The 57,671-nt window shown below is 61.3% G+C and carries 50 protein-coding genes (1 of these 50 only partly in view); 21 read left to right on the top strand and 29 right to left on the bottom strand.

Annotation, left to right across the window (positions count from 1 at the left end; genetic code table 11):
* Nucleotides 1-96 precede the first annotated feature (96 nt).
* The 3 genes from QFZ57_RS09500 to QFZ57_RS09510 form a co-directional block, all read right to left on the bottom strand.
* Nucleotides 97-1,071 carry a hypothetical protein gene (locus QFZ57_RS09500; RefSeq protein WP_306630188.1) on the bottom strand — a complete coding sequence of 325 codons (975 nt, stop codon included), beginning with the start codon at nt 1,069-1,071 and terminating at the stop codon, nt 97-99.
* 201 nt (nt 1,072-1,272) lie between these two features.
* Nucleotides 1,273-1,653 (bottom strand): DUF7793 family protein, encoded by a 381-nt coding sequence (locus QFZ57_RS09505; RefSeq protein ID WP_306630189.1) that lies wholly within the window; start codon nt 1,651-1,653, stop codon nt 1,273-1,275.
* Between the two features lie 434 nt (nt 1,654-2,087).
* Nucleotides 2,088-2,480, bottom strand: a complete 393-nt coding sequence (locus tag QFZ57_RS09510) for a hypothetical protein (RefSeq protein WP_306630190.1) — start codon at nt 2,478-2,480, stop codon at nt 2,088-2,090.
* 118 nt (nt 2,481-2,598) lie between these two features.
* Between QFZ57_RS09510 and QFZ57_RS09515 the strand changes: the two genes are divergently transcribed.
* Complete coding sequence (locus QFZ57_RS09515) at nt 2,599-3,576, top strand: MIP/aquaporin family protein (protein WP_306899781.1); 978 nt, start codon at nt 2,599-2,601, stop codon at nt 3,574-3,576.
* A gap of 246 nt (nt 3,577-3,822) precedes the next feature.
* On the opposite strand, the gene QFZ57_RS09520 is transcribed toward QFZ57_RS09515, so the two are convergent.
* Nucleotides 3,823-4,791, bottom strand: coding sequence for a hypothetical protein (locus QFZ57_RS09520; RefSeq protein WP_306899783.1), 969 nt, complete (start codon nt 4,789-4,791; stop codon nt 3,823-3,825).
* Nucleotides 4,792-5,250: 459 nt separating this feature from the next.
* Between QFZ57_RS09520 and QFZ57_RS09525 the strand changes: the two genes are divergently transcribed.
* The gene (locus QFZ57_RS09525; RefSeq protein WP_306899785.1) at nt 5,251-6,168 is read left to right on the top strand and encodes an alpha/beta fold hydrolase; all 918 of its coding nucleotides are present in this window, start codon (nt 5,251-5,253) and stop codon (nt 6,166-6,168) included.
* 58 nt (nt 6,169-6,226) lie between these two features.
* On the opposite strand, the gene QFZ57_RS09530 is transcribed toward QFZ57_RS09525, so the two are convergent.
* From QFZ57_RS09530 to QFZ57_RS09545, 4 genes are read right to left on the bottom strand one after another with little or no spacing between them, the layout of a single operon-like run.
* Nucleotides 6,227-7,933 (bottom strand): choice-of-anchor G family protein, encoded by a 1,707-nt coding sequence (locus tag QFZ57_RS09530; RefSeq protein WP_306899787.1) that lies wholly within the window; start codon nt 7,931-7,933, stop codon nt 6,227-6,229.
* Nucleotides 7,930-8,628, bottom strand: a complete 699-nt coding sequence (locus QFZ57_RS09535) for a hypothetical protein (RefSeq protein ID WP_306899789.1) — start codon at nt 8,626-8,628, stop codon at nt 7,930-7,932. The genes QFZ57_RS09530 and QFZ57_RS09535 overlap by 4 nt, the downstream gene beginning before the upstream one ends.
* The gene (locus tag QFZ57_RS09540; protein ID WP_306899791.1) at nt 8,628-9,185 is read right to left on the bottom strand and encodes a signal peptidase I; all 558 of its coding nucleotides are present in this window, start codon (nt 9,183-9,185) and stop codon (nt 8,628-8,630) included. The genes QFZ57_RS09535 and QFZ57_RS09540 overlap by 1 nt, the downstream gene beginning before the upstream one ends.
* On the bottom strand, nt 9,172-9,861 hold the full coding sequence (locus QFZ57_RS09545) for a SipW-dependent-type signal peptide-containing protein (protein ID WP_306899793.1): 690 nt from the start codon (nt 9,859-9,861) through the stop codon (nt 9,172-9,174). The genes QFZ57_RS09540 and QFZ57_RS09545 overlap by 14 nt, the downstream gene beginning before the upstream one ends.
* A gap of 455 nt (nt 9,862-10,316) precedes the next feature.
* On the opposite strand from QFZ57_RS09545, the gene paaA reads away from it, so the two are divergent.
* Genes paaA through galU form a run of 7 tightly spaced genes read left to right on the top strand, consistent with a single transcriptional unit; the run spans nt 10,317 to nt 16,070 of the window.
* A complete protein-coding gene (gene paaA, locus QFZ57_RS09550; RefSeq protein ID WP_306630198.1) occupies nt 10,317-11,321 on the top strand; it encodes a 1,2-phenylacetyl-CoA epoxidase subunit PaaA in 1,005 nt (334 codons plus the stop codon).
* Complete coding sequence (gene paaB / locus QFZ57_RS09555; protein WP_306630199.1) at nt 11,318-11,731, top strand: 1,2-phenylacetyl-CoA epoxidase subunit PaaB; 414 nt, start codon at nt 11,318-11,320, stop codon at nt 11,729-11,731. The genes paaA and paaB overlap by 4 nt, the downstream gene beginning before the upstream one ends.
* Nucleotides 11,728-12,570: a 1,2-phenylacetyl-CoA epoxidase subunit PaaC gene (gene paaC, locus QFZ57_RS09560; protein ID WP_306899795.1), complete on the top strand. Its 843-nt coding sequence runs from the start codon at nt 11,728-11,730 to the stop codon at nt 12,568-12,570. The genes paaB and paaC overlap by 4 nt, the downstream gene beginning before the upstream one ends.
* Before the next feature lie 5 nt (nt 12,571-12,575).
* Nucleotides 12,576-13,100 carry a 1,2-phenylacetyl-CoA epoxidase subunit PaaD gene (gene paaD, locus QFZ57_RS09565; RefSeq protein WP_306899797.1) on the top strand — a complete coding sequence of 175 codons (525 nt, stop codon included), beginning with the start codon at nt 12,576-12,578 and terminating at the stop codon, nt 13,098-13,100.
* A 9-nt stretch (nt 13,101-13,109) separates the two neighbouring features.
* Complete coding sequence (paaE, locus tag QFZ57_RS09570; protein ID WP_306899800.1) at nt 13,110-14,336, top strand: 1,2-phenylacetyl-CoA epoxidase subunit PaaE; 1,227 nt, start codon at nt 13,110-13,112, stop codon at nt 14,334-14,336.
* Between the two features lie 24 nt (nt 14,337-14,360).
* Entirely contained in the window at nt 14,361-15,170 is an 810-nt protein-coding gene (locus QFZ57_RS09575) for an enoyl-CoA hydratase/isomerase family protein (RefSeq protein ID WP_306899801.1), read from the top strand.
* 9 nt (nt 15,171-15,179) lie between these two features.
* Nucleotides 15,180-16,070, top strand: a complete 891-nt coding sequence (galU, locus tag QFZ57_RS09580; RefSeq protein ID WP_306899803.1) for a UTP--glucose-1-phosphate uridylyltransferase GalU — start codon at nt 15,180-15,182, stop codon at nt 16,068-16,070.
* Between the two features lie 10 nt (nt 16,071-16,080).
* On the opposite strand, the gene QFZ57_RS09585 is transcribed toward galU, so the two are convergent.
* The 8 genes from QFZ57_RS09585 to QFZ57_RS09620 all read right to left on the bottom strand — a co-directional run bounded on the left by QFZ57_RS09585 (nt 16,081) and on the right by QFZ57_RS09620 (nt 26,465).
* Nucleotides 16,081-16,491, bottom strand: coding sequence for a VanZ family protein (locus QFZ57_RS09585; RefSeq protein WP_306899804.1), 411 nt, complete (start codon nt 16,489-16,491; stop codon nt 16,081-16,083).
* Nucleotides 16,492-16,784: 293 nt separating this feature from the next.
* Nucleotides 16,785-17,399, bottom strand: coding sequence for an LPXTG cell wall anchor domain-containing protein (locus QFZ57_RS09590; RefSeq protein WP_306899805.1), 615 nt, complete (start codon nt 17,397-17,399; stop codon nt 16,785-16,787).
* Between the two features lie 168 nt (nt 17,400-17,567).
* The gene (locus tag QFZ57_RS09595) at nt 17,568-19,445 is read right to left on the bottom strand and encodes a DUF4012 domain-containing protein (RefSeq protein WP_306899806.1); all 1,878 of its coding nucleotides are present in this window, start codon (nt 19,443-19,445) and stop codon (nt 17,568-17,570) included.
* A gap of 2 nt (nt 19,446-19,447) precedes the next feature.
* Nucleotides 19,448-20,761, bottom strand: coding sequence for a UDP-glucose dehydrogenase family protein (locus tag QFZ57_RS09600; protein ID WP_306899807.1), 1,314 nt, complete (start codon nt 20,759-20,761; stop codon nt 19,448-19,450).
* A 61-nt stretch (nt 20,762-20,822) separates the two neighbouring features.
* Entirely contained in the window at nt 20,823-22,211 is a 1,389-nt protein-coding gene (locus QFZ57_RS09605) for a sugar transferase (RefSeq protein WP_306899809.1), read from the bottom strand.
* 209 nt (nt 22,212-22,420) lie between these two features.
* Nucleotides 22,421-23,539, bottom strand: coding sequence for a glycosyltransferase family 4 protein (locus QFZ57_RS09610; RefSeq protein ID WP_306899811.1), 1,119 nt, complete (start codon nt 23,537-23,539; stop codon nt 22,421-22,423).
* 501 nt (nt 23,540-24,040) lie between these two features.
* A complete protein-coding gene (locus tag QFZ57_RS09615; protein ID WP_306899813.1) occupies nt 24,041-24,862 on the bottom strand; it encodes an MBL fold metallo-hydrolase in 822 nt (273 codons plus the stop codon).
* Nucleotides 24,863-25,841: 979 nt separating this feature from the next.
* On the bottom strand, nt 25,842-26,465 hold the full coding sequence (locus QFZ57_RS09620) for a hypothetical protein (protein ID WP_306899815.1): 624 nt from the start codon (nt 26,463-26,465) through the stop codon (nt 25,842-25,844).
* Nucleotides 26,466-27,456: 991 nt separating this feature from the next.
* Between QFZ57_RS09620 and QFZ57_RS09625 the strand changes: the two genes are divergently transcribed.
* Nucleotides 27,457-28,338 (top strand): glycosyltransferase family 2 protein, encoded by an 882-nt coding sequence (locus QFZ57_RS09625; protein WP_306899818.1) that lies wholly within the window; start codon nt 27,457-27,459, stop codon nt 28,336-28,338.
* Nucleotides 28,339-29,469 (top strand): glycosyltransferase, encoded by a 1,131-nt coding sequence (locus QFZ57_RS21610; RefSeq protein ID WP_373461228.1) that lies wholly within the window; start codon nt 28,339-28,341, stop codon nt 29,467-29,469.
* 1,438 nt (nt 29,470-30,907) lie between these two features.
* Here the strand turns inward: QFZ57_RS21610 and QFZ57_RS09630 are convergent.
* Both QFZ57_RS09630 and QFZ57_RS09635 read right to left on the bottom strand, forming a co-directional pair.
* Nucleotides 30,908-31,933, bottom strand: coding sequence for a glycosyltransferase family 2 protein (locus tag QFZ57_RS09630; RefSeq protein ID WP_306899821.1), 1,026 nt, complete (start codon nt 31,931-31,933; stop codon nt 30,908-30,910).
* On the bottom strand, nt 31,926-33,029 hold the full coding sequence (locus QFZ57_RS09635; protein WP_306899823.1) for a glycosyltransferase: 1,104 nt from the start codon (nt 33,027-33,029) through the stop codon (nt 31,926-31,928). Before QFZ57_RS09635 ends, QFZ57_RS09630 begins: the two co-directional genes overlap by 8 nt.
* Before the next feature lie 1,188 nt (nt 33,030-34,217).
* Between QFZ57_RS09635 and QFZ57_RS09640 the strand changes: the two genes are divergently transcribed.
* The 3 genes from QFZ57_RS09640 (at nt 34,218) to QFZ57_RS09650 (ending at nt 40,765) form a co-directional block, all read left to right on the top strand.
* Nucleotides 34,218-35,723, top strand: coding sequence for a polysaccharide biosynthesis tyrosine autokinase (locus QFZ57_RS09640; protein ID WP_306899824.1), 1,506 nt, complete (start codon nt 34,218-34,220; stop codon nt 35,721-35,723).
* 1,359 nt (nt 35,724-37,082) lie between these two features.
* Nucleotides 37,083-38,366, top strand: a complete 1,284-nt coding sequence (locus QFZ57_RS09645; protein WP_306899826.1) for a MinD/ParA family ATP-binding protein — start codon at nt 37,083-37,085, stop codon at nt 38,364-38,366.
* 206 nt (nt 38,367-38,572) lie between these two features.
* Nucleotides 38,573-40,765, top strand: coding sequence for an acyltransferase family protein (locus tag QFZ57_RS09650; protein ID WP_306899829.1), 2,193 nt, complete (start codon nt 38,573-38,575; stop codon nt 40,763-40,765).
* A gap of 321 nt (nt 40,766-41,086) precedes the next feature.
* Here QFZ57_RS09650 and QFZ57_RS09655 read toward each other — a convergent pair whose 3' ends face one another.
* Nucleotides 41,087-42,556 (bottom strand): O-antigen ligase family protein, encoded by a 1,470-nt coding sequence (locus QFZ57_RS09655; RefSeq protein WP_306899831.1) that lies wholly within the window; start codon nt 42,554-42,556, stop codon nt 41,087-41,089.
* A 90-nt stretch (nt 42,557-42,646) separates the two neighbouring features.
* Between QFZ57_RS09655 and QFZ57_RS09660 the strand changes: the two genes are divergently transcribed.
* Entirely contained in the window at nt 42,647-43,024 is a 378-nt protein-coding gene (locus tag QFZ57_RS09660) for a DUF732 domain-containing protein (RefSeq protein WP_306899833.1), read from the top strand.
* 303 nt (nt 43,025-43,327) lie between these two features.
* Here the strand turns inward: QFZ57_RS09660 and QFZ57_RS09665 are convergent, their stop codons facing one another.
* A complete protein-coding gene (locus QFZ57_RS09665; protein WP_306899835.1) occupies nt 43,328-44,173 on the bottom strand; it encodes an SGNH/GDSL hydrolase family protein in 846 nt (281 codons plus the stop codon).
* 195 nt (nt 44,174-44,368) lie between these two features.
* Nucleotides 44,369-44,818 carry a hypothetical protein gene (locus QFZ57_RS09670; RefSeq protein WP_306899836.1) on the bottom strand — a complete coding sequence of 150 codons (450 nt, stop codon included), beginning with the start codon at nt 44,816-44,818 and terminating at the stop codon, nt 44,369-44,371.
* Between the two features lie 22 nt (nt 44,819-44,840).
* On the opposite strand from QFZ57_RS09670, the gene QFZ57_RS09675 reads away from it, so the two are divergent.
* The gene (locus QFZ57_RS09675) at nt 44,841-45,044 is read left to right on the top strand and encodes a hypothetical protein (protein WP_306899839.1); all 204 of its coding nucleotides are present in this window, start codon (nt 44,841-44,843) and stop codon (nt 45,042-45,044) included.
* 62 nt (nt 45,045-45,106) lie between these two features.
* Here the strand turns inward: QFZ57_RS09675 and QFZ57_RS09680 are convergent, their stop codons facing one another.
* From QFZ57_RS09680 to QFZ57_RS09695, 4 genes are read right to left on the bottom strand one after another with little or no spacing between them, the layout of a single operon-like run.
* Entirely contained in the window at nt 45,107-46,282 is a 1,176-nt protein-coding gene (locus QFZ57_RS09680; RefSeq protein WP_306899840.1) for an alpha-hydroxy acid oxidase, read from the bottom strand.
* A 23-nt stretch (nt 46,283-46,305) separates the two neighbouring features.
* A complete protein-coding gene (locus QFZ57_RS09685) occupies nt 46,306-47,070 on the bottom strand; it encodes an amino acid ABC transporter ATP-binding protein (RefSeq protein ID WP_306630220.1) in 765 nt (254 codons plus the stop codon).
* A complete protein-coding gene (locus QFZ57_RS09690; RefSeq protein ID WP_306630221.1) occupies nt 47,067-48,029 on the bottom strand; it encodes an amino acid ABC transporter permease in 963 nt (320 codons plus the stop codon). Before QFZ57_RS09690 ends, QFZ57_RS09685 begins: the two co-directional genes overlap by 4 nt.
* Nucleotides 48,030-48,033: 4 nt before the next feature.
* Nucleotides 48,034-48,948 (bottom strand): ABC transporter substrate-binding protein, encoded by a 915-nt coding sequence (locus QFZ57_RS09695; protein ID WP_306630222.1) that lies wholly within the window; start codon nt 48,946-48,948, stop codon nt 48,034-48,036.
* Between the two features lie 228 nt (nt 48,949-49,176).
* Here QFZ57_RS09695 and QFZ57_RS09700 point away from each other — a divergent pair, with 228 nt between their 5' ends.
* On the top strand, nt 49,177-49,878 hold the full coding sequence (locus tag QFZ57_RS09700) for a GntR family transcriptional regulator (protein ID WP_306630223.1): 702 nt from the start codon (nt 49,177-49,179) through the stop codon (nt 49,876-49,878).
* Nucleotides 49,879-49,884: 6 nt separating this feature from the next.
* Here the strand turns inward: QFZ57_RS09700 and QFZ57_RS09705 are convergent, their stop codons facing one another.
* A complete protein-coding gene (locus QFZ57_RS09705) occupies nt 49,885-50,790 on the bottom strand; it encodes a multidrug DMT transporter permease (RefSeq protein ID WP_306899845.1) in 906 nt (301 codons plus the stop codon).
* A 103-nt stretch (nt 50,791-50,893) separates the two neighbouring features.
* Nucleotides 50,894-51,172: a hypothetical protein gene (locus QFZ57_RS09710; RefSeq protein ID WP_306899847.1), complete on the bottom strand. Its 279-nt coding sequence runs from the start codon at nt 51,170-51,172 to the stop codon at nt 50,894-50,896.
* A gap of 216 nt (nt 51,173-51,388) precedes the next feature.
* Between QFZ57_RS09710 and QFZ57_RS09715 the strand changes: the two genes are divergently transcribed.
* From QFZ57_RS09715 to QFZ57_RS09725, 3 genes are all read left to right on the top strand, one after another.
* Nucleotides 51,389-52,057, top strand: coding sequence for a peptidoglycan-binding protein (locus QFZ57_RS09715; RefSeq protein WP_306899848.1), 669 nt, complete (start codon nt 51,389-51,391; stop codon nt 52,055-52,057).
* Nucleotides 52,058-52,063: 6 nt separating this feature from the next.
* A complete protein-coding gene (locus QFZ57_RS09720) occupies nt 52,064-54,517 on the top strand; it encodes a hypothetical protein (RefSeq protein ID WP_306899850.1) in 2,454 nt (817 codons plus the stop codon).
* 343 nt (nt 54,518-54,860) lie between these two features.
* The gene (locus QFZ57_RS09725; RefSeq protein WP_306899851.1) at nt 54,861-55,826 is read left to right on the top strand and encodes a plastocyanin/azurin family copper-binding protein; all 966 of its coding nucleotides are present in this window, start codon (nt 54,861-54,863) and stop codon (nt 55,824-55,826) included.
* A gap of 83 nt (nt 55,827-55,909) precedes the next feature.
* Here the strand turns inward: QFZ57_RS09725 and QFZ57_RS09730 are convergent, their stop codons facing one another.
* Complete coding sequence (locus QFZ57_RS09730) at nt 55,910-56,479, bottom strand: SRPBCC family protein (RefSeq protein ID WP_306901564.1); 570 nt, start codon at nt 56,477-56,479, stop codon at nt 55,910-55,912.
* A 355-nt stretch (nt 56,480-56,834) separates the two neighbouring features.
* On the opposite strand from QFZ57_RS09730, the gene QFZ57_RS09735 reads away from it, so the two are divergent.
* Nucleotides 56,835-57,047 carry a hypothetical protein gene (locus QFZ57_RS09735; RefSeq protein ID WP_306899854.1) on the top strand — a complete coding sequence of 71 codons (213 nt, stop codon included), beginning with the start codon at nt 56,835-56,837 and terminating at the stop codon, nt 57,045-57,047.
* Between the two features lie 302 nt (nt 57,048-57,349).
* On the opposite strand, the gene QFZ57_RS09740 is transcribed toward QFZ57_RS09735, so the two are convergent.
* Nucleotides 57,350-57,671: the 3' end of an Ig-like domain-containing protein gene (locus QFZ57_RS09740; RefSeq protein ID WP_306899856.1), read on the bottom strand. 1,781 nt of this gene lie beyond the right edge of the window; 322 of the gene's 2,103 nt are visible here — the last part of the coding sequence; its start codon lies off the right edge, out of view; its stop codon occupies nt 57,350-57,352.

Raw genomic sequence — 57,671 nt, forward strand, 5'->3', positions numbered from 1 at the left:
TTGGTCCGTGTCCGGCGCCGCGCTACGCAGGTTCCCGTCCGACGCGCAGATTCCTGAGCGCCACGCAGATATCCGCCGCGCCGGGGAGCACGCGCGTCACAGGTGGTTTTGCGCGTCGAGAACGGCAGAACGGGTACGACGGCGGGCCACACCTGCCGCTGCCAGCTTCCGTTCCAGCGTCCCGGCGGCCGCAAGCTCCACCCAGTCCCAACGCACCACGTGGTTACCCAAAGCGCGGATCCGGTTTTCGCGGTTCTTTTCCTCCACAACGGTTTGGGATGCGGTGCGGCCCTTGAGGAGCTCGGCCTTAACGTATTTCTCCTCGCCGTCGAATTCGCCAACAACCCTTGACCCCTTCCAATAGAAGTCCGTGTAACCCACCAACCCCGCGGTATCGGAAAAGCGGTGCTGGAGGATCGGGGGCTCGAAGCCGGCCGCATGGATCCGTGCCCGGCTCCAGGACTCCCCGGCCGAACCGGAAGCGGGATCAGCAAACGCAAGCGCCGCCCGGATTCTCTGCGCCGCAGCAGCCGAGTAGATGGAACCGATCCCCGCCTCAAGCTCGGCCTTGGTCAGGGCAGGCAGCCCCCGGTCAAGGTCCGGCCTAAGCACATGGTCCAGCGGCACGACGGCCTCGGTAAAGGGACTGAATGCCGCCAAGTCCAGGACGGTTCGGATGCGGTCGGTGACCAGGAGGCCCTCCAGCCGGACCACCTTCAAATCCGCCCGTGCAGCGAAGTGGCGCCTGACTCCGGCACGCGACCGGCCGCCGTCGTTCTTCAATGTGAGCGCCTGGACCGGGTGATAAAGGCCGATGAAGGGGATTCCCCACACACTGGCCGATGACTGGCGGGCGAAAATCGTGGGTTTTTCGAACGTTTCCGCGGCTGCCTGGACGCGGAGGCGGTACTGCTCCCAGGGTTTGAGGGCCCTCCACGTCGGTCCGTCGGTGTAGACGCCGTGCCGGACGCGGACCAAGGCGCCGGACCGAATGCGCTTGGTGAGGTCGTTGGGGTTGAGGCCGTGCAGGTGACGGTCGCGGGACAACAGCAGCGGCGGAAATTCGGTCATGAAACCCACGTTGCCTGGTGCGGGCCCGTGTCCAAAGGGGCGTGGGCCGCTATGTGGAGAACCCTTGGCGACGCGACAAGTCTTTCTCGACCCGCAAAATCCCCTGCGCGCCCGAATATGGCCTGCGCAAAGGAACTTCCATATCGAAACCCAACATGCGCGTCGCGGCGCGGGATACGGGCGCGGGGGCGTGCCGGGCGGCTACGGCAGCGGCGGCTCTTCCATCAGCCAGCTCATGGCCTCGTCCACCGAGGTGAAGAAACGTGTGGGGTGCACCGGGGTATGCCTCCCTGTGTAGAAGGCGGCCAGGGTCTGGTCAACGGGGGAGGTGCCCACCACTGCTGCGCGTGTTAGAGGCCAGGGGCCGGCCAGAGCTTTCAGGGCCCTTTGATCGATCCACGCCAGGCCCGTCATTTCCACCAGCAGCGGGAGGGTACGGCCGGCGCTGAGGACCTTGGCACGGCTCATGAGCGCCTTGGCGTCCCTTTCCGTGACCACATCACCGTGCGACCACTTCAGGTGCAGCACTGCCCCCGAGAGCTCGAGAGTCCCGGTGACGTCTTCATTCCCCTGGTCTTTCATGCCTTCTACTGTGCTGCAATTCCAGGGGACACATCAAGAAAGGCAGCTGGAACGCCCGACGGCGGCCCGCACCAAAAGGGGTGGGCCGCCGGTCATTCACGCGGGGGTTAGGCGGTGGTCAGGACCGTCTTCAGCCAGCCTTCCTCGCGCCGGTCGAAGTTCAGGTAGGCGTCCACCACGTCGCTGATCGGCTCGCACGCGACGACCCTCCAGCTGCTCGAAGGGTGCCGGCGACGCGCAGATTCCTTTCCGCGGCGCAGGCTCCCTTGCGCGTGCCAGACGTGGGCCGCGCAGGGGAGCTTCCGTGTCGAGAATGCATGTGCGCGTCGAAAGTGCCGGGGCCGGTGCGCAGGGAAGAACGTACGACGGCGGCGCCTCACCTTGGTAGGCGCCGCCGCCGGTGGTGCCGCTGTGGCAGGGGTTCGCGCGCTGAGTCAATGCTCTGTATGGGTGTCGGGTTCGCTGCGTGGTTTCCGTGTGGGATCCACAGTGCCACTCTTCCCGTAGTCACCCGCCGGGTACCGGCCGGTCTCCGATGCGGCCGTCCTGCCTTTGGTGGCTCCGGCCTCGCCGTAGTCCGCCTTGATGTAGCGCCCGGATCCCAGTGTCTTGTCGCCCAGGGGTTCGGGCAGGCCGCCTTCACTGCCTGCCACGCCATAGTCCCCTCCGATGTACTGGCCCTCCTCGTCTTCGGTGTGTCGGCCGCGCTGCGAACCGGCCCTGCCAAAGTTGCCTTCGACGTAGCGCCCGCGCAGGTCGGGCTCCTCGGGGGTTTCTTCGGGCCCGCTGGCATTCGGTGTTTTTTCGATACTGCCGTTGTCATTCATGATCTTGCCTTCAACTGTTGCCTAGGGACACTTTCGGCGTAGCATAAAAGTATCCGGGTTGTCAATCCATCCGGATGAACCCATGCAACAAGCAAAAATCGCAAAGAAGGTACGTGCGATGAGCGATGTAACTCCACTGAGGAATGCCGTCCGCAATGGCAGCGGACTCAAGCGGCTGGGTGGGACCTGGGGTGAGCTTCTTGCGGAATTTCTCGGCACGTTTGTGCTGATCTCTTTCGGCGACGGGGTTGTGGCCATGGCCGTCGCCGCCTTGCCGGGTTCCGGCCGGGCCGCCACATCAACCACGATCTTCATGGCCGCGGGTGACTGGCTGCTCATCGCCTGGGGGTGGGCCCTGGCGGTGACGCTGGCGGTCTACGTTGCCGGTGGTGTCAGCGGCGCCCACATCAACCCGGCCGTGACCGTGGCCTTCGCCGTCCGGCGGAAATTCCCCTGGCGGAAAGTGGGCCCCTATATCGCAGCCCAGGTGGTGGGGGCATTCGCCGGGGCCGCGATGGTGTACCTGCTGTACCACGACGCCATCGACGCCTACAACAAAGCCGTCGGCACCGGCCGCGCGGACCCGAATGGACTGGCCAGCTACTCCATTTTCGCCACCTTCCCGGCGCCCTACTTCAACGGAAACCCGACGGGTCCGTTGGTTGACCAGATTGTGGGCACGGCCTTCTTGGTCATGTTCGTGGTGGCCATCATTGACATGCGCAACACGGCCGTGCAGGCGAATCTGGGCCCGTTCATGATCGGGCTTGCCGTCGCCGCCATCGGCATGTCCGTTGGCGCGAATGCCGGCTACGCCATCAACCCCGCCCGCGACTTCGGGCCGCGGCTCTTCGCATGGCTCGCCGGATGGGGTGAGACGGCGCTGCCGGGCACTGTGGACGGGGCCTTCAGTTGGTACTTCTGGATTCCCATCGTCGGCCCGGTGGTTGGCGGCGTGATCGGTGTGCTGGTTTACGACTGGTTTATCGGCGATGTCCTGGACGCCAAAGCACGGATGCTGGAATCCACACCTCCGGGCCGTGCCGGTGGAGAAACACCTCCTGCGACTGCCCCAGAGAAGACGGCCCAAGCATAGGCGGCAACCGCGGCTGTAGCGGCGGAAAGCACGACGGCGGCAGGCTGGCCCCCGTAGGCGGCATAAGTCCCAGCGCTGGCCGGCGGAGCCTCCTGGCGGGAGGTGCCGGCGACGCGCAAATACCTTTCCGCGGCGCAGGCTCCTTTGCGCGCGCCAGATTCGGGCCGCGCAGGGGAGCGTCGGCGTCGAAAATGCATTTGCGCGTCAGAGGTCGGCAAGAGCGTCGAAGGGCGGCGCGCCCGGTGCTCAGTTGGCCACGGTAAAGGGAATCACGGTGACCCCGGAGTTGGTCGAGCCCAGCTTGTCGTCACGGCATGACGTTCGGAGGTGCAGCTTGTGGACGCCGTTGGCCAGGGTGCTGGTGTCGATCGCGACGGGGGCGGACCCAAAGGGCTCGGGACCGAACGGGCCTGCGGCGTCCCAAAGCACCCTTCCGGGGTTGGCCGGAACGGCGTGGAAGTCCGGGTCGATCGAGATAAATGAGTGGGTCGCCGGGCGCGATCCGCCGGAGTGGGTGGTCAGGCCCACGGCGGGAGTCCAGATCCCTGATACCGGACCGTCTGGAAGGGGAAGGCTCCGGAGCGAGGCCTCGCAGTACAGGGCGTGGGTGTACCAACCCTTGCCCCGCAGGAACGCATTCCTTGAGATGTCGGACGCGGACTTGCCGTTTTGGATGTTGACCTGCCAGTTGAAGCTGGGCTGCATTTCGTTGCCGTGCGGCTCCAGGACGAACCCGCGAAAACGGACATCCTGCAGGCCTGAATGGTTGAATGCAGAAATCGGATGCGAGAACGTCAGCCAGCGCTCGCAGGTTCCAATGCACGTAAAGTCGCCCGTGCCTGCGCCGGAGGGGCCGGGGCAGCCGAAGTTTGGTGCCGTGGCCCGCAGGTAACACTTCTGGACCGTGGTTTCCGTGTCGGAGGTTTTGAATACCATCGCCACGTAGTTGGCCGTGCCCGGGTTGTCGTGGAGGATCACCCGCACATTAACAGTGAGGTTGCCCGAACTGATCGTTTCGTGTTCGGGAATGCATGCCCCCAAGTGAGCATGACCGGTATTGGTGATGGAGTTGTTGGCCTGATCAGTGTCCGGCATCCACCAGGCCTGGGTATCCACGAACTGCCGGGTCTCCCCGTATATGGTGCTGTCGGCGGCAGGAGCACCCATGCAGGGTCCGGCCGCGGCCCGGGCGGCACTGGAATTCAGTGCGGGCATCACAGCGCAGGTTAGTACAACAGCAATTACCAGTGCCAGGAACCGTCTCATGACCATCCATCTTCCAAGTCGCCATCAGCATGCCCGGCATGGTGGCGGCCGGGTTCATGGAGGCCACGGCAGCTTCCGGATTCCGCCGGAGGGGCCGGTGTCTCGATTCGGGAAAAGTGCGCGCCTGCGTTGCGCCTGTCGCCGGCGTCGAAACGCCGAACCGTGGGATGTTTCGCTGTATTTGGGCCAAGTGGAGCGTGGTCAGTATAGGCCGGGGAGAAGCGGCAAAACCAGAGTCGCCGGGGGTCTTACGACGGCGCCACGCACCTTTCGCAGGAAGTGATGGCGCGTTGTCGGAAAAGGGCGGGAGGTGGGGCTATTCCCCGCGCGGTTTCGCGCCGTTCCCCGCGCGGTTTCGCGCCGTTCCCCGCGCGGTTTCGCGCCGTCGGCAGGGATTAGGGTGTCGGTATGGAGTGCCGGATCAACGAAGTCCTGGTCCATTACGTCGAGCATGGCGCCGGCGTGCCGCTCGTTGCGTTACACGGCGCCGGCGTTGATCACCGCGAGATCGAGGCGGCGATTGAGGCCATCCTTCCGGACACGCGATACCGGCGGATCTATCCGGATCTGCCGGGAATGGGCCGGTCGACAGCCGACGGCCTTACCTGCAACAACGATGTGGTGACGCTGCTCGGCGAATTCATCGATCACCTGGACGCAGGACCGGTGATGCTGGCAGGGCACTCTTACGGCGCCTACCTGGCTCGTGGAGTGGCCGCACGGCGGCCGGACACCGTGCTCGGTCTGGCGTTGGTGTGCCCCGTCGCGGAGCGGTCCGGAAGCGTGCCTGCCCACGGCATGGTTCACGAGGACGCCGACGCGTTCGACGAACTCGAACCTGCACAGCGGGCGGGGTTCGAGGACTACTTTGTCGTGCGCACACGGGCGACGGCCCGCCGGTACCGCGACCGCGTTGTGCCGGGTGCGGCGCTTTTCGACGAGGCTGCGCTGGGGCGCATCTTCGCGGGGTGGACGGTCGACGTCGGGCCCACCGTGTTCCCTGCGCCCACCTTGATCGTGGCGGGACGGAGCGATTCGGTAGCCGGGTACGCCGACGCGGCCGGATTGCTCGAGCGCTACCCGCACGCCACCCTGGCTGTGATCGACGACGCCGGCCATGCGCTTATGCACGAGCGGCCCGAACTGCTCGCCGCGCTGTTGGCCGACTGGCTCGATCGCGCGCGACCAGAAGGAAGACGAGTGACCGATCCTGCTGCAAGTCATCAGGGCGTGACTGACGAGGGGAAAACTTCGCAGGCCTTTCCTGACGAGGTCCAGGACGTGGGCATAGTTTTGTTCGACGACGGCCCTGATCATGTGGCTTAGCGATTTGGACGCCTCAGCGAAACGTTTACGGCACACTCGAGGGAGCGTTTTGCAGGTATCAGGGTTGTTTTGGATCGGTGTAGGCGATCGAGGAGGTGGCGAGCGAGAGGTCTAGGGTGTTCAGTGGATCGATTGATATTCGTATTGCCGTCACACTGAGCGGGGTGGACTTTGCTGTGCCGTGGTAGCCGGGCTGGTCAGGTTGGACGTTGACCGTGATCGAAATCAGGGCGTTGACCTGTCCGAGGGCTTTGGCTAGGGCCGGTCCTACCGGGCTGGTCTGTTCTTGGACAGCGGTGTTGAGGGTTCCCACGACTCCCAGGATGAGTCCATTGTGCAGTGCCTTGCCGGTGATGGCGGGCAGGGCGGCGGCCAGCCCCGAGGCCAGTGTGTTTAGGGCAGTCGTTGGTGGGTTTAGGCCGAGCAGTTTCAGTGATGTGGTCACCCGGGCAGCGGGTGTCCCGGATATCCCGTAGTGCAGGTCCAGCAGTTGACCGATGGTTACTGGTTCAAGGCCAAGGCTTATCTCGCCAACGGGAATGCCTAGTGTTCGGACGGTCACGGTTGCTGTGACACTGGCCGGGGTAGCGCGGATAGCCTGCTGCACTGCTGCGGTGACCTTGGCCCGCCAGGTATCCAGGACTTGGGTCAGCGCGCCGGACAGTTGGTTGGTGATGTCCTGAGTCAGGGCAATTTCGGTGTTCGGGGCCCTGCCGTTGAGGCTGTTGATCCCGCCCTCGGCCTTAGCGAGGTTGATGTGGGCAACGCCGGAGCCGAAGTTGATCTTGATGAGACCTTTAGCGTCGGTCATGGTGCTGGTGAGCAGGGCCCTCGCGGCTGTCAGATCGAGTTTTGACAGGTCAAGTTTCACTTCGGCTTTGACGTCGGCTGGGGTTACGGAGTTGAGGTCGCCAAGGAGCGGAGTGGCTGCGGTAATGAGGTCCTGCGCGACGGCTGCGGACAGCCCCGGTGTGGCGGCCAGCAGGTGGGCGTTCACACCCTGGAGGAGCGTGTCTGTTCCAGCCACTGCCGCGTCCAATGTCGGCATGTCAACGTTGAGATTTAGGGCTGACGCCTGGTAGGAGCGGTTTACGAGCGGCTGTGGCAGTGGGCCCTGCCAGCCGTTGCCGAGGTCACCACAATAGGTCAGCTCGGCGATACTCGACACGGCACCCACGTCGAGGCTTAGGCCGGCCAGTGCCGTGGGTACAACTGCCCCCAAGTTGAGCGTTGCCATGGCTGGGGGATCGGTGGGGTTCTGGGACTGTCCAACTCCCAAGGCGCCGCCGCTATCCGTGATCAATCCGCTGGCAGCGGTGGCGTTGCCGTTATTCACCGTTTGGCCCCATTGACTGTAGACGTCGGCGGATCCGACCGGCAGCCCGAGCGGGAGTGAGAGCAGAAGGAGGTCGGTGTTGATGGCGCTGGCATCCAACGGTGCCATGAACGTGTCTCGAGTAATGCGTAGGGCATTGGCGCTGGCGGTGCTGGTACCGGCGCCGTCATTGGTGACGCTGAGCCCTTTGAGTGCGGCCACCGAGTCCAGGTTCGAGTTCAGCAGCGTGCCGGAGAGCTGCCGGGCGGCGGCCGTCGTGGTTGTTCCGCTGTCCTGCTCACAACGGCCGTCCGTTCCAACGTTGGCGTGAACATACTCGTTGTCGGTCCAGGCCGCGTTTGTCAGAGTTGTGCCGGTAACGGCTAAAGACGCGGCCAGGATTCCACCGATCAGCAGGCGGCGTCTTAGTTGTCCCGCTGCCGCTCTCACGTTTTGCCTGCCCTTCTGCCGAGAAGCACAGCGATGAGCCCGGCCCCGAGAAGGGCGGCCGCAGCGGCGAGGAGGCCTCTGTTTCCGATCCCTGTATCGGGCAGGGCGCTGTCATTCGTTGGATCCTCGCCCATGACGGTGACTCCCAGCGCGAACGTGAAGGAGTCAGCGGTTTTGCTCCCATGAGGCCGGGTCAGGGTGAAAAGTATGTGCTCGTTTGTGCCCGCGATGACATCTCCAAGAGGGACACGGGCCGTTGGCTCGTCTTCAAGAGCCACATCGGTCATGAGGGTCCTCGCGCCGGAAGCGCAGCTCAGATTGGAGTCGGGGCCGCTGTGCCCTGTCCACTGGGTCTCACAACGCTGCGCTGTGAGGACGTATCCCGTGCCCGGTTGTGTCAGCCCACCCTGCGGGATGAACTCCAGGAACCCGTTGGCAGCGGATTGACCAGTAAGATGCAGGCCGATCTGCCAGCTGAAACTGTCACCTGGATTAAGCCAGGCGATTGCAAGAGGTGATACGGATGACGTAAGGCTCAGCAGTCCCGGATGGCCGTTTTCAACAACCTCTACCATCGGTTCAAAAACATCTGGCGGGGCGGCCGCCGCCGCGGATGGCGGGCCGAGGCATAAGGCGGCCCCGGCCACGAAACTGCTGACCGTGGCCCACCGAAGGGCCAGCTTAAACGGGATCATCAGGAATCCGCCTGCATGGACGCGCGCGGACCCCGGCTCGTCCTGGGCCAGAATATCCAGGTGACAAGGGCTGCCATGGCAAGAGTGCAGACTCCCATAAGCCACGGAGTTTGCAGACGCATGACCCAGTAACCAAGGGCGGGTGCCGAGAACAACAGTCTCTTGGCGGTCGGGACGTTGTAGCGGACCGGGTCCTCTGACTCGTTCGCGTCACCTTTCATAGTGAGGAGGACCTTTTGCGGATCCGCCGGATCGGTAACGTTTGCAACAACGCGGTGAGTGACCGGCAGGGCAGATGCCTCACGTTGGACCGTGGCCACATCACCTGGCTGTAACGATGCGGCCGGGACTTCCTGTACGACGGCGATGTCACCGGGATTGATCCCCGGTGACATCGACCCGGTCCGGAAGACAACCAGACTGACGTTCAGCACGGCTCCGGCCAGGACAGCAAGCAGACACAAGCCGCCGGCCATTGCCAGGACCGTCAGACCGGCTTCCTGACCGGCCTTTACCAGCCGCGATAAGAGTGGACTCTGGTTCTTACTGACCGACACTGCTGGTGAACCGCCATACGGGCACGGTGTTCAGCCCCTGAAGGTCCACGCTGGCCGTGGACGGAAGAGTCAGTGCAAAGCACAGGTTTTCCGGATCGCCCGGGGTACTGGCGTTAGCGCCTGCAGCCAGGGGAAAAGTCGTGGGGGACACGGCGGTCAGGGGTGACCCTGCCGGCACAACCACAGAACCGCCGTTCACTGTCCCGGCCGCGCACGCAGCCTTACCTACACCCTTGAACACGCCATATGTGAGTGCGGCGTACAGGGCCGGACTGTTTTTCGTACCCTGGTCCAGGACAGACTGGATACCCTCTGCGAGGGAAACATTGAGCGCCTCGGAGCCAGCAACAGTCCGGAGCTGCATAGGCGAGTACACGGTCTTCCCCGGGACCAGTTTTCCGGGATCGACCGAGAAGGTCAGCGCACCGCCGTTGGCATCCTTTTCATCGGTCCACTTCTCGGCGCCGGAATCCCCCGCCCACGTGTTCTGCTGCATGCGGTAAACGCCGGTGCCGGGAGTGTTAGGCCCCGTGCCGTCGCCGTTCCCGGAGCCGCCGAACACCCACTCGTTATCAGTCCATGCAGCCAAAGTGGCCGCGGCGCCTACCCCCAGAACCAGGCCTCCGGCCAGAAGAGCCCTACCCTTTGTCCAACGGCTCGCTTTTACAGTTTCCACTTATCCCCCAATGAAATTTGAGACCACCACTGCGACGGCTCGCCGCAGTTGCTCGTTCCGTAAGACCATCAAACGGACTTGCTTTAAAGCTGAAAGAAAAGCTCAAGATTTCCCGAGTTTGCTGCATTATTCCGTGCCGGGGCACATAATCGCGACCGTGCCCGTTCGGGGCGGGTCAACAGATCGGTGTTGTCTGGTGCGGACCAGGACGACTTTATGCAGTGCTGGTTGGCGTTGCGGTCTCCGCCTCTGCTGGGCGGGCGACAGGTGGTCTTGCCTGAGGACGCGGGTATGGGCGCGACCAGAGGAGCTACCCCACACAGTCCTGGCGGCCTGCGGAGATGCAGGGGAGGAGGCCCGCACGCTTGACGAGGTCCGGCGCTCCCGCATATCCTGAACGAACGGTCGGTAAATAATTCGGCACGTCCCAGACGGTCTTTGCATAGGAGCAACCCATGGCAGCGCAGAACTTGCAGTCAGTGCCCGCTGAGCTAACCCCGGAAGAAGAAGCCGCAGGCCAGGCCCACTTCGACCGGATCATCGCCGAGGACTCCCGCATCGAGCCCCGCGACTGGATGCCGGCGGCCTACCGCAAGACCCTCCTGCGCCAGGTCTCCCAGCACGCACACTCCGAGATCATCGGCATGCAGCCCGAGGCCAACTGGATCTCCCGCGCCCCCAGCCTGAAGCGCAAAGCCATCCTCATGGCCAAGGTCCAGGACGAGGCCGGCCACGGGCTCTACCTCTACTCAGCCGCCGAAACCCTGGGGCAGTCCAGGGACAAGATGATGGACGACCTCATCGCCGGCAAGGCCCGCTACTCCAGCATCTTCAACTACCCGGCGCTCACCTGGGCGGACATGGGCGCCATCGGCTGGCTGGTGGACGGCGCAGCCATCTGCAACCAGGTCCCGCTGTGCCGCGCCTCCTACGGCCCCTACGGCCGGGCCATGGTGCGCATCTGCAAGGAAGAGTCCTTCCACCAGCGCCAGGGCTTCGAGATCCTCCTTGAACTTTCCAACGGCACCCCCGAGCAGAAGCAGATGGCGCAGGACGCCGTGAACCGCTGGTACGCCCCGGCCCTGATGATGTTCGGCCCGCCGGATGACGATTCGCCCAACTCCAAGCAGTCCATGGCCTGGAACATCAAGCGGTTCAGCAATGACGAGCTCCGCAGCCGCTTCGTGGGCATGATGGTGGAGCAGGTCCGGGTCCTGGGCCTCACCCTCCCGGATGACCAGGTCCGCTTCAACGAGGACACCAAGAAGTGGGAGCACGGCCCGCTGGACTGGCACGAGTTCCAGGAAGTCCTGGCCGGCCGCGGTCCCTGCAACGCCCAGCGCCTTGAGCGGCGGAGGGAAGCGCACGACGACGGCGCCTGGGTCCGCGAGGCAGCCGCCGCCTATGCGGCAAAACAGCAGGCAAAAGAGTCAATGAAGACGAAGGAATACGCAGCATGAGCCCGCACGGCAACCCGGACGCCCCCGTAAGCGCCGCCACCGAGATCAACCGCGAAGCCCCCAAGGCCAGCCCCAAAGTAGAGGCAAGCCCGGTACCGGAGCAGACAGCCACGCCGGAGCACCACGACCGCGGCGCCTGGGGCCTCTGGGAGGTCTTCGTCCGCTCCAGCCGCGGCCTGAGCCACGTCCACGCCGGATCCCTGCACGCCCCGGACGCCGCCATGGCCCTCCGCAACGCGCGCGACCTCTACACCCGCCGCAACGAGGGCGTCTCCATCTGGGTGGTCCCGGCTGAGGCCATCGCCGCCAGCGACCCCGACTCCAAGGGCTCCTTCTTCGAGTCCCCGCAGGGCAAGGACTACCGGCACGCCACGTACTACACCAAGAGCGAAGGGGTGAAGCACCTGTGAGCGAAGCCAACGCCAGCGCCACAAGAATCACCCCCGGCAACGCCCTCCGCCCGGAGGACATCGCCCTCGAGGTCCGCACAGGCCTGGTGAAACCCTCCGAGGATATCGCCGAGTACGCACTCCGCCTGGGCGACGACGCCCTCATCCTCGCCCAGCGCCTGGGCCACTGGATCTCCCGCGCACCGGAGCTGGAGGAGGACATCGCCTTGGGCAACATCGCCCTGGACCAGCTGGGCCACGCCCGCAGCTTCCTCACCTACGCCGGCGCCGCCTGGGACAAGTCCGAGGATGACCTGGCCTACTTCCGCCGCGAACACGAGTTCCGCAGCGTGCAGCTGTTCGAGCAGCCCAACGGCGACTTCGCGGCCACCATCGCCCGCCAGTTCGTGGTGAGCTACTACCAGTACCAGCTCTACCGCCGTCTCACCGAATCCACTGATGAAACCCTGGCCGCCATCGCCGCCAAGGCCGTGAAGGAAGTGGATTACCACCGGGACCACAGTGCCCAGTGGGTCCTGCGCCTGGCCGGCGGCACGGAGGAGTCCCGCACCCGGATGATCCACGGCCTGCGGACCATGTGGCCGTACGTCAACGAACTGTTCCAGGACGATGACCTGACGCAGCGCCTCGCTGAGGCGGGCGCCGCCGTCGCGCCTTCCAGCCTGAAGGAAGACTTTGACCGGCTGACCGGTGAAATCCTGACCGAGGCTGAGCTGGAGGTCCCGGACGTGCCGGCAGCGCCGGGCGGCGGCCGGTACGGCAAGCACTCGGAACACCTGGGCTACATCCTCGCGGAGATGCAGGTGCTGGCGCGCGAGCATCCCGGCGCCAGCTGGTGACGGCCATGTACATTTCAGACTTCGAGACCCGGACCCGGACTCCGCAGCACAAGGCGTGGGACATCGCGGCCACGGTCTGCGATCCGGAGATCCCCGTGCTCACCATCGCTGACCTGGGGATTCTGCGGAAGGTCGACGTCGGCCCGGACAACAAAGTCTCGGTCACCATCACGCCCACGTACTCGGGCTGCCCGGCCATGGACGCCATCCGCGACGACCTGTACACGGCCTTCAAGAAGGAAGGCTACGACGACGTCCAGGTGGACCTGGTCCTGGCCCCGGCGTGGACCACGGACTGGATGACGGAGGCCGGCAAGCAGAAGCTGCAGCAGTACGGCATCGCCCCGCCCAGCGGAAACAGTAAGGCCGGCGGCCACTCAGGCCCCATCCGGCTGAGCCTGGCCGTGAAGTGCCCGCAGTGCTCCAGCCTCAACACCAAGGAACTCACCCGCTTCGGTTCCACGTCCTGCAAGGCGCTGTATGTGTGCCAGGACTGCAAGGAACCGTTCGACTACTTCAAAGTCCTGTAAGGAACCCCCATGCCTGTTGTCCGCCAGACCGCCGCCGAAGAGGCTGAGGTGACCGGCCGCCGTCGTCCGTCCTTCCACACCCTTGAGGTGCAGGAGGTGCGCCGGCTCACCGAGGACGCCATCGAGGTCAGCTTCCATGTGCCGGCGGAGCTCGCCGGCAAGTTCGACTACCTGCCCGGCCAGTACGTGGCCCTGCGCACCACGCTGCCGGATGAGGACGGCGAGCCCAAGGAAATCCGCCGCAGCTACTCCATCTGCGCTGAGCCGCGCAGCTTCCCGGACGGCACCAGCGAGATCCGCGTGGCCATCAAGAAGGACCTGGGCGGCCTGTTCTCCACGTGGGCCAACGCCGAGCTGAAGGCGGGGGACACCCTGGACGTGATGAGCCCCATGGGCGCGTTCGTGTCCAAGCACGGCCGGGACGGCGTGGCGGTGGACCAGAACGTCATGAACTCGATGAACCACCCGGAGGAGCTGGCCGGGGAGGCAGGGAGCTTCGTGGCCATCGCGGCGGGCTCCGGCATCACCCCGGTGATCGCCATCGCCCGGACGCTGCTGGCCGCCAACCCGGAGACCCGGTTCGACCTGATCTACGCCAACAAGGCCGCCATGGACGTGATGTTCCTGGAGGAGCTGGCGGACCTGAAGGACAAGTACCCGCAGCGGCTGGCCATCCACCACGTGCTCTCCCGCGAGCAGCGGATCGCGCCGCTGCTGTCCGGCCGGATCGATTCCGAGAAGCTGCGGCAGCTGCTGGGCACCGCCCTGCACGCGGACGATGTGGACGAGTGGTTCCTGTGCGGGCCGTTCGAGCTGGTGCAGCTGTGCCGGGACACGCTGGCCGAGCGCGGGGTGAAGCCGGAGAACGTCCGGTTCGAGCTGTTCACGTCCGGCAAGCCCGACCGCCCGGAGGGCAACGCCGGCCGTCCCGTGGTGGTGGACGAGTCCAAGGAGACGTACAAGATCACGTTCAAGCTGGACGGCCTGCAGGGCGAGGTGGCCAGCCCCACCCACGCCCGCGAGTCCATCCTCAACGCGGCGCTGCGGGTGCGCCCGGACGTGCCGTTCGCGTGCGCCGGGGGAGTGTGCGGCACCTGCCGGGCCAAGGTGGTCACCGGCAGCGTGACCATGGACGAGAACTACGCGCTGGAGCAGGATGAGCTGGACAGGGGCTACGTCCTCACCTGCCAGAGCCACCCCACCAGCAAGGAAGTCACGGTCGACTTCGACGTCTAAGTCATTTTTCACCAAAGGAGCCCCATGATTTCCCTTTCCATCAGCAACGGCATCGCCGAGGTAGTGCTGGACGCGCCGCAGAAGCTGAACTCGCTGGATGAGCAGGCGCTGCGGGATTTAACACAGGCGTACGACGACGCTGCTGCCGCCGCCTCGCGCGGTGAGGTGCGGGCGCTGCTGCTGAGGGGAGAGGGCCGGGCCTTCTGCGCGGGCCGGGACATCGCGGGGGTCACCCCGGAGAGTGACGACGCCGCCGCGTACCTGGGCGGGCTGGTGGAGCCGCTGCTGAAGAAGATGGCGTCCTTCCCGGCGCCGACGTTCGCGGCGGCGCAGGGCGCATGCTTGGGCGTGGGGCTGGGGCTGCTGCTGGCCACGGACGTGGTGTACGTGGCGGAGAACGCCAAGTTCGGCTCGCCGTTCGCCAAGCTGGGGGCCACGCTGGACTCGGGCGGGCACTGGTACTTCACCGAGCGGCTGGGTATGCACCGGACGCTGGACCTGATCTACACGGCGGACCTGATTTCGGGCGCCGAGGCGGTGGCGCAGGGGATGTTCAGCCGTGCCATGCCGGCTGATTCCCTTTTGGAGTCCACACGGGCGATCGTGGAGCGTGTTGCTGCCGGCGCTACGGGCGCGTTCGTTGCCTCGAAGGAGCTGGTGGCGCACATCCGTGACCAGCGGCTGGGCCTGTGGCAGGCCATGCAGGAGGAGAACGAGGAGCAGGCGCGGCTCTGCAAAACCGACGATTATGCGGAGGGTTTCCGGGCTTTCCAGGAGAAGCGTGAGCCGAAGTTCACAGGCGGCAAATTGCCTTTGTCTGCCGCTGATTTGTAAGGTTCAGCTATGACTAAGGGGAAAGCTATTACCAAAGCCGTCATTCCTGCTGCCGGATTGGGGACACGCTTCCTGCCCGCCACTAAGGCAATGCCGAAGGAAATGTTGCCGGTGGTGGACCGCCCGGCGATCCAGTATGTGGTGGAGGAAGCGATTGACGCAGGCCTCACGGACCTGCTGATGATCACGGGCCGCAACAAGCGCGCCCTCGAGGACCACTTCGACCGTGAACCCGGTCTGGAGGCCGCGCTCGAGGCCAAGGGCGACAAGGACAAGCTGGGCATGGTGGAGTACGCCTCCAACCTGGGCCCCATCCACTACGTCCGCCAGGGCGAAGCCAAGGGCCTGGGCCACGCTGTGCTCTGCGCACAGCAGCACGTGGGTGACGAGCCGTTCGCCGTGCTCCTGGGTGATGACCTCATCGACGAGGCCGAGGACCTGCTGAGCACCATGATGGAGGTGCAGCAGAAGACCGGTGGTTCGGTAATCGCCCTGATCGAAGTTGATCCGTCCCAGATCAGCGCCTATGGCTGCGCAGACATCACTGCTGTGGAAGGCGAAGACTACGTCCGCGTGAACAGCCTGGTGGAGAAGCCGGCCGCCGGCGAGGCACCGTCCAACCTGGCTGTCATCGGTCGCTACGTGCTGCACCACTCCGTGTTCGGCGTCCTGGAGAACACGGAGCCTGGCCGGGGTGGGGAAATCCAGTTGACCGACGCCCTGCAGACCCTGGCCGCCGGCGAGGGCGAAGGCACCGGCGTGTACGGCGTGGTGTTCAAGGGCCGCCGCTACGACACCGGCGACAAGCTGAGCTACCTCAAGGCCGTCATCACCCTCGCGTCTGAGCGCGTGGAGTTCGGCGAGGACCTGAAGACCTGGATGAAGGGTTTCGTCGGATAGTCTTGACGCCCTACTGCTTCTTGGAGGCCCGTTGCCGGAAGGCAGCGGGCCTCTTCTGCGTCTGGGCGGCCAGGGCCGCCAGGAGGGCGCCTATGACTGCCCCTGACGTGTTTGTCACGATATCTGACGGGCTTGCAAAGCGCTCGTGAAGAAACAGGAGCTGGCCTAGTTCGATACAGCCGGAAATCAGCAGTCCGAAAGCCCCTATTTGCCACCAGCGTTTGGCGGGAAACGCCAGTGACCCCACAAAACCGACCGGTATGAAAAGGAGCACGTTGGCAGCGGCTTCAACAAATTGGTAGTTAAACCACCACGGGATCCCATGGCGGTGGAGAAATTGCAGAACCACGGAGAGCTGTCCCGAAACAGGTTGGTCTACCGGCGACGGCCAAAAGGCAATGAGCGCCAGGGGAATGAACATCGCGAGCAGAACCGTCCGCCAAAGGCGAGGGCTCCGGAGGATTATCAAAGACGCCTCAGGAGACTCGGAGCAGGGCGAGCGCAGCTGTTCCAAGGGAACATGCAGCGAGTAGCACGAGAAGGACGTAGCGGAGTACCTGCGGCCGGGGGAGGGGGATGGAAAAGTCGTACTCGCGTGGTGCTCTGCGCCAATGTCTCCCCATAGCCCTAATAGTTACCACACAAAGCAAAAGGTGGGTGCATCTCCGTCTCCGGAGATGCACCCACCTTCGTTGGTGCTAGGAAGCGTTGCTGTTAGGCAGCAGCCTCATCCTTCGCGCGGCGGCGAACCACCACTACCGAGGTTGCGCCGGCAGCCAGTGCGCCTGCGCCAACCAACGTCCAGAGAACCAGACCGGAGTCAGCACCGGTGTTGGCCAGGCCGCCCGTGTTGGCAAGCGGTGCGCCACCGGTCGTACCGGCAACGGAGCCGCCGGTGTTGGCCAAGGACGCCGCAACCGTAACCGTGACGGGACCAACGGTAACGCCTGAAGTCTCACCGGTGGCCGTGATGGAGTAGGTTCCGGCTTCGTTGATAGCGATCGGCAGCGCGACGGCACCCTGAGCGTCAGCAACTGCAGAAAGGGTCTGAGCTTCGGCGACAACGGCGATGCGGCCTGCCACTGCACGGCTACCGGCAATGTTGGCTCCGTTGGAGGCGGGTGCCTGGCCGGGCGTGACGCGGATGATCAGCCGTTCTCCGGCAAGGAAGCCCTGGCCGCGGAAGACGAAGGTTTCACCCGGACCAACGGTGCCGTCGGAAACGGCGGCCTGCGGCGGAAGTGCAGGGTAGGTTGCGGCCATGGCGGGCGCGGAACCGATGAGTGCGATGGAGCCGGCAAGTGCGAGTGCGGCGAGTGTTTTCTTCATTTTTGTCCCCCCGGAGACGTTTAAGTTTTGATTACCCGATTGGGAAGAAGTCCCTCCGCACGAGACCATGTGCAGAACTACGGATAGATACCCCAGACAAAATGTACCATCCGGACTAGGGTGTAACCAACCTCAATCCAATCGGTTTACATAGTGTTAACGCGACCGTCACCGGCCGTGATCGCAGGTTGTATTTGCCGTTGGCAGGATTACGTCCTTAACAGGCTGGACTGTGGGCGTGACAACCACGTTAGGTTCCGTGTGCTGAACAATTTTTCCGAAGGTGAACTCCACCGTTTTGCTTTCGCCAGGAGCGAGTTGCTGGGCAACAACCCCTACGGGCCTGTTCGCATGCAGGTACGGCGCAAAAGGAGTCTTCTGGCCATCGACGGTTGTTGATTCCACGTTTGCCTGCACAGGACCGTAGGCAACGATGTTTGTTTGCACTGTACCCGGCGCCACACCGAAAATGCCTGCACCCGTGACATACGCGGGCAGTGAAGTGGCCGCGTCCGCCGGCGCAGTGTTGGTGCTGGTGACGCGCACGGTCGTTTGCCCGTAGTCGTCCGCCGGGCACTGCTTGACGAGCTGGACGGTGTGCTTGACGTAGTAGTCCATCTTGGCACCGGTGCCGTCGTTGAAATAGACACCAAATTGGGCGGGCAACACGCTGGGTCCAGAAATAGCGCCACTTAGGGCGTACTTTGAGATTACTGCCTGCTCGGACGCGTTGGCGGACCACACGAGGACGCGTCCTTCTTCCGCACCTCGGGTAATCCCGCTGATGAGGCCTTTGGCTTCGCCCTTGCCGCTGGAAAGGGCAGAGAAGACCTCCTTGGCCACACCAGCAAAATATGCGTCCTGAAGCTTCGGTTGCGCAATTCTTGCATACACGTCTGAGAGCAGTGTCGGTACAACATTATTGCCCGTCAGTTCCGTTGGCAGGCCTGATTCCTTGACCGCCGCCAGTTCAGGGCCGTTGACTGAAACCGGCCCTGTGGACTGAAGGATATAGCTGAGGACAAGCGGGTCAACTGAAATGACCCCGTCCACGCGTTGTCCAGTTTTCCTTTCCCACATCGCCTGGGCGGTACTCGCAGCAGTGGGGAAGTCAGGCGTGAGATTCACGTCCTGCATATATTTCCCCAGCCGGGTCGAGTAGATCTGCTGCTGCTGCGGATCCACGGACAACACGGGTGACATGATGCCGACGTCTCCCGCGCTTCCCTGGGCGCTGAGCGTGAGCTTTCCGTGGTCGAGGGTGAGAACGGCCAGCGCCCCAGGTATTCCACCTGAGGCCCTTGCTTCTGCATTGTTTTGAACTATGAGAAGGAAATTCTTTGGTCCATCAGCGCCCAGCATTGCTGGGGCTATGGTCGCTGCATCGGAGGCAGAATCCAGCGCCCCGCTTGCAAGCTTCAATTCTGCCGTGGCGTCCTCCAGTGGTTTGGAAACCTGGGGGAGGAGCTGGCCAGTATCGATTTCTTCCAGTCTCTGCGACGACGCACGAACGGCGTAAGCCGAGGAGGCCACGCTCGGCGCTGCTGACCGAAGCGGCTCAAGGTTCGCTCCCGCCCCGCTGGGTATAAGGGCATCCCAGTTGAGGGACTCGTAGACACGAACCAGCGGCGTCAGGCCTAGCGTAGCAACATCGTCTGCCGACCTTGCCACCTCGGAAATAGCGCTTAGGTTGGTGCCGATCCAGGGAAGGCCGGATGCAAGAGTCCATAGAGGATCCTGGGCTTCCGCTCTTGCCTTGGAGGTGTGCTCCCGCACCGTCGCGACTGTGTCGGAAGCAGAATCCGCATCTGAAGAAACGATTTCTTGCTTAAGCTGCGGCACAAGCTGCGACGCGTCTTCCAAGTTTGTCTTGATGGAGGTCGCTTTGAGACTCAACCACGCTACGCAACCACACAAAACTAAGCCGAGGACCGCGACAGCCAGGCAGATTTTCAGCAGGAGGCGGCGTTTAGGCCGACTCTCTCGTGGATGGGTGCCGCGCCGGTGCATCGACGGGAGTGTTCCGTGAATTCTTTCGTCGTTCATGATCAGGGTCGTCCGAGGCCGCGAAAGGTCCAGCCGGCAGCGCGCCATTTGTTGGAGTTCAAGGCGTTACGGCCGTCCAGAATTCGAGTCGCCGAAACAAGTGTTGCAGCCTCGTACGGGTCGAGGTCCCGGTATTCCGTCCATTCAGTCAGCAACAGAACGGCATCGGCGCGGCGCAACGCAACCTCTGTAGATTTTTCGTAGTGGAGTTCGGGGAATCGACGGGCCGCGTTTTTGAGTGCTTCTGGATCACTCACCGTCACCACGGCTCCCTGGAGTTGCAGTTGGGCGGCAATACTAAGGGCTGGCGAGTCGCGCACATCGTCACTTTCGGGTTTGAACGCAGCTCCCAAAACGGTGATCCGCTGTCCCAGAAGCGAACCACCGCAAAGTTCGCGAGTTAGCTCAACGACGCGAGTGCGGCGTCGCATGTTGATCGCGTCCACCTCACGTAGAAAAGTCAAGGCTTGGTCCGCGCCTAGTTCACCGGCGCGAGCCATAAAAGCTCGTATGTCTTTGGGAAGGCATCCGCCCCCGAAACCGATCCCAGCATTGAGGAATTTGCGGCCGATCCTGTCATCCATCCCGATGGCATCGGCCAAGAGAGTGACGTCGGCTCCTGCGGCCTCGCAGAGTTCGGCCATGGCATTGATAAACGAGATCTTGGTGGCCAAGAAAGAATTCGCCGCAGTCTTTACCAGCTCGGCCGTGGGTAAATCCGTAACCAACCTGGGTGAACCCGCTTCCAAGGCTACGGCATACACCTTGTCTAAGACTTGAACGGCATGATGGTCTTCTGATCCGTTCTCGACTCCGTATACGAATCGATCGGGTTGGAGTGTGTCTGCTACCGCGTGTCCTTCACGAAGAAACTCCGGGTTCCACAAAAGATGGGCCTCGGGCTGGACCTCCCTAACGATCTTGGCAAGACGCGCTGCGGTTCCTACTGGCACCGTAGATTTTCCAACTACAACGTCGCCATCGTTCAGATAAGGAATGAGCTCGCCTGCTGCCGCGTCGACATATGTCAAGTCAGCACCATTCTCTCCATCTTTTTGGGGAGTGCCCACACAGATAAAGTGCACGCTGCTTCCCTTCACGGCAGCGATATCCGTCGTGAAGGACAACCGCCCAGTGGCTTGCACCTCGCGGAGTAGCTCTTCAAGGCCGGGCTCAAAGAAAGGGGCACGCGCGGAAGATAGCTCCGAGATTTTCCTTTCATCGACGTCGACGCCAGTTACCTCATGTCCTAGTTTTGCCATGCAGGCTGCGTGGACGGCTCCAAGATAGCCACAACCGATTACTGAAATGCGCATATACTGCCTTCCCCAATTGCCAAGGTGGCGGACCTTTTGCTAGAGGTGTGACCGCTACTGGTCAGACTGCTCCAGTGCTTTTGAATACTGCCTTGAACGTCTTAAAAAGGATGATGAGGTCTCCCATAAGTGACCAGTTCTCTACGTAGTACAGATCTAGTCGGATGCTCTCTTCCCAAGTCAGATTGGAACGCCCGCTGACTTGCCAAAGGCCGCTCATTCCTGGGCTGACATATAACCGTCTGTGGGCTGCATCGTCGTATAGTGCAACCTCTCCCTCGCGTTGGGGCCTCGGTCCGACAAGGCTCATGCTGCCTCCTAACACATTGAGTAGTTGAGGAAGCTCGTCTAAAGAGTATTTCCGAAGTATGCGGCCAATGGGCGTGATGCGTGGATCGTTCTCAACCTTGAAGAGGGGAGTGTCACTCGATCCTTGGGCGCGCAATAGGGACTGAAGCTCTGCGTCCGCGTTTACTTTCATCGAGCGAAACTTCAGCATGGAAAATCTTGTGCCGCGGATCCCGATGCGGTCCTGCCGGTAAAAGACAGGTCCAGGATTTGTTAGACGAACCAGAAGAGCAAGCACCAGAAACAACGGTGACAGGCAGATCACGAGCAAACCTGCAACCAGGATGTCGAACGTGCGCTTCGCAGCCTTCTTGCTTCCAGTTAGCTTCGGGGTAGAAACGTGTATAAGCGGCAATCCGGCGACAGGCTGGGTATGTATGCGGGGACCCGCTATGTCTGTTAGCGCGGGAGCGAGGATCATGCCTATGTCTCTGGCTGCCAGTTCCCAGCCAAGCCGTCTGAGGTCTTGCGGGTGCAAATTCACTCCCGCCGAAATGGCAACCGTATCGACGTCCGATACCAAAATTGTGTCCAGGATTGAATCGAAGTCCGTGCTCACGCCAGCGACAGGGACGCCGAGCCCTGCGAGAGTGGTTAGCGATGGTGTGGCGCCAGGGAGGTGGGCGGCAACGGGGGTGTAGCCAGCACTTGGAGCGCTCCGCAGTGATGCAGCCAGATGAGCTGCCGAGTAAGGTCCCCCGATTATCAAAACTTTGGAACTACTCTTGCCATATCTTCGCTCAATGCTGAGGTGCTGTCGGACAAGCCATCGTCCGGCCATCAATCCGAAGAGGCCCGACGGAAAGGCCAATCCAACGAAGCCACGTGCGGTATCTATACGCAGCGCGTAAGAAACTATGGCGACAAGACCGAATAGCCACAATGAGCTGGACAGCACTCCCCGGTACTCCTCGGAACCGGACCCGAGTACTCGGGGTTCACGCGAACCCCAAAGGCCGAGCATGAGCCACCAGGCTATGACGAGCACCACCGAGAGCGCGGCGTAGTCTATTTCGCTGGTGCCAGCAACGCCGCCATCCGAAAGACCAAAGCGCACTCCGTAGGCCCCGGCGACGGCCCATAATATGATTCCTGCATCCAAGAAACCCAGTCGCTTCGCATATTTGCGGCGCCACGAGCCCTTGATCGGTTTGCGCCCCAACTTCCCCCACCTTTGTTATCGTGCTTTGAGGATCATACTGTCTGTTGGCCGTATAGTCGGACTCGGCCTCCCTCAGCTGTAACGCTGGCGCGACAAAACGTCATCGCTGCCTGGAAAATCCCACCCTCCGAGACGGCAAGTACGGAACCTCATCCTCCGGCCATGTCCTCAACACAATCGATAACAAGGCGGGCACTTGAAAGTAGTTTGAAGCGAAGTTTGCTGTCACGCGCTTCTTTCCTAAGTTTTTCAAACAGCTGGGGCTGGGTCGCTACTTCATAGAGTGCAAGGCCCATTTCTTCAGGGGAAGACGAAGTAGAAATTCCGCCACCGTACTCGAGAATTTCTAAAGTGCCACCCAACCCATATGCAATGACTGGGCGGCTAAGGAGTATCGCCTCAGCCGTCGTTTTTCCGAATCCCTCGTTGCGCGAACAAACGAGAGCTAGATCAGCGGATAAATAAACGCTAATCATGTCTGACGCGGGACCCTTGAATTTTATCCAATTACTCAGTTGGAGTTCCCGGATAAGCAACTCTACCTCGTATATATCGGCGGCTTTTCCCTGCCCGTATATATCTAAGGAGATCTCGGCACCCTGATCTCTGGCCACTTTGATCGCTCGTATTGCGTCAAGTTGACCCTTCTCGGGGCTGATAGTGCCGCATATGACCGCGCGCTGGGGCATTATCGGAGTGGTGCTTGCGGGGCTCTGAAAATCTAGGAACCGTTCACTGACTTGGGGGTATATAACTCGACTCGGATAATCGTATTGCGCAGCGACATACTTAGATATGCAAATTACGAACGAAGACCAAGAAAAAATAAGGCGTTTGATCAGGGCTTTCGGGAGCGCCGACCTTAGCATCGGGTTGCTAATCAAACTCTCCCGGACCATCTGAAGAGCCGGGATCCCTGCAATGCGAGCGGCAACCAACGGCACAGGCGAAACGCTGCTATTTACTACCACAGCGTCATAGTTGCCGGCTCGGATGTGAGCCACGTATCCCGGAATGTCAAGTGTGGCCTGTAGAGCGCGAACGGTTCCAACTAGGCGTGAAAATCGTCTTCCCATCCAGAGCCGATTTCTTAGGATGACAACTTCGAAGGAACCCGGCAGCTCTTCGACTTGCCCTCTAAGCGGCCCACGCTCGGGAAGTACTACTACGCCAGTGTGACCCCGGCGAGCGGCTTCCTGCACGAGGTGCAACAAGCTCTGCTCTGCCCCGGCGAGTCCGGAGCTGTGCGACGCAAAGAGTATCTTCATCTGGAAGTTTCCTCCCTAATTGAATGGCTCTTCCGCGTTCCCGGGAATGGTCCGCTGAGATGAACGTTTAGGCTACCGGCCGGGTTGTACTTCTCAAAAGGATACGCGACGTGTGGTTGCCCGGTTCCGATGGCCCCTCGCACCGCACGTTTGATTGCCGTATCGTTTTGCCTCTACCCCGGCCGTAGCGGGCCAGGTAGACAACGAGGACCTCGATCTTGGCCCACCACCGGGCCCACCGCCTGATGGACCCTGTTTGTTTCCAGCACCGCGGCGCGTGTCACAAGGTCTTCAAGTGCCGTTCTTGGCGGCACTCGATCAAACGCACCGCCAGCGGAAAGCGCAACGCCGCCAACTACACATCGGTTATCGACTTGAGAACTGCTTTCTGGACGGTGGCACGACGCTCATTCAGGGGATCCATTGCCTCATGAACGTGAAGAGCCAACCCTTAACGTTAGGGACGTGAAAATGGCGGAAAACGTCGAGGCCAATCTACGACTAACTGTATAGAGTCCCCCGCGTCTCCTGTAGCCGCCTGATGAACCAGCGGGACTGTTCAGGTCCGTAGGGCAGGACCGGGATGGCTTTGGTGGCGTCGCTGGGGGTGTCGCGGATGGACTGACGGGCCTGGCGGACGGCGGTGGTCATGGTGTTTGCCATGGTCTTCACGAACTGGTCACTGCACGGCTCTCCGTGCCCCGGGATCAGGAATTCGTAGCGGTGGCGCAGCGCGGAGATGTGCCGGAGCGCGTCCGCCCATTCCTCCGGGAAGGAGTCCTCGAAGGAGGGGTGGGCGCCCTGCTCCACCAGGTCGCCCACGTAGAGCGTGGTGGGCGTTCCCACCAGGAGGTCACCGTCGGTGTGGGCGCGACCCAGGTAGAAGAGGGTTGCTGTCAGGCCGCCGAGGTCCACCAAGACGGGCTGGTCCTTGACGATGGCGTTGGGAACCACGAGCTCGACGTTCTCCCCCTCACCGGCGGACATCTCGGGTTCGAGGGTCCCGACGTGACGGCGCTGCACGTCGCCTCGCTGGTCGATCTCGGTGGCACAGTTTTGGTGTGCCCAGAATTCCGTGACGCCGGCTTCGGCGAAGACGGCGTTGCCGAAGAAGTGGTCGTAGTGGGCATGGGTATTCACCACCACGAGGGGCAGGTCAGTTTTCTCCCTCACCGCATCAAGGACTTCGCGTCCCTGCCGAGGGCCGCAGCCGGTGTCGATGAGCATGGCGCGCTCGGAGCCGACGATAAGGCCCGTGTTTAGCAGGGCTCCTTCAGCGACCAGTACATAGTTGTCTGTGCCGACTTCGAGCCATTCCGACATTCTTTCTCAGTACCTCCGGTAAAGAAGTGTGCATTCGTCTTGGTCCCAGATTCTACCTATGGAGCTTGATCTCTGGGCGCCCGCCGCACGGGGGGGCGTCCAGGACTGCCCGGTGACGATGCAACACCAGCCTTCTGGTCAGGCGTGAACGCAGCGGAATCTCGTCAGCGACCCGCACGAAGGACCGCCTCGGACACTCCGGTTCCGAGGATTCCAGCTGCCGCTTCCGGACATGGACTTCCGCCGGAGCGCAACTGCACCGGACGTCCGGAGGTGGACGGGCGGCCCCAAGCCGGGATGACAGCAAGCCGCGGTCCGGGCAATCGACGCAGCATCGCACGTCTGCGTAATCTGCAACAAGGCTCGTACTCGGCAGCAATAGATGTCTCGACAACACTTTGTTCGCAAGGCTACGAGCCCGTTCGTTTGAAGGACGCCACGCTAAAGTCGATGAGCCGCTAACCGGCGGCTACCCCTGCGCGCCGGCGACAGACTGTCGGGGCGCCCCGGAACAGGCTCAGCACCTTATTCGCGGCCGACGATGCGACTCGGAAGCTGCACGCTGCGTGGCTGGTCAAAGCGGCCGTGAGGTCGGAAACGAACAGGCCCTACCGCACCCGTCTGCAGATGGCAAAAATAGATCGCGGTGCTGATCATTACCGGCGCCGGACAGGCAAGGGGGAGGCCAACAAAACCGGAAAAAAATCAGCGAACTGCTCGCGGGTGCCGTATCGCCGCCAACTTCAAGTCGTTTATTCTTGAGAGGTGCCGTCCGGACGGCGGCATGACGCCCATTCCAGGATCCAATTCGCCACGAACCTTAAAGAGGCCCCAAAGGTGCCTCCTCTCCGGGCTGTCTCTCGTGCACACGGGCAGATTCGCTTGTCGATGTCGATGGCATCCACATCGGCGCCGTAAGGGTGACTAATACCCCAGGCCATCCGCGTCCGCCCGACACTCAAACAACGGAACACCGCAATCAAGCGCGCGCATTCAGCTCGGTTGCTGACGCCAGATCCGCTTCCAAACTATTCGTTTTGATGGCAGACGCCACGAATGTGTATTGGATTGTCAGTACAACCACTTCGGCTACTATCTCCGCTATTAGTCCACCCATCGCCCCGTAAGTCGCCGAACCGAGGAGGATCAAGGGGATTCCAACAAGTGCTCCAGACAGAGCGCTGATCGTAATCACTTTCACTCTTTGCAGCGCAACAAGTGCTAAGTTGCCCGTAGCTTTGGAAATCGAAACAACAAAAATAAGAGCCCCTGACAGAGCCGCGAGTTGGATTGGTATGTTGGCCGCGCCAGCGAAGACGTATTTAGAGATAAAGGGAGCAGAGAGGGTGAATGCGGTCGCCGCAACTACACCGAGCAAGGCATTCCAGGCAATTGCACGCCGTATTCTCGAGTTTCTCTCATTCGGCTCAACAGCACGTCCTAGCCAGTTCTGCATCACATTAGGTACCGCATCGAGCAATTGAAGACAAATTCTCTGCAGCCTCTCGGCAGCAGCGAAGATTGCAACGGAACCGGGGGCGACCCAAGTCACAAGAGCGACAGGCAGTGCAATGTAAAGACCGCTTAAGGCACGCCCAGCCATCCCCAAACTTTGAAATCTGAGCACCAAGAAGATTCGACTCCACGTAAGACCCCGCAAATCCCGAAGTCTAACCCCCTCGGCAAGAAGAGTCGAAAAAGGAGAAATACAGCTCGGGACGATAATACCAAGCGTAGGATAAACCCAGAGTGGCGCTCCGAGTAAAACTAGGAGCGATGCCGTTACAACGCCCACCAGGCGCGGCATGGCATCTGTTAAGAATATCCGGGTAACAGACAGGATGCCGATGTAATACCAGACCGAGCTAAGTCCCACTGCAGTGGTCCCGATCGCGACTAGCGCTGAGGTAAATGCGTGTTGCGGTGATAATCCCGCGCTAACAAGGGCGGAGACCGTGGCCATAGGAAGAAATAGTAATAGCTTGGATGAAATTGATAAGGCCAGAAGCCTACGGCGCGCTCCGCCACGCATTCGCGCAGCCCGTTGAGGGCCTGTCAAGCTCCAAGCAAGCTCGACAATAATTGCAGAAGCCCCGCCCACCGATTGGCCAACAGCGATTGCCACCCATGCGGTAGCTCCAAACTGGGAAGTGACGGCAGGCAGCGCGAGCAAAGGACTCGCCATGCTGGCCATTGGCAAAACAACAAAACCCGCCAAGCGGGCTAGGCCAGGAAACCTCATCCATAACTCCCTATCTACGACGCCGCACAACCAGTTCCTGTGATCATTCTTCAGCAGTTCAAAGGAGCGAGGCAGTAATGGACTCGGACAGGCCGATTGCCCCAGGCGATCAAACGCCACCTCCTGGCCCGACTGCCGTGGTCACCCAGCAACGGCCTCAGTGGTCCCGCAACCTACTTCTGTGCAGGATTGATCAACTGCTATAAGTGTAGCGGGGTAGCGTCACACCAGGGGTCAAGTGACGATGTAGGATCGCACTGACGCAAGGCGTCCAACCCGTGATTTGATGCAATATCGCTGTCGACTTGTACCTGATCCCAACCGCCAGAAATACTTCGCCGATAGGAATGAATTGGACAGTCAAGTCTCGACATGCATCATAATCCTTAATTGGAACAGCGCAGGAGATGTCATCCAGTGCTTAGGGCATATTGATTCCCGCGAATGGGATATTTTGATCGTAGATAACGCATCCTCCGATAGTGAGGAGGCAGAATCTATCAAGCTCACTTTCCCGGCTGTTCACCTACTCAAAAATAGTACTAACCTTGGTTATGCGGGAGGAATGAATTCTGGCATGCGTTGGGCCAAGGAGAATGGCTATTCTTCGGCGCTTTTATTGAATCCCGATACAAAGCCCACGCTCGAACTGATTAGATCTATGATTAATGCTTCCAAGGAAGCTTCGGTGGTCGGAACCGCACAGGTTTCTCCCGATGGGGCCGGAGTTATGGTTCCCTATGTATCAGCGGCAACTCTCAGGGGCGATAAACCCATTTCCTATGAATGGTCTACTGAAACCAACGAATTAGTAGAAGTTGATATCGTAACCGGCGCCGCTATCCTTGTAGACTTGTCGGAGGCAGCACGCATAAATTATATGGACGAGCAATTTTTTCATTATAAAGAAGAATACGATTTTGCTTTCCGTATGCGCAAGGCCGGCAACCGCATCGTTTTCGTTTCGGAATATCCGCTAGTGCACGAACGGGGCGGCTCGCTTCCATTACATTCCGCCCAAGCCGTCTACTACAACTATCGGAACGAGCTCTTATTCCTACGGAAGCATTTTGGTATCTTCGGGTTTGCTCGAGGACCGGGGATATTTCGGGATGCAGTCCGCCACGGGTTCAACTCTCCAAGACTGGCCGTCCCCATAGTCCTGGGACTGTTCCATGGCCTAAGGGGCGTGACGGGACCTGTGACATTGCGTTCCGGAAACAGGACTTCATAGGTGCGCCTTCTGTTTGCGTCGCACAGCGCAGAATTGGCGGGCGCGGAACTTTGCTTGGTTACTTTGGTGCAAACTGCGACCGCAAGGGGACATACGGGCGTTGTTTCAGTTCCGAGGAACGGACCCTTGGTGGGCCTTCTGGGACAGTACAAGAGCAGTTTCAGGGTGGTGATTACTCCCGTTCGTCCATGGATGGGACGAAGATTTCTCGGACCTGTTGCGTTCATTAGGCTTGTTCAAGCCCTTGCTGGCCTTTTCACTTTTCGGCGCTTGTTGAAAAATGAGCATTTCGATTTGGTTGTGGTCAATACTGCGGTAATTCCCGCGCCGTTATTGGCTGCCAAAGCGGCGGGAATCCGGAGCTTACTAATCGTCCGTGAGAGCCTTATGACAAATCCCACCTTGCGATGTGCTTTACCTCGCCGTTTGGTCCGGTGGCTTTTATTTCGATGGGCCACAAAAGTCATTACGAACTCGGATTATATTTCACGACAGTTTTCGCATTTGAGTCGCATGATCTACCCGGAGCTTTCGAACGAACACTTCGTGCGTTCGCCTTGTCGGCCTCATCCCCTGGTAGCGAGTCCACTGCGAGCGGTCATGCTCGGCACGTTAAGTTTTGAGAAAGGCCAAACTGACGCCGTTCGCGCTCTAGCGAAGGTTCGGGATATGGGCGTAACAATTCATCTTGACATTTATGGTCATGGTTCCAAGCGAGAGGTGGAGAGACTACACAGAGCTATCTTGCGCTTAGGTCTCCACGAGCTGGTGACTATCCATCCTCCGACGTCAAATCCGAAACGTGCCTTTGAACGGGCCGACGTATCGATTGTTTGCTCTCGAAATGAAGCGTTCGGTATGGTGACTGCAGAATCAGTCCTTTCTGGGACTCCAGTCGTCGGCTACGACCGCGGCGGCACCTCAGAGATACTGGGTTACGGAGGGGGCGTTCTCGTTGCCCCCGAACCAGCAAGCCTTGCAAAGGCGCTAGTCGACCTGGACAAGGACCGTAACTCGCTCGCGAGACTGGCGGCGGATTGCGAAGGAAGTGCCATACGACGGCTGCTCGTTGGCTCACCTGATCGGGTGCTGGACTTTGTAGAATCCGTACCTGGGATCAGATCGAGTTAGGGGACCGGCGGCGGGGGCTGCTGGGTCTCAAGAATTGAAGGTTTGCGGTTTGCCGCGGCTTCCAGTTCTTATCCAGGGGACTGCTGAAGCTTGGTCGACCGCTGGGGTCGATAAACTCTTACTCGGCTGAGACCACGTTTTTTATTGTCTCAACCTCGATGGGCGTCAGCCGTCCGAGGGCGCGTTGGCGGCGTTTTGGTGGTAGCTGCGCTCGATTCAGGTTTGTTATGGCGAGCCTGAGTTCGGTGCGGGTTTCCGATCGTTTGCGGTTCAGGACGTTCTTTTGCAGCAAGGAGAAGAGCAGATTTCATCGCTGCGTTGTCACCGTACGCCGCTGCCCGGCCCATCGATCCGCTCAGGCCGTAGTGTTCACGACCAGGACGAACTTTCTGGATCTGAACTGGGACGCACAATTGCTATGGACCACCGTGCCCGCTGGTTTCCAGAGGGGCCACGGCGGGGTCCATTGCGGCGACGGCCAGGGATGTCTTTATCCGCCCGTCCATCGAGTACCCGCCGATCCGGTTCGAATGCAGGTCCCTGATCGGGCACGGGGACAGCTTGCCCTCCTTGGTGTGGTGCTCGATGATGTCCGTCCGCCATTTCCGGTTCGGTGCCGTGGCGCCGAAGTCCCGTTCGATGATGTCATAGTGAAGGGGGCCCTGGCCTTGAGCCTGAGCGGCGCCGGCGGTGCGATAGTCACGGTTGTGGTCGACGGCGGCGTTGATCAGGTTTGCTTTTTCCCAGTCGTGGGCCGGGACAGGTCGGCGGCCCAGTGGTAGTAGACCTGTCTGGAGAATTTCAGTACCGGGCAGGACTCTGCCACGAGAACCCTGATCGGGCGTCCCTGTCAGCCAGCCCGCGGACCAGCGGGGACATCATTCTTTTGGGTTGATGTCCCGGGATATACAGGCGAGGAAGGCACGGCGCATGACTTCGGCTTCCTGTTCCAAGAGCCGGATCCGTTTGTTGTCTCCCGTAGCTTCGCGCGTCATCGGACATGGCGCCGGACTTCTCGCCGTCTTGTTCTTCGGCGATCTTCATCCAGCAGTGCAGGGCTCCGACTCGACGTCGCGGCGGAAATCTTAGGGAAATGCTTTGGTTATCGTGACCTTCCTTCCACCGGCAAGGACCAAATCCTCACAGGCAAAGTGTCAATCAAACCTTCAACTATCCCCAGGGGTGGCCGTAGAAGGATTTTCTGACAACGCCCATCTGAGAAGAGCCGCTAAAGTGAAAGAACCAACAACACTGCGATCAAACAAATCAAAAGGACAGCCCGGGAACTCAGCGACTCACGCAAATACAAAACGCGGATCGTGTTGTGCCGTGTCGCCGGAACAGCGGCATGAACATTCAAGACGGCAGAACATTGACCATAAAGTGCAAAGTATCAACAAGCGTATCCCCAAATACGAAGAGCCCAATCGTCAAAATGTTAAACTTTTCTTGTTATGGGCTTCGATAGTCCATGAAGTATACCAATCCACACCGCCTTAGCGCCACGAAGGTTCCCCCTGGCGAGCACCATCGACATATACGCGATTCGGCTTGCCATAAGCAGCGGCACCCGTGCGGGATAAAATTTTCTGAAAAATACAATTCTGCTCTTCGTGGATTCCAGGAAGGCTGTTGTGGATTTAGTTCTCATGTTGTTCGTGCTGCCCGTCGTGAGGCCTTGGTCGTGGTGCACTGTGACACTTTTTAGCGTGCCCACGTCGATGCCCAAGGTTATTGACCTCATTGTCAGGTCAGCTTCTTCCATGAACAAGAAATAGTCCTCATCAAAGCCCTTGAGTAAGCTCCATGTCCCGGCGAGTGACAGTATTGAGTGTCCTCCCGGGTAGCAGAGGCTGAAGTTATTTACGAACGTGGTTCTATTGAAACTTCGTTTTGCGCGCCCCGTGAGCGTGTTGAGCTTGCCGAGACCATGGGATTCTCGAGTGTCTTCGACAGTAACCGTTGACCAGAGCGATGATTTGCTTCGGGCCACCTCCTGTATGAGTTCAAGTGCAGTGCCGTTGACTGTGATGTCCGGGTTGAGGACCCAAAGTAAGTTTGCTCCTCGTTCGAACAACCGGTTCATCGCTAAGTTGTTGCCGGCGGCATACCCAAGGTTGCTTTCGGCGGCAAGAACCTCAACATCAAGGGTGCCGGTTGATGCTTCATTTGCGAGTAAGACCAGGCGCTCAAATTCACTATCGGAGTCGTCTTGGCTATTATCAACGATTGTGATGAAAATCCGTATGTCACCCGCAAAAACTTGAAGGGACTTCAATAAACTAGCGACACTGATATGGCAAAAATAGTTGACAATGGAGATTCCCAGCACTAAGTCCTGTCTACTTTCAGAAAGCGGGGCCTTTATCGGCTGAGTAGTCACAAATTTCCCAATCTGGTCTTGAAATATTGGAGAGGGGGCGCAGCCAGCCTTACTTCTGAGGGGCAGATCCGGATCATGCACTCATCCATTCGCGAAGGTTTGCGCTGAATGATTCTTCGGAGAACATCGCAGCTTTTGAAGTTGCTTCGGTCATGTCTTTACCGATAGTTGAACTGAGGGCTTCTGCGATCTCGCTGCCACTGAAAGTTGACACTGCAGAGCCACCGTTTAGTGCAGAGACACTCTCAACGGCACCTCCCACTGCGTTAACCACGACCGGCGTCCCCAGAGCCATCGCTTCGACTGGCAAAATACCAAAGTCTTCGACCGGAGGAAAAACGAAGACTTGCGCCTTCTGGATGAGTGCAAAGAGAAGAGTGTCGGAGGGTGACTTTACGAAAAATACGGGAACGGATGCATCCTGCGCAACATTGCGAAGATACGCTTCTTCTGGTCCCGCACCAGCCAAAACCACAGGGAGATTCGCGGCCTCCCCGGCAGCGACAACGTTCTCTAACTGCTTGTATGCAACGAATCGCGATGCTCCGAGAATATATTCCGGCGGAAGGCTTGAGAGCACCTCTGACTCGCCCAAGGTGACTAGATCCGCCCATGACTCTTGGGACTGCAAGTTGGCGATCGCAACAGGGGGATAAATTACCGTGGCATCTTGCTCCCAAGTGCCGCGAATTCGCTGCTTGATGAAATTGCTGTTCGCTGCGAAGGTTGTACCTTCAGATGCCCGCTTTCGATCCAAGCTCTGGAAGACTGGTGAGATGCGACGGCTGACTCTCGATTGCCCCCGTTTATCTAACTCGGGCACCCAGATGTACCTGGCCGGGGTATGAATATACGCAAAAATTTTCGAATTTGCACGACTTCTTCTCGTCCCCACATGGTGTGCGAAAAGATGAGAACTAACTAGGGTCCACTCGTACGAATCGAGCGCGACAGTGCCCCAGACCATGGGCATGAAGGGAAGAGCCGCGGCTTTATTCTTCCTCAGTGGCGTCTTAGCTAGCAAAGATTCTTTTACAACGCGATTAGCGAATCTTTGATGCGCGTCGTTCCACAGACAATAAATATCCGAGGTCGGGAATGTATTAGACATTGCCTGAAGTACATTTTCGGATCCGCCCGAGCGCGCAATCCACTCGTGGACTAATAAACCGCCCATTATTTTGACCTTCCTTACATAAATGATAAACCTGACAAGTTCTAATTTTTGGGCTGATGTGAAAGTTCCGCCGTTCTAGACCGGTGCCGAGAAAGACGTTCGGGGATCCCTGGCCGTACATGCAGCGGCGCTGATCACGTGACTTTGAGCGACCAGGTGAAATCTCCTGATGTTGGCAATGGGTACAAGAGAAAAATGAGTACCCTATAAATTCCCGCATTTTCTGACGGAAATCCGACCGAGTGGCAAGAGTCATGGTAGGCGTTGTAGGTGCCGCCATGGTGAAACCTGACTCAGCAAGGAGGGTGAGTAGGGCGCTGTAGTCTAACGGCTTGGGCGCGCGTCCATATTTTCGCGGACTTGCTTGCGATTGGCCCACCCACTTCCGCATCTTGTGTGGGGTAGCCGCGACTAACTGTAGGTAGATTCGCTGCAGCCGCTCGTTTGCAGAAAAGACTGAGGCGGCTGACGGCGTGACCAAGCTGACCAGGTGACGGCGAGAGACACGTATAGTGCGCTCAGCGCCATGCTGCCCGACGTTGTGCTTTGGGCGGCGATTGTTTTGATAAACCGCACTACTGCATCCCACGAGTGCCCCTTACTGACTGTCCGAGTGCAGCTGCAGGCTGCACCCTGTTGCCGGACCTTGATGTAATTGGGGGCATGGTAAGTAGGGGACTGGCGAACTTCAGCATTGGCGACCAGAAAGCTTGAGATTTGAATCAGTCGATCGCGCAGCACTACTCCCTTTTAGGTGGTTACTAGTGGCACGTGCCTCTAGGTGAACTAACGGTCTCGGCCGCCTTATGCTCGGGCTAGCCCCAGCGACGTCCAACTTGAGGTTGGCACGTTCGGCCAAGGCTCGCCTCTGCAGGTGCAAATGACTATAAGCACAGAGAGCATACCTAAGACGTGACTTCGACAGTGATTATTCCTTCAGTGCAGTTCAGCGCCAAAATCGGGTTGTGAAGTTGACGTCACTTACGGGATTCCTTCCTACGCGGACGCGTTTAGCCCTCTGCGCGCTCGCTTCCGTTCTCGGGTCCCGCCTGCTTAACGATCCCGATGGCGGCACGCCCTCCCTGGGGCAGATATCCTTGTCCCGGGGGACTATGGTTGCGCTGAACGCGAAGGCTGCCTCCGAAGCGTTGTTGACTTTGCCCCGCATGAATCGGAGAGGTTCAAACTTTGGAGATTACCGACTACTTTAAGCTTCTGCGCCGCAACTGGCTGCTCATTGCGGCGTCAACCTTGGTGGGTCTGCTGTTGGCCGGGGTTGCCGCGATGGTAACAACTCCTACGTATACTGCTCGAACTCAGCTCTTCGTGGCTACCCAGAACTCTGGCAGCGTGGCTGAGCTTCAACAAGGTAACACCTTCAGCCAAGCCCGAGTCGCTTCCTATGTCGAGACCTCGAAGACCCCGATGGTTCTCCAACCAGTAATTGACTCCCTAGGCTTGGATATGTCCCCCTCGGCTTTGGCAAGCAAAATTAGTGCCAATGTCGAGGGGTCAACCGTATTGCTGAATATTTCAGCGACGGACTCATCGCCGGTGAGGTCCGCAGCTATTGCTGAGGCGGTTGCCAACAGTCTTATTTCGGCAGTGAACCGACTGGAAAGCCCGTCGAAGGACGGAACCTCCCCAGTGAGGTTGTCAGTCGTAACGCCTGCGTCGGCTCCCTCAGCGCCAGCGTCACCAAATACGAGTCTCTATCTACTGGCGGGTCTTCTTATCGGGGCTGCGGTCGGCGTTGGTTCTGCGCTGGTGCGTTCTGCAGTCGACACCAGAGTCTTGGGCGAAGTCGATTTACGGAGGATCACGAACGCAAGTGTGCTCGGTGGTATTGCATATGAAGCGGATGCTGGCAAGAAGCCGCTTCTTACTCAGGTGCAGCCTCAGAGTCCTAGGGCGGAGTCCTTCCGGCAGATTCGAACCAACCTTCAGTTTGCTCAGGTAGGCCATAGTTCCAAGTCTGTGTTGATTACGTCGTCGCTGCCCGGCGAAGGAAAAAGTACAACGGCCGTGAACATGGCAATTTCACTTGCTCAGGCCGGCCAAAGGGTTGCCTTGGTGGACGCCGACCTGCGGCGGCCCATGGTGGGTGAATATCTTGGGCTGGATCGAAGCGTCGGATTAACGACTTACTTGGTTGGCCAAGGCAATCTTGAGGATCTTCTGCAACTCTGGGGAACAGACGACCTCCACGTTCTTGCATCCGGGCAAATTCCGCCCAATCCGAGCGAACTATTGGGATCTGCCGCAATGTTAGGTCTGATACAAGCGTTAGAGGAGCGATATGACGCCGTCGTTATCGATGCGCCGCCACTTCTCCCGGTAACAGATGCTGCTGTTCTGGCACAGCGAGTGGGCGGCGTCGTGCTTGTTGTTGGAAGTCAGCTTGTGAAGAGCACGGACCTGCAAAAGTCCTTGTCCTCGCTGGAGATGGTTGAAGCGGATCTCCTGGGTGTGGTAATGAACCGCTTGCCTGCAAAAGAACCCCATGCCTACACGTATTCGTACTACTCCACGACAAGTGCGGATACGCCGGCCGTGACTCCCGCCCTGCGGGAGGCCTCCGGCGGGAGGAGTCGCAAAGATCGCAACCCAAACGACTTCGATCAGATCATCTTTGGTGACGAGGATTCGTCGACGCTGCCACGCTACTTTGGGCCTCGAACGCCAAATTCCTAGTCATTGATGCGGTCTTTCAAAGAAGTAATTCCGCGCTGGATGATGAAGGTGTAGGGCAATCCTTCTGAATATTAAGCCGGAGACGCTAACGACTCGACTTATTAAAGTAATACGCTAAGTCTGATCGGATTTGCGTTGGTTGTGCTCGTCACATTTTTCGCACAGGTACCATTTGCTTCATTTACCCAAGGTTTGCGATGGAGACATTTGGGGCTCGGCGTTTTGCCGTGAGCGGTTTCTTTGCCCTTCCTCGGGTACCTAATAACCCTAAGTCGTCACCGTACGTTCCGAAAAGCTTCGCGGCCACTCCTTCAAGCCCGGCTTCGCGCGCGTCCCGCACGGCTGGGCACCACCCTGCCCATAGCGTTCGACGCCGGCGCTACCGCCCAGCAGAACACCATCAACGCGGCAACGCTGGCGTTCTCCCTCCAGCGCGACAACGGCGCCGGCACCGGTGGCGGATCGCGATCTTCGCCTTGCTGAATCCGGTCTACTTGGTGCACCACGCCGAGGGCGCCTGGCGCGCGGCCTGGCAGATGGTCACCAGCCCGCGCAAATGGGAGAAGACGCCCCACGGGTCTGGACGAGGAATACAACGACGACGGCCGGTGGTACGCGTTAACACCCACCTTCCCGTGCTGGATTCCCCCCGCAGCCTCCATCAAGTGTCGGATGTCCCGAAGATCAATCGATTCAAGCAGGCGGAATGCGCTTTCACAAGAGCTTTGAACCTTGGCGGGTACGGGAAGAAACTGGCCTCTTGCGTAAACCTTGAGGTTTGACGAAACTTGTCAATTAGCTTGTCTCATGATTGGGTTGTGGAAATTAGGAACACTACTGACCAATGGAGGCTGTTGTGGCTGTTTCGGAATATGCCCTGGCACTGTGCGCTCTATTGGGCACGCTGCTGGTACCTTTCAGTGTTCTTTACCAGATGCTGCGGCTGAAGCGTCGCGCACTCCTGATCCCCGCCCGGCCCGCACCCCGAGGTAACCAACGCTGACCATGCCGTACGTCGATATCAACCCCCACAAAGGCCGCCCCAAGTGGGTGGGCTACACCATCCTTGCCATCCTTCTGGTACTTACCGCTGCCGTGGTTTCGGCCGCGCTCATCCATCACTGACCTGCATCACGGATCACCGGATGCTGGGCAGGAGCTCCCGCCTGACCCCCTAGACTTACTGATTGAACCAGTGCCGCAGACCCGTTTGCCGAAACGTCCGGGGGGACAGACATGCCAGATCCGGCGGATCAGAATGCAGGCGCCCAAGCAGAGGATGCAGGGCAGCCGCAGCTGCGCCGACGCCGCGACCTTCGTCGTGCCGACGGCTCAGTGCAGGATGCCTGGACAGGAACCATGCCAGCCGTAACCCCTTCCCCTTCTAGTTCAAACGACGCCGGCAAGCCCGTGACGCGCCGCTCCTCCTGGGCGGAGGCGGCAGCGGCGGCCGACGCCACTAAGCCGTCCAGGGCACCTTCACCTGCCCCGGCGGCTCCTGTGCAGCCTGCACCCGCACCTGCGCAGCCGGCCCGGCTGCCGGCTGCCGATCCGGCCCCCGAACCTATCGCCTCGGTGCCCGCCGCCGCGACGCGTTCCGCGCGGGGTGCGGTGGCTCCTGAAGCTGCCGCGCCGGCGTCGGACGCTCCCGCCGAAACCCCCGCTTTCCGCCGGAGCCGGCCCACCGTGGCCGACGAGATCGCCGAGAGCCCCATGCCGGACTTCATCAGCTCGCCGGGCCTGTTCGTCAAGGAACAGAGGCCGCGGCCGGTCGGTGGTTTCCGCGGCGCCCTGTACAACCTGACCGGCGGCGCGTGGAACCTGGGGCCGGGTCCCAAGCAGCGCCAGGAGGATGAGCTGGCCCGCCGGATTTCGCGCCAGCTCCAGGGCAGCTACAACACCGCCGTCCTCAGCCTCAAGGGCGGGATCGGCAAGACCTCCACCACGGTGGGCGTGGGCCTGACGCTGGCCGAATACCGTGGCGACGCGCCCTGCGCCATCGACGCCAACCCGGACTCCGGCGACCTGGTAGAGCGCGCGCTGGGCGAGGGCATCTACCAGCAGGCCAGCCCGCGGACCATCACGGACCTGCTCGAAAACATCGAGTCCATCAATTCGCTGACCGCGCTGGCCCGGTACATGCACCACGCCGGCCGCCTGCACCTGATCGCGGGGGAACAGGACCCGGAGGTCTCGGACTCGCTGACGGCTGAGGAATACCTGCGGATCCGCAAGCTCATCTCCAGCTACTACTCCGTGGCGCTGACCGACTGCGGCACCGGCGTGACGCACAACGCCATGAGCGGGATCCTGCAGTCGGCGGACAACCTGGTGATCGCCGCCGGCTACGCGGTCTCCGGCGCCAAGCGGGCCCGCAGCACCCTGCACTGGCTGGCCAGCCACGGCTACGAAGACCTGGCCCGCAACGCGATCGTTGTGATCACGGACAAGGATGAGGTGTCCTCCCGTGTGGACAAGGACGCGATCGAGGAGCACCTGTCGGGGATCTGCCGCGAACTCATCGCAGTCCCGCACGACCGCGGCGTGGCCGACGGCGACCTCGTGACCCTTGACGTACTCAAGCCCGAGACGCGGCGGGCGTACAAGGAGATCGCAGCCGCGATCGTGGACGGGTACCGGTAGCCGCGCTGACTGGGTTCTTCACCGGGACTGCTCAGCAAGACAAGTTAGTTGCCCGAGGACTTCTGCCTGGCCAGAATCGAGATCTTGACAGCCAGTCGCAACAGGGCTGGCTCGTTTGGCGAGGCCAAGGTAGCTCCAGGGGCACTAAACCGGTCTTATCTAACCGCTAGAATAGGGCCCTTACAGGTCTCTTATGGGGGAATCAAATGGCAGAAAAACTGGCGATCAAGCCTGTCCGGAATCTGGGCGCCAGCGGGGCCGAGAGGAAGTCGGTTTTCAGAGCCGATATTCAGGGCCTTCGCGCCCTTGCCGTTCTGGTGGTTATCGCAGACCACCTTTTCGCATACCCTTCAGGCGGGTTCGTCGGCGTGGACGTTTTCTTCGTCATCAGCGGATTCCTCATCACGGGACTCCTGCTCAAGGAGCACGACCGCACCGGGCACATTTCTTTCGTGGGTTTCTACCGGCGCCGCGCCAAGCGGATCCTGCCCGCTTCGGCGCTTGTGTTGGCTGCCACAGCGGCAGGGGCTTACTTCGTCTTTAACACCGGCCGTTCCATCGGCGTCTTCATTGATGCCGCCTGGGCGTTTTGCTTCACGGCTAACTGGCGCTTCGCAAGTGTCGGAACAGACTATTTCCAAGGCACCGGCGCAGTGTCGCCCCTGCAGCACTTCTGGTCCCTGGCCGTTGAGGAACAGTTCTACTTCGTATGGCCCTGGTTGATGCTCCTCATCTTCGTTGTAGTGGGCCGAAAGGCAGCCGGTGACATAAAGCTTGCCCACCGAGCCGTGGCTGTGGCCATGTTCATCATCGTCGCTGCATCTTTCTCGTGGGCTGTATACGAGACGGCTACGTCCCCGACGTGGGCGTACTTCTCAACGCTCTCTCGCACTTGGGAACTTGGCATTGGCGCCCTTCTTGCTGTTGGTTCAACTCAATTGCGCCGACTGCCGGCGTACGTGCGCCCAGTTCTGGCCTGGGCGGGCCTTGCTGGAATTGTCGCAAGCCTGTTCGTAGTTTCATCCGACTCCTTGTTCCCCGCACCCTGGGCGGCTCTACCGGTGCTGTCCACCGCGTTTGTGATAGCTGCCGGGACTGGGGGCGAGCAGAGATTTCTGGCGCCGATAACGAATCCGCTCGCTCGGTACATCGGCAACATCTCGTACTCGCTATACCTCTGGCATTTTCCAGTCATCGTCCTCGGCCAAGTCTTTTTCCGCGACAAGGACATGCTGTATTTCGCTTCAACACTCGCATTAATGGCAGTGCTGTCCGTTGCCTCATATCACGTCGTCGAAGATCCCATACGCAAGTCGTCGTGGTTAGATCCCCGGAACAAGCGGGCACTTGAGCGGCCAAAGTCCTCCGACAAATCCTCGCAAATTCGGTCGATCGCGGCGCTGGGCGTCCTCGCGCTAGCGGCGAGTATCACGACGGGGGTGGCCCTTAGCCTTGACAAGGGGCGGTCATCCGACGCCCAAATTTCGGTCCCGCATGTAATGCCGTCGCCCTCATCAACCGCGACGAGCCTGACGGCGCAGGCCGCGCTTGCAGCGAAGGTTGAAGAGTCGGCCAGAGCCACTGAATGGCCAGAACTGAGCCCATCCATGGATGGGCTCGGACGTGCTTCCTTAGCGCCGGAGTGGTCCAACGACGGTTGTCTCGGACTAGAGCAGAAGGCGCTTGCCAACCCGCAAGCGAACGCCGAGCGATGTGTTTACGGAGACCCTAAAGCGGCGAAGACGGCGATGGTCCTTGGGGATTCTGTTGCCATAAGCTATGTGCCAGCTATCAGGGCCGCGCTTGAACCCCGAGGATATAAGGTCTTGGTCTACACAATGCAGCAGTGTCCTGCCGCGAAGGTATCCGTGTTGAAACTGGACAAGTCACCGCACCCTGAATGTGATGCATTTAGGGATTGGACGTGGACGAAGGCCAACGAGCTTCATCCGGACCTGTTGTTCCTGACTAGCACCGTAAGCCCCACACTTGCCAGTGGAGCCCAAGGATCTGCATTCCTCGACGAGTGGGCGCAAGGTTACGGAGACACATTCCGGGCCCTTAACAGTGCTGCAAAGCGAACGGTTGTACTGGACCCTCCCCCAGGAGGGCAATCATTGAGCGATTGTGCTACCCGGATCAGCAGGCCAAGTGACTGCAAAACGACGGTATCGAAGCTCTACGCGGACGTTCACACGGTGGCTAGCGATCAAGTCCAAGAACTTGGCAACAAGTCTTTCGAAGTCCTGACCACAAGGACCTGGTTCTGCACTGACTATGGTTACTGTCCCTCGTTTATGGGAACAACGCCAGTTTATGCGGATGGCACCCACCTGACCGCAAAGTATTCATCCTCGTTGGGGCCAGTCCTCGCGGAGGCCCTCAAACTCGCGGCTTAAGACCCTCCAATTGCTAGCCCCTATACTGGGGCGCCTGGGGAATCTTCTAGAGGCTGTCCGCCGCGTGCGTTCCACCGTGAAGCTTTTGGCGAGGGCCGTGCGCCGCCTGCTTCACAGCGCTGCGAGACGACGCAACTACCCGGTTCTGCTCACAAGCGTGCGCGGATGACTTTCACCTGGACACGCTCACCTAGGCCGCTAGATCTTAGCCGGGTCCGTGAAGCTGTCGCCGTAGTAGCGGCCGCCAACTCCGAAGGCCTCGGCGTAGAGTGCGGCGTCGAGGGCTTCGAGTTGCGCATAACTGCGGCCGGACACCGTGTCTTATTTGACCCCTCGCCGTAGGAGGAGGGCGCTCCCCTGCTTCTGCGCCGCTTCCGGTTCATCATCAGGCCGTGGAGCCGTGGACGCTGCTGCGAGGCCCAGAGCGATGAACACGAAGGCGTTCCACGGGTTCTGGTCCAGCATGTCCACTGAGATTGACCGCCAGATGAGTGCAGCGATCACGGCACCGGCTGCGATGCCCCACAGGCGCCGGTCGCCCGTGGACTTCCAGAGTGCGCTGCACATCGGGGCGAGCATCGTTAGGGCCATTGCGAACATGCCGAGGACGCCTGATTCAAGCAGGATCTTCAGCCAACTGTTGTCTACGGTGGCTCGGCGAGCACTCGCTGGGTCGACATCAAGTCCGTGCTGACCGGCGAAGAGTTCAGGCGCGTAGCCGCCAAACCCGGTTCCGATGAACATGTTTCCGTTCTGCGTCGATTGGAGGCGAGTCAGCCAAACATTACTCCGCTGGGTGGCGCTTGCGTCCACGCCAGACACAATCTCAATGAAGGACTGTAGAAGACGGTCGAGTTCCCGTGAACCGGTAATGACGTAAGCAACGATAGCGAGTCCAAGGACTGTGATCCCGAGTGCTACACCGCGTTTTCCGGCGAAGAAAAAAAGAACGACTACACCGATGGCGACTGCAACGAGGCCGCCACGGGAGCCGGTCAGGACGATGCCGACAGCGAAGAGTCCCATTAGCATGAGGAAGCCGACCTTCGTTCTCCGAGGCAGGTCCGCCAGAAGGCAGGCCGCGAGGACGATCACCCCGCACGCGAGAACTAGGGCGAGGTTGTTGGGGTTCATGGTGAAGCCGGTGTATCGCGTCAACCAGGAACTTGTTTCAGGGTTGTACGTCAGCCCTGACGTCAGTAGGCCGCCCCAAGTTCCCTTCATCAAGCCTGCCATTTGCAAGCCCACCCCGATCATCTGGAAGATGCTGGTCACAACCAGTCCAAACCCGGCACCCCTGATGTCTGGTCTGCGGAAACCAAGCCACAGCAGCGGAATGAACATTGTCCAGTTGAGTAGGCGTGACAGTCCATAGGCCGAGGAGGCGGCGCCTAAGGTGCTCAAGATCAGGGACACCAGGAGAATTACCACCCCTGCCTTCGCCGCCTTATTCATGCGTGGCGCTGGCAGGCTGAAGCTGTGGATCAACGCAACGAGGCAGACGCCCGCCAGCACAAACCTGGAGATGGTTCCTACGGTTCCGAGGGCTGGCGCCCAGCAAGTCACGAAAATGACCAGAGCATAGAGCCAGCCGACCGGCGCTTTCGGAAGGAAGCGTCCCAGCCCAATGGATTGGACAAGCGCCAGGACTGCGAGGGCAGCGAAGGCGCCGAACGAATAGCGGATGTCGAAGAATCCAGCGACCACAGCGACAACTGAAGTGACGATGAGGATTATTCCGGGCGCGGATTTGTTGACTGCGCCGACATCATTTTGATTGGTGAGTTTCAAGCGGCGTGTCCTTGTTTAATCGTCCCCCGCACGGTCCCGGTCAACGATACAGCAGTGCCGCCTTTATACTTGGCGAATGGCTAAGGGGGAATGACGGTTGGCAAAGGCGTTCTTGCCGTCGCGGCTAGCCTTGGGGTTGCAACGCTTGTGTGCTTCCCGGAGGTATTCTTCGGGCAGTCCAACGCCTCCACCCCATCCACGCCAACTGGACTTTCAGCGGCCTATAACGGTGCCATCCCATCCTTTGTTGAAGCTGTGAACGCGAAGTACCCTGGTGCGGTCCCGGCAGATGACGCGGCGATCATTGGTTATACGGTTTGCCAAACTTTTGACGCCGACCCCGCCACGGCATACGCCAGCTTTATGGCTCAGGAAAAGGCGGCTGGCGCCAGCGTTCAGCAGGCAGACTTTATGACGAGGACAGCGGTGCAAACCATCTGTCCCCGCCAAAAGTCTCACATGCCCTAAAGACACTGCACTTCACCCCATCGCATTGAGCTCTACAATCGGTGCATGACTATTGGGGGACTAATCAGCCGTTGGAACACTGCCAGGAAGCTGCGTAAGGGCCGGTGCGCTGAATGCAACCAGCCCTTACGCGATGATGCCGCGGACCTGTTCTGCTCTGACGAATGCGCCGTTGGGAACAGGGTTCACGGCTCCTACTAGCGCGGTGCGATGAACCGGGTGAACGCTGCAACCCAGTGCAGGACGCCGGCGTCGTTGGGGTGGACGCCGTCACTGATGAGGATGCCGGCTTCTGCCACGGTCTCACCGAAGCGGGGGCGCCATATCAAACACCAGCACGTTGCTCTGCTCATTCTCAAGCTGTTTGGCTTTGGCGACATAGTTAGACCAGGGCTCAATAGGTGCCGTGCCCAAGGCATCAAGGATCTCGGCACAGAGCACGATGGTCGGCAGCTTATCCGCCGCATATTGCCCGTTGATTTTGCCGATCATGGCGGTAAGGTTCGCTTTTACCGTTGCGGAGGGCACCCCGCCTGACCAGTCGTTCCGCATGTCGGTGATTATCATCAGTGATGGGGTGAACGTTTTGAGGTTGTCCCAATGGTTCTGGGTGGTGGCGTCCAGCCAGAAGTTGGTTTGCGTGGAGCTGGCGCCGTGGGGGACAACAGTGACGCCGACACTTGCGTCCCCGTTGAACACCATGAACCCGTTGAATGTGACGATGCCGCCGGATGACCAGCCGACCTCGACGCTGTGTACCCCCGAGGTGAGGGTGATGTTGACCAGCTGACCGCCCACTGTGGAAGCGTTGAAACTGTCAAAGGCGACCGCCGCTCCACCGTCTACTTTGTAGTAGCCGATGCCGCCTCCCGACTTTTTAGTGAGGACCAGGAACAACCGGTTTGTTTGGACGTTCGTGAGCGTGACCTTGTGGTCCACGGTAGATAGTTCAAAGGCGTGCCGCCCGATGCCGCTGGTGCTGGGCTGTGGCACGTTTGGCATAGTGATTGGCAGGATGCTCATGTTACCCATTGATGGGGTAGCCCAGGCGATGTATCCAAGGCCCGGGGTTGTGACGCCGTTGGCAGGAAACTGTGCGGCGAGAGCAAGGTTGAGCTGGTGCGTGAACCGGGCCGTGTAGCTGCTCACACCCGCGCCTTCAATGAATGAGTGACCAATGGCCCATACGTAACATTTGCCGCCGTTGCGGCCCGCGAGTGCGCGGTGGAAGGGGCGGAGACGTCGGGCGCGGGTAGCCTCAATGTCCTCCAGCCCTCGGGGGGTTGCTGGGGCGGCACCGATGGATGCTGGCGTTACGGGTGCGTCGAGAATGCTTCCCATGGATTAGCTCACCAGAATCTGGGGTACGTTGGTCGCCGCGCCGGCAGCGTTCCCGGTGATGGTCGGCTGCGTGAAGGTCTTGATGACCGGCGAGCCGTAGGTGACGTTGTAGGCGAGGACTGCGTTGTTAGCGTCCCGACTGGTGATGGTTAGCGTTCCGGGCTTTCCGTCCGGCCACTGCACGGCGGCGCTGGTGACTAGGTTGTTCGCGTCCACCGTGACAGTCCCGGCAATGATCGTGTCCGGGGTCTTGGCGATGTTCGCATAGCTGGCATAAGTGGCATTGTTTTCCCCTCGCGCCGCCGCGATCGTCGACTGGTACCGGTAGCCCCTCCCGCCTCTTCTCTCTAGTGCGGGGTGACGTTTCGGTGCCTGCCGCCGTCGTACTCCTGCCTTCCGCTCCCAGTAGTGCCCCGCGCAAAGACAGGTAGCCGGTGCGGGGGCGTTCCGCACTGCGGCCTCCTAGCCTTTCAGCATGATGGAACTCATGGACGGTGGGCGCCGCCGTCGCCGCCTGCCGAAGCGCGAACCCTGGAGCTGGTGGGCTTCTGCATTGTCGGTAACTGCAGCCGCGGTGTTGCTGCCCGCCATAGGGCTCAAAGCCCTGGCCACCGCCCTGCCGTTGGGGAAGAACCCGGCGGCGCGGCCGGACCCTGACGACTCCTACCTCCTTAACTAGGGCACCCCCGGGGGCCGAACTGCCCGCCTCTCCGGCGAGACGGGCAGTTTGGAGTGCCGTTTTTAGACGAGCAGGCTCTCCGGTAAGGCAGCCGGGCTCGTCTTCGCGAAAATAGAGCTGTCCAGTTCTGTGACGGAGGGCTTCCCGACAAATCCCATTGCGCCCTTGAATTCCTCCTGGAGGATTGAGAACACCCGGTCCACGGCCAGCTCACCGCCAGTCGCGAGGGCGTAGGCGAACGGACGTCCGGCCAGCGTCGCCTTGGCCCCCAAAGCGACTGCCTTGACGATGTCGTGCCCCCGGCGGATGCCGCCGTCGAGATAGATCTCCGCCCGTCCGCCCACAGCGTCAACAATTGACGGCAGCACGTCGATGGTCGCCGGCTGGGAGTCGAACTGCCGGCCGCCGTGATTGGAAACGAAAATGCCGTCCGCTCCCTCATTCACTGCCCGGGCTGCGTCCTCAGCGTCCATGATGCCCTTGATCACCAGGTTCCCCTTCCACTCGGAGCGGAGCCGGGCGAAGTCATCCCACGTGGCACCCGGGTTCTTGTTGGACGCCATCCAGTTGTTCATCTCGTCCATACGCAGCGGGCGGCCGTTGATCTGGTAGTTGCCGTACGTCATCCTCCGGCCCGTGAGCCAGCGCCAGAGCCAGGCCGGGCGCGTTGCGGCGTTGAAGTAATCTGCCACCGGTGGCCGCGGCGGCATGGACAGCCCGTGGTGCAGGTCCCGTTCGCGCTTGCTGGAGGACCCCACATCGCCTGCCACTACCAGCGTCTCAACCCCCACAGCCCGCGCCCGGTTGATGTAGCTGGCGGTTTCCGCCGGATCCTTCCAGAAGGCGATTTGCGCCCACAGATTGTTGGGAGCCACCTTGGCCACCTCTTCCAGGGAACACCCCGCCCAGGCACTGTGGATGAAGATCGATCCTGCCCTGACCGCAGCCCTGGCAACGGCAGGATCCGAACCCGGGTGGAAAATGGTGAGCATCCCCATTGGTGCCACCATCAGCGGCATCGCCAGGGAATGGCCCAGCACCGTGGTGGACGTGTTCATGCCCCGCAGATCCACCATCGAGCGTTGCCGAAGCATCAGGGCATCGAAACGGTCCTCGTTGGCGCGCATGGTGGTCTCGTCCAGCGCACCGCCCTCCAAATAATCCGAAATCATCTTAGGCAGCTGCTTGCGCGAGGCTTTGCGGTAGTCCTCGACGCTGACAATCCATTTGTTTCTCAAGAGTCCTGCTCCAATGTGAAGGTCTAAATTACTTTCGCCAGGAATTGCTTAGTGCGTTCATGCCGCGGTTCCCGCAGGACGGTCCGCGGGTCGCCCTGTTCCACGATGCCGCCACCATCCATAAAGATCAGGTGGTCGCCAACTTCCCGGGCGAAGCCAATCTCGTGGGTGACCACGATCATGGTCATCCCGGCGTCCGCGAGCTTGCGCATCACGTCCAGCACCTCGCCTACAAGCTCCGGGTCCAAGGCGGAAGTGGGCTCGTCAAAAAGCATCAGCCGGGGCTCCATGGCCAGCGCCCTGGCGATGGCCACGCGCTGCTGCTGGCCACCGGAAAGGGACGCCGGGTAGGCATGGACTTTTTCTGCCAGTCCCACGCGTTCCAGGAGGATCCGTGCCCGGGCCTGGACGGCCTTCCGGCTCTCCTTCTTCACCCTGACCGGTGCCTCGCAGACGTTCTCCAACACCGTCATGTGGGGAAAAAGATTGAAGCTCTGGAAGACCATGCCGATGTTCTCGCGCATCCTCGCCGCCTCAGCGTTGTTCTGCGCGTGCAGCCGGCCCTTCTTGATCTTCACCCCAACCGGCTGTCCCTCCACAAGGATGTACCCGCCGTCGAGCGTTTCCAGCTGGTTGATGCAGCGGAGGAATGTCGACTTACCGGAGCCCGACGGCCCGATAATGCAGGTGACACTGCCCTTAGGGACTGTCAGATCGATGCCTTTCAGCACTTCAAGGTCACCGAAGCTCTTGGTAACTCCCTGTGCTTCGATCATCACGTCAGTCATGGCCGGACCTCCTCTGGTGTGGCGCGGGAGTTCACCGCTTTGGGCTTTCGGGGGCCGCGGATGCTTCGCCCTGAGGTAATGCCGCCCCGGTTGAAATGCCGTTCAATGAAGTACTGCCCCAGGCTCAGGATGCTCGTGACCAGCAGGTACCACATGCTTGCGGCGATGAGCAGCGGAATGGTCTTGAAGTTTGCGCTGTAGACCAGCTGCGCGGAGTACAGCAGCTCCGGGAAGGCGAGGACGCTTACCAGGGAGGTGGTCTTCAGCATGGAAATGGTCTGGTTGCCCGTGGGCGGGATGATGATCCTCATCGCCTGCGGCAGCACAATCCGCGAAAGTATGGCGAACCGACGCATGCCCAGTGCCGTGGCCGCTTCCGTCTGCCCGCGGTTGACGCTCAGGAGTCCTGCGCGGACGATCTCGGACATGTAGGCACCTTCGTTCAGTCCCAAGCCCAGGATTGCCGCCATGAAGGGGGTGATGAGCACGTTGGCATCCACGGAGAAGAACTCGGGCCCGAACGGCACTCCTACCGCAATCCGCGGGTAGATGGCTGCGATGAAACCCCAGAAGAGGAGCTGGACGAAGACCGGCACCCCGCGGAAGAGCCACACCAGGAACGCGGCGGTCCCGCCGACGATGACGTTGGGAGCGAGCCTGGCCAGCGCCAACAGGACGCCGACGACGATTCCCACGGCCATGGAGATGGCCGTAAGTCCCAGCGTGCGAAGGAGGCCCGTGAACAGCCGCTCTGAGGTGAACCAGCCGAAGACGACGTTCCACTCGAAGCGGGGATTGGTGACGAGGGAGTAGGCCACCAGGAAGATGGCAAACAGGACGATTGCCGCCGTGAGCCACAACCCTCCGTGGCGCTGGTGGGGACGTCCCAGGAGAAGCTGCCGGTCCAGCCCGTCACCGGCTGGTGCCTTGGCGTCGGGTTCCGTGGCTGTGTTGGCCATGTGGCTACTGCGCTTTGTTGAAGGCGAAGTCAGAGATTGCACCGCTGCCTACGCCCCACTTGTCGAGGATCTCCTTGTACTTGCCGCTCTTGGCCAGCGACTCCATGCCGAGCTGGATGGCCTTCTCCAGTCCGGCGCCCTTCTTGAAGCCGATGCTGACGGGGGAGACGTCTTTTTCGCCGAGCAGTTCGATCTGGCCGCCCTGCTTGATGGCGTAGCCCAGCGTGGGTCCGTCAATGTAGACGGCGTCAATGCGGCCGGCAGTAAGTGCGAGGTTGGGGGCCTGCATATCGGGGTAAGTCATGGCTTCGATGGCCGGGTTGCCGGCGGCCGTGCACGCCTGGGACAGGGCTGGAAGACGCTTGAGGTCCTGGAAGGAACCCTTCAGCACGCCGACCCGCTTGCCGCAGAGGGTGTCCACCGTGACGTGCTGCGGGTTGCCCGGAGCCACACCGATGCCGCTGCCTGACTGGTAGTAATCCACAAAATCAAGCACTTTCATGCGTTCGGTGGAGGGGGACATCTGGGAGATGGCCATGTCGAACTTCCCCGCGGCAATGCCGGGGATGATGCCGTCGAAGGGGCCGCTCTTGACCTCCGTCTTCAGGCCCAGTGTCTGCCCGAGGGCCATGGCAATTTCGGGGTCCACGCCGTGGGTGGTTGTTCCGTCCGGTGCCATGAAGTGCAGGGGCGGTGAGCTCTGGCTCATGGTCACGGTGAGGGTTCCCTTGTCCCGTGCGTCCTTGGGGAGGGCTGCCGCGGCGGCTTCGTCGACTTTGACGGCTTCCGCGGAGCTGGAGGATTTGGGGGCGTCGGACTGGGCCGAGCTGGTCGTCTCCGGATTGGAGCAGCCGGAGAGAAGCACGCTCGCCATGGATACTGCGGCGATGGTCACCAACATCGATCGAAACTGAATCATCTACACGCCTTCGGAGTTGGGGGAGGAGGGGTGGTAGGAGAGCTTCCAACCTTGGTGGGCAGCAGTAACTGTGTTACAGATCACTTTGCTGTCCTGTATCATGTACCGTACATCATGCACGATTTTCCGCAAACACCTTTTTGCTTTGTCCGGTTTGTGACGGCGCGCTGATGAACGTCCTGCTGTTGGCCAATCCGATTGACCCGAAAATTCACATAGGATTCCGAAATGAACGCCGCTTCGCCCGAAGAAGAAGTCCTGATCCCCGGCCGGCCGATGCTGGTGGACCAGGTGTTCGAGGCCATCCTGTCCCTGTTGTTGGATGACAAGATCTCCACTGGGGCGCCGTTGAGCATCGATGGATTGGCTAAGCGCTTCAAGGTTTCCTCAACACCCGTGCGGGAGGCGCTGGCCCGCCTGGAAACGACCGGCATGGTCCGGCGGGAAGCGTTGCGCGGCTACAAGGTTGCGCCGGAACCCACTGCCCGGGACATCGCCGCACTTCTGGCATCACGGCAGATTCTTGAACCTGCCTGCAGCAGTATTGCCGCGACCAACTCGACGGATGAGTTGGTGGTGGACCTGGAGGGGTTCCACCACGACCTTGAGGCGTCCCGACGGGGCGGGGATACCTTTGCCGGCTACCGCGCTTACTGGAAGGCCGATGAGAACTTTCACCGGCGGATCGTGGAGGCCACGGACAACGAGTTCCTCTTGCGTGCCTACGGTTCTATCGAGGGCCACATCCAGCGCTTCCGGCTCATGGTGCACAACGACATGAGCGGCGACCACACGGTGCAGGAACACCACGCCATCATCGATGCCATCAAAGCCGGCGACCCGGACGCAGCCACGGCCGCCATGACGCGGCATATCGAGGGTATTAGGTCCCGCTCGCTGGGCCTTAAGAAGTTCGGTCAGTCACAGTAGTACGTGCTACCCCAAAGTGACGGGTTTCCTGACCGTGGCGAGCAGGAGGACACCTGCCACAGCGGTGGCTCCGGACAGCAGGAACATGACGATCGCCAGCGGGGGTGCAGCGTCGGCTTCGCCCAGGATGGTGATCCCGATTGCGACGGCCACCAGCGGGTCGATGACGGTCAAACCGGCGACCACCAGCTCGGGGGTTCCCCGGGTGTGGGCGTTCTGGACCAGGAAGCTGCCGGCCAGGGCGGCAATGAGCAGCCCCGCCAGGCACGTCAGCGACAGCCACTCGAAGTCGCCCTGGAACAAACGGGCGATGACGGTCTTGGCCAGGGCTGCCACGAACCCGAACAGGATCCCGGCTCCGGCGGTGAAGACCACGGCGCCCCAACGGTGCCGCCCCAACGCGAAGGCCACCGCCAGCACCACGAGAACCGCGGCAAGCACGATCAGAATGGTGACCAGGTGCCGGTCGCTGATCTCCACGTCTTCCGCGGACAGCGCCGCTACCGCAACAAACACACCCACGCCGCCAACGCACAACGCCACCGCTGTGAGCGCCCGCCGCCCGGGGGACCGGCGGGTCATCCGCGCGGTGGCCAGCGTGGTGACCACCAGGGCGATTGCGCCGATGGGCTGCACCACGATCAGGGGCGAGAACCGGAGGCTGGTGAGCTGGAGGAGGATGGCAGCGCCGAGCATCGCCGTCCCGGCCAGCCACACGGGCCTCCCCATCAGGGCCTGAAGGCGTCCACCACCCATGCTGCCCGCCGCGCGGCCGGCAGCAGCCGGCTGGTCCTCCACGGCCCGGTGCTGGAACAGTGTTCCCAGGGCGAGCAGGACGGCGCCGGCGGCGGCGATCGGAATCCCCAGCCAGTGATAGGACGTGAGTGCGGACACGGACGCAGCCTGGATCATGCTCAGACCTTACCCAACCCGGGGCCAGGCAACCCGCCCAGGGTGACCACCCGCCGTCGTACCTTTGCGCAGCCGGCCCGCTGAGCGGCCGCGCACCGCACGGCTAGATCAGGCTTGGCTGGCTGGCAAGGATATAGTCGACGGCGGCAGGCCCGGTCATGGACAGCTCGCGCCATTCTCTTCGCCAGCCAATGTCCTGCTGCGTGTGTCCTTCCTGGGCGGCGGCTGCCGACAACGCCGTGGCGGAACCCGGTTCCTCAGCGTTGAGCACGCACCAGCTCAGGTACAACCCGTACAGGTCGTCTTCGCCCAGGCCCGGCTGCTTTCCGGGGACGGAGACGATGCATTCCGACAGGAAACGGCGGTAGTTTGAACCACTCATGGATGAGCCCTTCAGCTGGGTATGGACTTACAGTGTCATTTGCTGTGCCCGCGACCGGACGCCGCTTACACACAGGCCATTCGTAGCCGGAATAGCCCCGGATGGGCCGCGGCCGTGTAATTTTTGGTACGCAAAACTGCTAATCATGCTTAGTATTGTTGGGCGCGGGCTGCCCGCTGGGGGCAGAGCACCCGCGCCGCACCGGAGGTCTCAAACATGGACAACGAAATGCGTCCCCTCACTGATGAAGAACTGATGTCGGAGCAGGCCACCGCCCTGCCGGACAAGGAAGTGGCGTCCGTTCTGGACCTGAACGCAGACCTGGACCTGGGCATCAACGCCGCAGCACCCATCGACCTGGCCGTCGCCGCCAACGCCAACGTGGCCGCACCCATCGACGCCGCGGCTTCGGCCAACATCCTCTCCTTCGGCTCCGACGCGCAGGCACTGTCCAGCCAGGACGCCACCATTGACCAGGGCATCACGGCGGACGCGAACGCCGACTCCACCCAGGACAGCGTGATCGGCCAGGCTGATGACACGGCTGACGCGGGCACCGACACCGGAACTGCGGACGGCACGGCAGGTGCGGTGACGGATCCCACGAGCACCGGCGGGCTGACGGACGCGGCCGGCGTGCTGAACGGCAACCTGCTGAACGTCGACGTGAACCTGGACGCCGACGCCGCCATCGCCGCCCCGATCAACGGCGCCGTGGCCGCCAACGCCAACGTGGCGGCACCCATCGACGCAGCGGTCGCCGCCAACATCGGCTCCATCGACAGCCAGGCGTACGCCATCTCGGACCAGAGCGCCACCATCTCGCAGCACATCGACGGCGAGGCCAACGCCACCGCCGACCAGCAGTCCGACCTGCAGCAGTAAGAAAAGATGACCCAAACCCACGGCGGCCCGCCTCCCGAGGCGGGCCCGCCGTCGTCACGCGCCACCCTTGCCCAGGACCCGCCTACACACACCATTACGACGGCGGGAGCCCACCTTCCCGCCCGGGCCGACGGTGTGCAGCTGCTCGGCACGGCCGAGGGGTCCGGCTACCGTGAGCCGCCCGCCCTGGTGCGCCGCGCCGACGGCCAGACCCTGCAGCTGACCCGCCTCCTGTACCTGGTGCTGGAAGCCGCCGACGGGACGCAGGACCTGGAGGGCGTCGCCCGGCACGCCAGTGCCGGATCCGGGCGGCTGGTCAGCGCGGACAACATCCGCACCCTGATGGACTCGCAGCTGCTGCCCATGGGCCTGCTCCGCCTCGCTGACGGCACCCAGCCGGAAGTGAAGAAGGCCAACCCCTTGTTGGGCCTGCGCTTCCGATACGTCGTGTCCGATCCCGAACGCACCCGCAGGATCACGGCACCGTTCGCCGTGCTCTTCAACCCGCTGATCGTGGTGGCCGTGACGGCCGCGTTCCTGGCGGCATGCTGGTGGCTGCTCATGGTCAAGGGCCTCGGCTCCGCGACGCACGAGGCCTTCGAGCAGCCTGCGCTCCTGCTGCTGATCCTCGCCGTCACCATCCTGTCCGCCGGCTTCCACGAATTCGGCCACGCCGCCGCCACCCGCAAGGGCGGGGCAACACCCGGGGCCATGGGCGCCGGGCTGTACCTGCTGTGGCCGGCGTTCTTCACCGACGTCACCGACTCCTACCGGCTGGGCCGCGGCGGCAGGATCCGCACGGACCTGGGCGGGCTGTACTTCAACGCCATCGTGGCGGTGGCCATCATGGGGCTGTGGTGGGTCACCGGCTTTGACGCGCTCCTGCTGGTGGTGGTCACCCAGATCCTGCAGATGGTCCGCCAACTCATCCCGCTGGTGAAGTACGACGGCTACCACATCCTGGCCGATGCCACCGGCGTGCCCGACCTCTTCCAGCGGATCAAGCCCACCCTCCTGGGGCTCCTTCCCTGGCGCTGGGGCAACCCCGAAAGCAAGGTGCTGAAGCCCTGGGCGCGGGCGGTGGTGACCGTGTGGGTCCTCGTCACCGTACCCGTGCTGCTGTTCAGCATGGTGATGATGGTGCTGTCCCTGCCGCGGCTGCTGGCCACCGGCTGGGCAAGCGCCGGCAAGCAGCAGGAGATGCTGGCCGCGAGCCTGTCCGCCGGGGATTTCGTGGGCGTGGCCGTGCGGGCGCTGGCGATCGTTGTGGTGGCGGTGCCCATGCTGGGCCTCCTGTACATCGTGGTCCGGCTCCTGCGGCAGCTGGTCACAGGCCTGTGGCGGAAGACCCAGGGCAAGCTTGTCCAGCGGACCGTCGCCATGGGCGCCGTGGCGGCCCTGCTCGCGGGGCTGGCCTGGGCATGGTGGCCCGACGGCGGGACGTACCGTCCGGTGCAGGCGTACGAACGCGGGACGCTGGGTGACGCCACCCGCGCGGTCCTTCCCCAGCGCAAGGCCGGGGTGTTGCGGCAGGGCGCCACCGGCCGAACCGTCGCCCTGTGGCCGGCCGGTGCCACGAAGCCCACGCGGGACAACCCGCAGTTGAGCATGGTGCTGGTGCCGGTGGAGAAGTCCGGTTCCGGCGCGTCTTCAACCGGCGGCGGGTCATCTGCTGCGTCCGGTGCTGCGGCGCCGTCCTGGGTGTTCCCGTTCGACCGGCCCGCTGCCCCTGCCGGTGACGGAAACCAGGCGCTCGCCGTCAACACCACGGACGGCTCGGTCCAGTACAGTGTGGCGTTCGCGCTAGTGTGGGCCGAGGACGGAGAGCCCGTGACCACGACCAACGAGGCTTACGCGTTTGCCAGCTGTACCGGCTGCGCCGCCGTGGCCGTGGGCTTCCAGGTGGTCCTGGTGGTGGGCCAGACCGACGTGATCGTCCCGCAGAACCTCTCCGCGGCGGCCAACTACAACTGCCTGGACTGCCTCGCCTACGCGTTGGCGAGCCAGCTGGTCCTCACCCTCGACGGGCCGCTGGACGCAGCGAGCAGGCAACAGCTTGAGGCCCTGTGGGCACAGATCGCCGAATACGGCCGGAACATCCAGAACGTGCCGCTCTCCGAAATCCAGGCCACTCTCAACGGATACAAGGAGCAGATCACGGCCATCATCAAGGGCAGCTCCGGGTCGGCGTCCACCGCGCCCACATCCCCGGCATCCGCTGACCCCGCCCCGAGCCCCACCTCGTCCCTGGCCCAAGCCGAGCCCACGGGCACGGCCCCGGCAACCGCCCCCGCCGGTGTTCCCAACCCGGCCCCGACTCAAGGAGCAACCGCCCCGGCCGGCCCATATGTGGAAGGCGGGGAGCCGACGTCGTCCGTTGACTATGCCACGCCGGCACCCACTGCTGATTCCGGGACGGGGGAGACCCTGGCGCCGGTTCCCACCTCCAGCGCCGGCTAACCCGGCATTGCTCCGCCTCCCAAACCGCCTTCCGGGATGGTCTGGACAATGATGCGGGTGGCGAGGATTGTGATAACTGCGTCCCCTCTTCCGTGCGCTTCCACCAGTGCACGACTGCGAAGGCGCCTGGAATCAGAATTGAGTCATGCGACGCACCGTTTTGCGGTGCCTGTGCGGCCGGTGGGCCCTGAAGTTTTGAAGGGTCCGCTGCCGCAGCATGGACAGCCGGGGATCCTTGCTCCCAAAGGGTGACCAGTTTGCAGCCCTCCCAACGGGAGGCGGACCGGCCACGCTGAGCGTCGGCCTTCACAGGCTGAGCATCGTTCAAAAAGAGAGCATTCCGATGCAACACAGTCCGGGAATCCCGAGGGGATTCCACAAAATTCCGATCATTTTTGCGGCCGCTATTGCCCTTGCCCTGTCCGTGGCATGGGCCGGACCGGCAGGGGCGTCCTCCTGGGGCCCCCGTTCCTGGACGGTCCAAGTTGGTTCCGAGTCATGGGACCAGGAAATCCAGGGGATGGCCTTCCTCCCCACTGACATCACGGTCAACGAAGAGGACAGCATCACCTGGGAGGCGAACTCCGCCGAGATCCACACGGTGACGTTCCTGGCCTCGGGCCAGTCGCTGGAGCCCTTCAACCCGGGGGCCCCTGACCAGCTGAATAAGCGGGGCGGCAGCTGGTACGACGGGCAGTCGTACTACAACTCCGGCCTTCTGGCGAACGTACACGTTCCGGGATTCCCCACGGTGAAGAGCTACAAGTTGAAGTTTCCGCACGAAGGTCACTTCACCTACTACTGCCTGGTTCACGGCATGGCCATGAAGGGCACCGTCCACGTCCAGCAGCGAGGGTCCGCGTACCCGCATACGCAGCGGGACTACGACCGCTCGTCAGCGGTCCAGGAGGAAGCCATTCTTAAGGATGGAATGAAACTTGACGACGCTCTGGCCAAGCATGCGAGCAGCCGCAAAGTCTTCGCCGGCGACGACGATGGCATCGCCATGGTCATGCGCTTCGTCCAGCCGACGGTGAGAGTCCACGTGGGCGATACGGTCCATTTCATCAATCCAGGAATGGGCGCACCGCACACAGTCACCTTTGGCGACGAACCGGCGGACATTTTCGCCCCGAGCGGTGATCCCAAGGATTACCGCGGTGGCGACCTCAACTCCGGGATAATCCCCGCCGATGCAGGCCCGCATTCCACGTTCGACGTCACGTTCAAGACGGCGGGAACGTTCAGGTACATCTGCGCACTCCATGACTACATGGGCATGGTGGGCAAGGTGATCGTGGTCGACTAACGCCGGCCCCTCACGAAGCGGCCCCTCAACGACCTGATCGATGAGGGGCCGCGTTCGCGGGACAGAGTCGGGCTCTGTTCTTGTCAGGAAGGGTCTTTACGTCCTGGGCGGTGCCGGCCTGCAAAAGTGGGAGGCGCAGGCTGGGGGATGCTGGAATGATCCCCGCCCGGCCGCCGTCGCCGTAATTCCAGGGCGAGGGCTTCCTGCCCCCGGGCCATTGCCCAGCGGTGGTTCGCTGAAAAGGCGGGTTTGAGGAGCCAACTCAGCCGACGCAGGAGTGGTTTGGACGCGCTGACCCGCCAATCGTAGATGACAACCGTTTCTGGTCCGTCCTCTTTAAAGGTCCAGCGTCCGGTGCCGTTCAGGTCTCCATGCGCGGAGAGAGCCAACCCGTGTTCTGTGACGGGCTCAGTGACGGTGAGCTGCCACTTGAGTGTGTACGGCAGCCAGCCCTTGGTGTGGAGGAAGAAGGTTTGGCCGGTGCCATCCGAGTTGCCCGGATCCAGCCGCTCAACACGCAAGTACACAGAGGGCCACCAGCGGGCCAGCGTTCCGGCATCACCCAGAATGTCCACAACCTCGCGCGGGGTTCCGGCGACACGCCAGACAGTTAGAAATTCATAGTCGTTTCTACTTTTGGAATTGCCGCCCATTGCTGCCTCCACGCAAGGATTATGGAGCCACAGTACGTAGGGCGTTGCCCGTAATCAACGTCCCGAGCACCATCCGGTCCCTTGCTGAAGCACACCCCATGGCCCCGGCCCCGACTAGGGGGAATACCTGGGCGGCCGGCATATCCAGGGGGCCAGAAGGGGTAGGCGGATGGCGCCAGATGGGTGCGATCTACCCTTATGGCGCACTGGTGGCCCGTGTACGTTTGCTACTGCCGGAGAGTCCCGATCTCGCAGCATTCGCATTTTGGGAATCGGCTGGGAACCCAGTAGCGCCCGTACTGGACTTGGGCAGGCCGCCCTTCAATTTCCCTTTGCCGAATCCATGGAGACACCCGTGTCTAAGCGCATTATTCCCGTCCTTGCTGCCGTTTTTGCGGCACTATTCCTCTCGGCAGCTCCAGCCCCGGCCGCCACGGCCTCCGACAAGGACGCGATCACCGCGTACGCCAACTGTCCCCTGGAGCGCATCGGCACCCAGTTGGTTCGTTGCGACAACCTCACGGGCGCGGGGGTGGCTGCTCCTTTCTGGATACCTGAGCAGACGTAGCCTCTTTGAGGAGCGGGGCCCTGATGCTGCGGGGCTTACAACCTCGCGGATAGTAAGTAGACTTAGCAATGGACGTTGCGTCCAGCAGTGCGGCGCTGCGTTCCACGACCTTCGGGGTGCGTAAGGCGCTTCCGAACGCTTCACCTCGTGCGGCGGGTCCACCTGCTCCGGGTAGGTTCCACAACCTTCAGCTCTGGTTCAGCCTCGCTGTCTGCCGGGTCTACTCACGCAAGTCCACCTAAACAGCCGAACGGCTCCCCTCCGACCTGGGCGAAGGGGAGCCGGTTGCTCCTGGGATGGTGTTAGAAGCCCGATGTGGCGGTTGCGGTAAAGGTGATGATGGGTTTGACGAAGGGGTTGCCTGCCAGGTCAGTGAGCGTCGTCGCCGGGGAGTAGGAGGGTTTTCCATAGGTGACACCTTGCAGAGTGCTCCCCGTGGCGGAATTTCCGAGTTTGATCGTTAATGTCTTGGCTGCGGAGTTCCAGATCAGGGTTGAAGAGCCGCCGGACCCGTTGGTGGGCCCAAACGTGGCCGTTGCTCCGACATAATTGCTACCCAGAGAAATTGTGCCGATGCTTAGCCCTGTGCAGTCGGTCGTTGCAAAGCTGAGCGAGTCATCGGAC

It is taken from the genome of Arthrobacter sp. B1I2 (genome assembly GCF_030816485.1).
Taxonomy (GTDB): Bacteria; Actinomycetota; Actinomycetes; order Actinomycetales; family Micrococcaceae; genus Arthrobacter.

Excerpts from the sequence above, each read along its gene's own strand:
- QFZ57_RS09650 (WP_306899829.1), top strand. The coding sequence starts at position 38,573 with ATGGCAGAAAAACTGGCGATCAAGCCTGTCCGGAATCTGGGCGCCAGC.
- QFZ57_RS09500 (WP_306630188.1), bottom strand. The coding sequence starts at position 1,071 with ATGACCGAATTTCCGCCGCTGCTGTTGTCCCGCGACCGTCACCTGCAC.
- QFZ57_RS09635 (WP_306899823.1), bottom strand. The coding sequence starts at position 33,029 with ATGGGCGGTTTATTAGTCCACGAGTGGATTGCGCGCTCGGGCGGATCC.
- QFZ57_RS09620 (WP_306899815.1), bottom strand. The coding sequence starts at position 26,465 with ATGGCTGGGCGTGCCTTAAGCGGTCTTTACATTGCACTGCCTGTCGCT.
- QFZ57_RS09575 (WP_306899801.1), top strand. The coding sequence starts at position 14,361 with ATGATTTCCCTTTCCATCAGCAACGGCATCGCCGAGGTAGTGCTGGAC.
- QFZ57_RS09695 (WP_306630222.1), bottom strand. The coding sequence starts at position 48,948 with ATGATTCAGTTTCGATCGATGTTGGTGACCATCGCCGCAGTATCCATG.
- QFZ57_RS09595 (WP_306899806.1), bottom strand. The coding sequence starts at position 19,445 with ATGAACGACGAAAGAATTCACGGAACACTCCCGTCGATGCACCGGCGC.
- QFZ57_RS09700 (WP_306630223.1), top strand. The coding sequence starts at position 49,177 with ATGAACGCCGCTTCGCCCGAAGAAGAAGTCCTGATCCCCGGCCGGCCG.
- QFZ57_RS09705 (WP_306899845.1), bottom strand. The coding sequence starts at position 50,790 with ATGATCCAGGCTGCGTCCGTGTCCGCACTCACGTCCTATCACTGGCTG.
- QFZ57_RS09645 (WP_306899826.1), top strand. The coding sequence starts at position 37,083 with ATGCCAGCCGTAACCCCTTCCCCTTCTAGTTCAAACGACGCCGGCAAG.
- paaB (WP_306630199.1), top strand. The coding sequence starts at position 11,318 with ATGAGCCCGCACGGCAACCCGGACGCCCCCGTAAGCGCCGCCACCGAG.
- QFZ57_RS09585 (WP_306899804.1), bottom strand. The coding sequence starts at position 16,491 with ATGTTCATTCCCCTGGCGCTCATTGCCTTTTGGCCGTCGCCGGTAGAC.
- QFZ57_RS09725 (WP_306899851.1), top strand. The coding sequence starts at position 54,861 with ATGCAACACAGTCCGGGAATCCCGAGGGGATTCCACAAAATTCCGATC.
- paaD (WP_306899797.1), top strand. The coding sequence starts at position 12,576 with ATGTACATTTCAGACTTCGAGACCCGGACCCGGACTCCGCAGCACAAG.
- QFZ57_RS09730 (WP_306901564.1), bottom strand. The coding sequence starts at position 56,479 with ATGGGCGGCAATTCCAAAAGTAGAAACGACTATGAATTTCTAACTGTC.
- QFZ57_RS09590 (WP_306899805.1), bottom strand. The coding sequence starts at position 17,399 with ATGAAGAAAACACTCGCCGCACTCGCACTTGCCGGCTCCATCGCACTC.
- QFZ57_RS09510 (WP_306630190.1), bottom strand. The coding sequence starts at position 2,480 with ATGAATGACAACGGCAGTATCGAAAAAACACCGAATGCCAGCGGGCCC.
- QFZ57_RS09690 (WP_306630221.1), bottom strand. The coding sequence starts at position 48,029 with ATGGCCAACACAGCCACGGAACCCGACGCCAAGGCACCAGCCGGTGAC.
- QFZ57_RS09525 (WP_306899785.1), top strand. The coding sequence starts at position 5,251 with ATGGAGTGCCGGATCAACGAAGTCCTGGTCCATTACGTCGAGCATGGC.
- QFZ57_RS09660 (WP_306899833.1), top strand. The coding sequence starts at position 42,647 with ATGACGGTTGGCAAAGGCGTTCTTGCCGTCGCGGCTAGCCTTGGGGTT.
- QFZ57_RS09600 (WP_306899807.1), bottom strand. The coding sequence starts at position 20,761 with ATGCGCATTTCAGTAATCGGTTGTGGCTATCTTGGAGCCGTCCACGCA.
- QFZ57_RS09715 (WP_306899848.1), top strand. The coding sequence starts at position 51,389 with ATGGACAACGAAATGCGTCCCCTCACTGATGAAGAACTGATGTCGGAG.
- QFZ57_RS09505 (WP_306630189.1), bottom strand. The coding sequence starts at position 1,653 with ATGAAAGACCAGGGGAATGAAGACGTCACCGGGACTCTCGAGCTCTCG.
- QFZ57_RS09520 (WP_306899783.1), bottom strand. The coding sequence starts at position 4,791 with ATGCCCGCACTGAATTCCAGTGCCGCCCGGGCCGCGGCCGGACCCTGC.
- paaA (WP_306630198.1), top strand. The coding sequence starts at position 10,317 with ATGGCAGCGCAGAACTTGCAGTCAGTGCCCGCTGAGCTAACCCCGGAA.
- QFZ57_RS09615 (WP_306899813.1), bottom strand. The coding sequence starts at position 24,862 with ATGTCGGAATGGCTCGAAGTCGGCACAGACAACTATGTACTGGTCGCT.
- QFZ57_RS09515 (WP_306899781.1), top strand. The coding sequence starts at position 2,599 with ATGAGCGATGTAACTCCACTGAGGAATGCCGTCCGCAATGGCAGCGGA.
- QFZ57_RS09720 (WP_306899850.1), top strand. The coding sequence starts at position 52,064 with ATGACCCAAACCCACGGCGGCCCGCCTCCCGAGGCGGGCCCGCCGTCG.
- QFZ57_RS09710 (WP_306899847.1), bottom strand. The coding sequence starts at position 51,172 with ATGAGTGGTTCAAACTACCGCCGTTTCCTGTCGGAATGCATCGTCTCC.
- paaE (WP_306899800.1), top strand. The coding sequence starts at position 13,110 with ATGCCTGTTGTCCGCCAGACCGCCGCCGAAGAGGCTGAGGTGACCGGC.
- QFZ57_RS09675 (WP_306899839.1), top strand. The coding sequence starts at position 44,841 with ATGATGGAACTCATGGACGGTGGGCGCCGCCGTCGCCGCCTGCCGAAG.
- QFZ57_RS09535 (WP_306899789.1), bottom strand. The coding sequence starts at position 8,628 with ATGATCCCGTTTAAGCTGGCCCTTCGGTGGGCCACGGTCAGCAGTTTC.
- galU (WP_306899803.1), top strand. The coding sequence starts at position 15,180 with ATGACTAAGGGGAAAGCTATTACCAAAGCCGTCATTCCTGCTGCCGGA.
- QFZ57_RS09685 (WP_306630220.1), bottom strand. The coding sequence starts at position 47,070 with ATGACTGACGTGATGATCGAAGCACAGGGAGTTACCAAGAGCTTCGGT.
- QFZ57_RS09610 (WP_306899811.1), bottom strand. The coding sequence starts at position 23,539 with ATGAAGATACTCTTTGCGTCGCACAGCTCCGGACTCGCCGGGGCAGAG.